52 protein-coding genes (2 of these 52 only partly in view) are annotated in these 57,671 nt (G+C 60.1%); 20 read left to right on the forward strand and 32 right to left on the reverse strand.

Annotated elements, in window-relative coordinates:
• On the forward strand, positions 1 to 786 hold the 3' portion of the coding sequence (locus AB4P96_RS22275) for a HAMP domain-containing sensor histidine kinase (RefSeq protein WP_017134457.1). The gene continues 249 nt to the left of window position 1, outside the view; the window shows 786 of its 1,035 coding nt (coding positions 250-1,035); its start codon lies off the left edge, out of view; the stop codon is at positions 784 to 786.
• Here AB4P96_RS22275 and AB4P96_RS22280 read toward each other — a convergent pair.
• The 9 genes from AB4P96_RS22280 to AB4P96_RS22320 all read right to left on the reverse strand — a co-directional run bounded on the left by AB4P96_RS22280 (position 783) and on the right by AB4P96_RS22320 (position 8,632).
• A complete protein-coding gene (locus tag AB4P96_RS22280; RefSeq protein WP_017134458.1) occupies positions 783 to 1,844 on the reverse strand; it encodes an AI-2E family transporter in 1,062 nt (353 codons plus the stop codon). The two genes, AB4P96_RS22275 and AB4P96_RS22280, sit on opposite strands and share 4 nt — an antisense overlap.
• A 74-nt stretch (positions 1,845 to 1,918) precedes the next feature.
• Entirely contained in the window at positions 1,919 to 2,737 is an 819-nt protein-coding gene (locus tag AB4P96_RS22285) for a DUF4892 domain-containing protein (protein ID WP_138449180.1), read from the reverse strand.
• A 102-nt stretch (positions 2,738 to 2,839) separates the two neighbouring features.
• Positions 2,840 to 3,694, reverse strand: a complete 855-nt coding sequence (locus AB4P96_RS22290; protein WP_177033492.1) for an alpha/beta hydrolase — start codon at positions 3,692 to 3,694, stop codon at positions 2,840 to 2,842.
• The gene (locus AB4P96_RS22295) at positions 3,691 to 4,494 is read right to left on the reverse strand and encodes an alpha/beta fold hydrolase (RefSeq protein WP_099549015.1); all 804 of its coding nucleotides are present in this window, start codon (positions 4,492 to 4,494) and stop codon (positions 3,691 to 3,693) included. Before AB4P96_RS22295 ends, AB4P96_RS22290 begins: the two co-directional genes overlap by 4 nt.
• 97 nt (positions 4,495 to 4,591) lie before the next feature.
• Complete coding sequence (locus AB4P96_RS22300) at positions 4,592 to 5,035, reverse strand: hotdog fold thioesterase (protein ID WP_186617349.1); 444 nt, start codon at positions 5,033 to 5,035, stop codon at positions 4,592 to 4,594.
• Positions 5,036 to 5,065: 30 nt separating this feature from the next.
• Complete coding sequence (locus AB4P96_RS22305; protein WP_395600097.1) at positions 5,066 to 6,715, reverse strand: AMP-binding protein; 1,650 nt, start codon at positions 6,713 to 6,715, stop codon at positions 5,066 to 5,068.
• Positions 6,716 to 6,801: 86 nt separating this feature from the next.
• Complete coding sequence (gene sixA, locus AB4P96_RS22310) at positions 6,802 to 7,251, reverse strand: phosphohistidine phosphatase SixA (protein WP_017134464.1); 450 nt, start codon at positions 7,249 to 7,251, stop codon at positions 6,802 to 6,804.
• Positions 7,248 to 7,595 carry a DUF4389 domain-containing protein gene (locus AB4P96_RS22315; RefSeq protein WP_017134465.1) on the reverse strand — a complete coding sequence of 116 codons (348 nt, stop codon included), beginning with the start codon at positions 7,593 to 7,595 and terminating at the stop codon, positions 7,248 to 7,250. Before AB4P96_RS22315 ends, sixA begins: the two co-directional genes overlap by 4 nt.
• Before the next feature lie 11 nt (positions 7,596 to 7,606).
• Positions 7,607 to 8,632: an NAD(P)H-dependent glycerol-3-phosphate dehydrogenase gene (locus AB4P96_RS22320; protein ID WP_017134466.1), complete on the reverse strand. Its 1,026-nt coding sequence runs from the start codon at positions 8,630 to 8,632 to the stop codon at positions 7,607 to 7,609.
• A 193-nt stretch (positions 8,633 to 8,825) separates the two neighbouring features.
• Between AB4P96_RS22320 and AB4P96_RS22325 the strand changes: the two genes are divergently transcribed.
• The 5 genes from AB4P96_RS22325 to fabB all read left to right on the forward strand — a co-directional run bounded on the left by AB4P96_RS22325 (position 8,826) and on the right by fabB (position 15,772).
• Positions 8,826 to 10,946, forward strand: coding sequence for a TonB-dependent receptor (locus tag AB4P96_RS22325; protein WP_329606427.1), 2,121 nt, complete (start codon positions 8,826 to 8,828; stop codon positions 10,944 to 10,946).
• Between the two features lies 1 nt (position 10,947).
• A complete protein-coding gene (locus tag AB4P96_RS22330) occupies positions 10,948 to 11,877 on the forward strand; it encodes an ABC transporter substrate-binding protein (protein WP_026013477.1) in 930 nt (309 codons plus the stop codon).
• Complete coding sequence (locus AB4P96_RS22335; protein ID WP_017134469.1) at positions 11,874 to 13,775, forward strand: ATP-binding protein; 1,902 nt, start codon at positions 11,874 to 11,876, stop codon at positions 13,773 to 13,775. The genes AB4P96_RS22330 and AB4P96_RS22335 overlap by 4 nt, the downstream gene beginning before the upstream one ends.
• A 249-nt stretch (positions 13,776 to 14,024) precedes the next feature.
• Positions 14,025 to 14,540 carry a 3-hydroxyacyl-[acyl-carrier-protein] dehydratase FabA gene (gene fabA, locus AB4P96_RS22340; protein WP_003210552.1) on the forward strand — a complete coding sequence of 172 codons (516 nt, stop codon included), beginning with the start codon at positions 14,025 to 14,027 and terminating at the stop codon, positions 14,538 to 14,540.
• Positions 14,541 to 14,551: 11 nt separating this feature from the next.
• Complete coding sequence (gene fabB / locus AB4P96_RS22345; protein WP_017134470.1) at positions 14,552 to 15,772, forward strand: beta-ketoacyl-ACP synthase I; 1,221 nt, start codon at positions 14,552 to 14,554, stop codon at positions 15,770 to 15,772.
• Between the two features lie 176 nt (positions 15,773 to 15,948).
• Here the strand turns inward: fabB and AB4P96_RS22350 are convergent, their stop codons facing one another.
• A complete protein-coding gene (locus AB4P96_RS22350; RefSeq protein WP_395600098.1) occupies positions 15,949 to 17,574 on the reverse strand; it encodes a methyl-accepting chemotaxis protein in 1,626 nt (541 codons plus the stop codon).
• A 205-nt stretch (positions 17,575 to 17,779) separates the two neighbouring features.
• On the opposite strand from AB4P96_RS22350, the gene AB4P96_RS22355 reads away from it, so the two are divergent.
• Positions 17,780 to 18,196 carry an OsmC family protein gene (locus AB4P96_RS22355; RefSeq protein ID WP_099549021.1) on the forward strand — a complete coding sequence of 139 codons (417 nt, stop codon included), beginning with the start codon at positions 17,780 to 17,782 and terminating at the stop codon, positions 18,194 to 18,196.
• Positions 18,197 to 18,260: 64 nt separating this feature from the next.
• Positions 18,261 to 19,127 (forward strand): pirin family protein, encoded by an 867-nt coding sequence (locus tag AB4P96_RS22360; protein ID WP_099549022.1) that lies wholly within the window; start codon positions 18,261 to 18,263, stop codon positions 19,125 to 19,127.
• Between the two features lie 99 nt (positions 19,128 to 19,226).
• On the opposite strand, the gene AB4P96_RS22365 is transcribed toward AB4P96_RS22360, so the two are convergent.
• From AB4P96_RS22365 to AB4P96_RS22380, 4 genes are all read right to left on the reverse strand, one after another.
• Positions 19,227 to 19,955 carry a dienelactone hydrolase family protein gene (locus AB4P96_RS22365; protein ID WP_099549023.1) on the reverse strand — a complete coding sequence of 243 codons (729 nt, stop codon included), beginning with the start codon at positions 19,953 to 19,955 and terminating at the stop codon, positions 19,227 to 19,229.
• A gap of 66 nt (positions 19,956 to 20,021) precedes the next feature.
• On the reverse strand, positions 20,022 to 21,926 hold the full coding sequence (htpG, locus tag AB4P96_RS22370) for a molecular chaperone HtpG (protein ID WP_236447037.1): 1,905 nt from the start codon (positions 21,924 to 21,926) through the stop codon (positions 20,022 to 20,024).
• An 89-nt stretch (positions 21,927 to 22,015) separates the two neighbouring features.
• Complete coding sequence (locus tag AB4P96_RS22375) at positions 22,016 to 22,468, reverse strand: PaaI family thioesterase (RefSeq protein WP_017134476.1); 453 nt, start codon at positions 22,466 to 22,468, stop codon at positions 22,016 to 22,018.
• Positions 22,465 to 22,941, reverse strand: coding sequence for a PaaI family thioesterase (locus AB4P96_RS22380; RefSeq protein WP_177033500.1), 477 nt, complete (start codon positions 22,939 to 22,941; stop codon positions 22,465 to 22,467). Before AB4P96_RS22380 ends, AB4P96_RS22375 begins: the two co-directional genes overlap by 4 nt.
• A gap of 159 nt (positions 22,942 to 23,100) precedes the next feature.
• Here AB4P96_RS22380 and AB4P96_RS22385 point away from each other — a divergent pair, with 159 nt between their 5' ends.
• Complete coding sequence (locus tag AB4P96_RS22385) at positions 23,101 to 23,358, forward strand: hypothetical protein (RefSeq protein ID WP_017134478.1); 258 nt, start codon at positions 23,101 to 23,103, stop codon at positions 23,356 to 23,358.
• A gap of 96 nt (positions 23,359 to 23,454) precedes the next feature.
• Here the strand turns inward: AB4P96_RS22385 and AB4P96_RS22390 are convergent, their stop codons facing one another.
• From AB4P96_RS22390 to sdhC, 11 genes are all read right to left on the reverse strand, one after another.
• Positions 23,455 to 24,195, reverse strand: coding sequence for a DUF599 domain-containing protein (locus AB4P96_RS22390; RefSeq protein ID WP_017134479.1), 741 nt, complete (start codon positions 24,193 to 24,195; stop codon positions 23,455 to 23,457).
• 233 nt (positions 24,196 to 24,428) lie between these two features.
• Positions 24,429 to 25,742, reverse strand: a complete 1,314-nt coding sequence (brnQ, locus tag AB4P96_RS22395; RefSeq protein WP_056859730.1) for a branched-chain amino acid transport system II carrier protein — start codon at positions 25,740 to 25,742, stop codon at positions 24,429 to 24,431.
• Between the two features lie 431 nt (positions 25,743 to 26,173).
• Positions 26,174 to 27,055, reverse strand: a complete 882-nt coding sequence (gene sucD / locus AB4P96_RS22400; RefSeq protein ID WP_056859731.1) for a succinate--CoA ligase subunit alpha — start codon at positions 27,053 to 27,055, stop codon at positions 26,174 to 26,176.
• Entirely contained in the window at positions 27,055 to 28,221 is a 1,167-nt protein-coding gene (gene sucC, locus AB4P96_RS22405) for an ADP-forming succinate--CoA ligase subunit beta (protein WP_003210567.1), read from the reverse strand. The genes sucD and sucC overlap by 1 nt, the downstream gene beginning before the upstream one ends.
• Positions 28,222 to 28,425: 204 nt before the next feature.
• Entirely contained in the window at positions 28,426 to 29,862 is a 1,437-nt protein-coding gene (gene lpdA, locus AB4P96_RS22410) for a dihydrolipoyl dehydrogenase (RefSeq protein WP_395600099.1), read from the reverse strand.
• A 99-nt stretch (positions 29,863 to 29,961) separates the two neighbouring features.
• Entirely contained in the window at positions 29,962 to 31,185 is a 1,224-nt protein-coding gene (gene odhB, locus AB4P96_RS22415; RefSeq protein ID WP_395600100.1) for a 2-oxoglutarate dehydrogenase complex dihydrolipoyllysine-residue succinyltransferase, read from the reverse strand.
• 44 nt (positions 31,186 to 31,229) lie between these two features.
• A complete protein-coding gene (locus AB4P96_RS22420) occupies positions 31,230 to 34,061 on the reverse strand; it encodes a 2-oxoglutarate dehydrogenase E1 component (protein WP_017134445.1) in 2,832 nt (943 codons plus the stop codon).
• Positions 34,062 to 34,322: 261 nt separating this feature from the next.
• A complete protein-coding gene (locus AB4P96_RS22425) occupies positions 34,323 to 35,027 on the reverse strand; it encodes a succinate dehydrogenase iron-sulfur subunit (RefSeq protein WP_003172807.1) in 705 nt (234 codons plus the stop codon).
• 11 nt (positions 35,028 to 35,038) lie between these two features.
• A complete protein-coding gene (gene sdhA, locus AB4P96_RS22430) occupies positions 35,039 to 36,811 on the reverse strand; it encodes a succinate dehydrogenase flavoprotein subunit (protein ID WP_017134444.1) in 1,773 nt (590 codons plus the stop codon).
• Positions 36,812 to 36,814: 3 nt separating this feature from the next.
• Positions 36,815 to 37,183 (reverse strand): succinate dehydrogenase, hydrophobic membrane anchor protein, encoded by a 369-nt coding sequence (gene sdhD / locus AB4P96_RS22435; RefSeq protein ID WP_003172805.1) that lies wholly within the window; start codon positions 37,181 to 37,183, stop codon positions 36,815 to 36,817.
• The gene (gene sdhC / locus AB4P96_RS22440; RefSeq protein ID WP_016979564.1) at positions 37,177 to 37,551 is read right to left on the reverse strand and encodes a succinate dehydrogenase, cytochrome b556 subunit; all 375 of its coding nucleotides are present in this window, start codon (positions 37,549 to 37,551) and stop codon (positions 37,177 to 37,179) included. The genes sdhD and sdhC overlap by 7 nt, the downstream gene beginning before the upstream one ends.
• Before the next feature lie 364 nt (positions 37,552 to 37,915).
• Between sdhC and gltA the strand changes: the two genes are divergently transcribed.
• Complete coding sequence (gene gltA / locus AB4P96_RS22445) at positions 37,916 to 39,205, forward strand: citrate synthase (protein WP_170039970.1); 1,290 nt, start codon at positions 37,916 to 37,918, stop codon at positions 39,203 to 39,205.
• Between the two features lie 271 nt (positions 39,206 to 39,476).
• On the opposite strand, the gene AB4P96_RS22450 is transcribed toward gltA, so the two are convergent.
• The 3 genes from AB4P96_RS22450 to AB4P96_RS22460 all read right to left on the reverse strand — a co-directional run bounded on the left by AB4P96_RS22450 (position 39,477) and on the right by AB4P96_RS22460 (position 42,526).
• On the reverse strand, positions 39,477 to 41,135 hold the full coding sequence (locus AB4P96_RS22450; RefSeq protein WP_017134442.1) for a cation acetate symporter: 1,659 nt from the start codon (positions 41,133 to 41,135) through the stop codon (positions 39,477 to 39,479).
• Positions 41,132 to 41,443: a DUF485 domain-containing protein gene (locus AB4P96_RS22455; RefSeq protein WP_017134441.1), complete on the reverse strand. Its 312-nt coding sequence runs from the start codon at positions 41,441 to 41,443 to the stop codon at positions 41,132 to 41,134. Before AB4P96_RS22455 ends, AB4P96_RS22450 begins: the two co-directional genes overlap by 4 nt.
• A gap of 231 nt (positions 41,444 to 41,674) precedes the next feature.
• On the reverse strand, positions 41,675 to 42,526 hold the full coding sequence (locus tag AB4P96_RS22460; protein WP_017136250.1) for a glycine betaine ABC transporter substrate-binding protein: 852 nt from the start codon (positions 42,524 to 42,526) through the stop codon (positions 41,675 to 41,677).
• Between the two features lie 332 nt (positions 42,527 to 42,858).
• On the opposite strand from AB4P96_RS22460, the gene AB4P96_RS22465 reads away from it, so the two are divergent.
• Entirely contained in the window at positions 42,859 to 44,412 is a 1,554-nt protein-coding gene (locus tag AB4P96_RS22465; RefSeq protein WP_186617343.1) for a glycosyl hydrolase family 17 protein, read from the forward strand.
• A 113-nt stretch (positions 44,413 to 44,525) separates the two neighbouring features.
• Here the strand turns inward: AB4P96_RS22465 and AB4P96_RS22470 are convergent, their stop codons facing one another.
• Positions 44,526 to 44,894 (reverse strand): hypothetical protein, encoded by a 369-nt coding sequence (locus AB4P96_RS22470; protein ID WP_099549028.1) that lies wholly within the window; start codon positions 44,892 to 44,894, stop codon positions 44,526 to 44,528.
• 235 nt (positions 44,895 to 45,129) lie between these two features.
• Between AB4P96_RS22470 and AB4P96_RS22475 the strand changes: the two genes are divergently transcribed.
• A complete protein-coding gene (locus AB4P96_RS22475) occupies positions 45,130 to 46,428 on the forward strand; it encodes a serine protein kinase PrkA (protein ID WP_017136247.1) in 1,299 nt (432 codons plus the stop codon).
• On the forward strand, positions 46,421 to 47,209 hold the full coding sequence (locus AB4P96_RS22480) for a VacJ family lipoprotein (RefSeq protein ID WP_017136246.1): 789 nt from the start codon (positions 46,421 to 46,423) through the stop codon (positions 47,207 to 47,209). Before AB4P96_RS22475 ends, AB4P96_RS22480 begins: the two co-directional genes overlap by 8 nt.
• 29 nt (positions 47,210 to 47,238) lie before the next feature.
• On the opposite strand, the gene AB4P96_RS22485 is transcribed toward AB4P96_RS22480, so the two are convergent.
• Together AB4P96_RS22485 and AB4P96_RS22490 are read right to left on the reverse strand one after the other, a co-directional pair.
• Complete coding sequence (locus AB4P96_RS22485; RefSeq protein ID WP_186617341.1) at positions 47,239 to 49,236, reverse strand: FUSC family protein; 1,998 nt, start codon at positions 49,234 to 49,236, stop codon at positions 47,239 to 47,241.
• A gap of 65 nt (positions 49,237 to 49,301) precedes the next feature.
• On the reverse strand, positions 49,302 to 50,207 hold the full coding sequence (locus AB4P96_RS22490; RefSeq protein WP_017136244.1) for a DUF808 domain-containing protein: 906 nt from the start codon (positions 50,205 to 50,207) through the stop codon (positions 49,302 to 49,304).
• Positions 50,208 to 50,340: 133 nt separating this feature from the next.
• Here AB4P96_RS22490 and AB4P96_RS22495 point away from each other — a divergent pair, with 133 nt between their 5' ends.
• Positions 50,341 to 50,946, forward strand: coding sequence for a TetR/AcrR family transcriptional regulator (locus AB4P96_RS22495; protein ID WP_017136243.1), 606 nt, complete (start codon positions 50,341 to 50,343; stop codon positions 50,944 to 50,946).
• Between the two features lie 210 nt (positions 50,947 to 51,156).
• Entirely contained in the window at positions 51,157 to 51,615 is a 459-nt protein-coding gene (locus AB4P96_RS22500) for a transposase (RefSeq protein WP_099549031.1), read from the forward strand.
• A gap of 127 nt (positions 51,616 to 51,742) precedes the next feature.
• On the opposite strand, the gene AB4P96_RS22505 is transcribed toward AB4P96_RS22500, so the two are convergent.
• Entirely contained in the window at positions 51,743 to 52,183 is a 441-nt protein-coding gene (locus AB4P96_RS22505; RefSeq protein ID WP_056857113.1) for a heme-binding protein, read from the reverse strand.
• Between the two features lie 256 nt (positions 52,184 to 52,439).
• Here AB4P96_RS22505 and gcl point away from each other — a divergent pair, with 256 nt between their 5' ends.
• The 5 genes from gcl to pyk all read left to right on the forward strand — a co-directional run.
• Positions 52,440 to 54,215, forward strand: a complete 1,776-nt coding sequence (gene gcl, locus AB4P96_RS22510; protein ID WP_017136240.1) for a glyoxylate carboligase — start codon at positions 52,440 to 52,442, stop codon at positions 54,213 to 54,215.
• A 10-nt stretch (positions 54,216 to 54,225) separates the two neighbouring features.
• Entirely contained in the window at positions 54,226 to 55,008 is a 783-nt protein-coding gene (gene hyi / locus AB4P96_RS22515) for a hydroxypyruvate isomerase (protein ID WP_017136239.1), read from the forward strand.
• 180 nt (positions 55,009 to 55,188) lie between these two features.
• The gene (locus AB4P96_RS22520; RefSeq protein WP_026013623.1) at positions 55,189 to 56,079 is read left to right on the forward strand and encodes a 2-hydroxy-3-oxopropionate reductase; all 891 of its coding nucleotides are present in this window, start codon (positions 55,189 to 55,191) and stop codon (positions 56,077 to 56,079) included.
• Positions 56,080 to 56,247: 168 nt separating this feature from the next.
• Positions 56,248 to 57,528, forward strand: coding sequence for a glycerate kinase (locus AB4P96_RS22525; RefSeq protein WP_236460858.1), 1,281 nt, complete (start codon positions 56,248 to 56,250; stop codon positions 57,526 to 57,528).
• On the forward strand, positions 57,518 to 57,671 hold the beginning of the coding sequence (gene pyk / locus AB4P96_RS22530; RefSeq protein ID WP_170039950.1) for a pyruvate kinase. 1,262 nt of this gene lie beyond the right edge of the window; 154 of the gene's 1,416 nt are visible here — the first part of the coding sequence; it begins with the start codon at positions 57,518 to 57,520; its stop codon lies off the right edge, out of view. Before AB4P96_RS22525 ends, pyk begins: the two co-directional genes overlap by 11 nt.

The raw sequence follows: 57,671 nt of genomic DNA on the forward strand, positions 1-57,671 counted from the left end.
TATGGCGCCAAACTGCTGAGCCGGCCGATCCAGCGCCTGAGCGCAGCGGCCGAACGCTTGAGCCTTGACCTCGACAGCCCACCGCTCGACGAATCCGGGCCACGGGAAGCACGCCAGGCGGCATCGACCTTCAACCTGATGCAAAAGCGCATCCGCGAACAAGTCAGCCAGCGCGCGCGCATGCTCGGCGCCGTCTCCCATGACCTGCGCACGCCGCTGTCACGCCTTAAGCTGCGCCTGGAGCAGATCGAAGACACCAAGCTGCAAGGCCAAATGCGCCAGGACCTGGACGACATGATCGGCATGCTCGACGCCACCTTGAGCTACCTGCACGAACAACGCACCAGCGAGACCCGGCACTGGCTCGATGTGCAGGCGCTGGTCGAGTCCCTCAGCGAAAACGCCCAGGACCAAGGCTCGGACGTACAGTTCTCCGGCACGTGCGTACCGTTGCAGGTGCAACCGATGGCACTGCGTTCGTGCCTCAACAACTTGATCGACAACGCCCTGCGGTATGCCGGCACGGCGCGTATTGAGTTGGCGGACAGCCGTGGCGCCCTGGTGATCCGCGTGATCGACCACGGGCCGGGGATTGCGGCGGATAAACGCGAGGCGGTGTTCGAACCGTTCTTTCGCCTCGAAGGCTCGCGCAACCGCAACTCCGGCGGCGTTGGCCTGGGCATGACGATCTCCAAGGAAGCCGTAGAACGCCTCGGCGGCCACCTGAGCCTGGAGGAAACCCCAGGCGGCGGCTTAACCGCCGTGATGTGGTTACCGAGGGCCTAAAGAACTTTATCTTCGCGACGCTCCTGGGACTGGGTCGCGCTCCAATCCGTCAGCAGGCTGTAGGCCACCGCCAACAAGGTCGGGCCGATAAACAGGCCGATGAAGCCAAAGGCAATCAAGCCGCCAAACACGCCTAACAGCACGATCACCAGCGGCAGGTTGCCGCCTCGGCTGATCAGGTACGGCTTGAGCACGTTGTCCACGCCACTGATGATGAACGTGCCCCATACACCGAGGAACACCGCATAGGTGTAGTCGCCCTTCCATGCCAGCCAGGCCGTGGCCGGGATCCACACCAGCGGCGGCCCCATAGGGATCAGGCTGAGCAGGAAGGTGACGATGCCCAGCACCAGCGCGCCCGGCACCCCCGCAATCAGGAAGCCGATCAGCGCCAGCAGGGCCTGGGCCGCTGCCGTACCAATCACGCCGTTGACCACGCGCTGCACAGTGCCGGCCACCAACTCGATGTAGTAACCGGCGCGCTCGCCGATCAGGCGCTCCAGCAACCGATGGGCAAACATCGCCAGCCGTGGCCCATCACGGTAAAAGAAGAACACGAACACCAGGCTCAGGGTCAGCTCGAGGATACCGCCGCCAATTTGCGCACTGCGCGCCAGCAGCCAGTTACCCACCTGCCCCAGGTACGGCTTGATGCTGACCATCAGCGCCGCGCCCTGTTGGTCGATGCTGTCCCAGGTCGCCACCAGCCGCTCGCCAACAAAGGGGATCGAGTTCAGCCAGGCAGGTGCGGCGGGCAAGCCGTCAACCTGGATATCCTTGATCAGGCCGACCGCATCGCGCACATGGTCGGCCAGGTTGAACCCCAGCCACACCAGCGGCACCGCCACCAGCAACATCCAGCCCAGGGTCAGGATGCCCGCCGCGAGGGATTCGCGGCCACCCAGCCAGCGCGTGAGCAAACGCATCAGCGGCCAGCTGGCAAACGCCAGCACCGCGCCCCAGAACAGCGCCGACCAGAACGGCGCCATCACCCAGAAGCTGGCACCAAACAACACCAGCAGCAGGATTTGCACCAGTAGGCGATCGTTATTGAGCATCGGGTATCTCGAGAATAAGGCTGTAGGAAGAGCAGCTTAGGCGAACGGCACGGGTCCGTTCGCCTTCATAACGGTCAGCGTATCAGATGCAGGTGCAAACCCTTAGCGTCACCGCTGCCGGTTTCCAGGCGGGCAGCCCGCACACCGCTGTCGATCAGGCCCTGGCGCCAGGCTTCGGCGGTCGGCCCGGTGAGGCTCACGCGCAAGGTGGCGTCGAGGTTCAAGCCACGGGAAATCAAGGTCAGCCAAGTGGCGTCAGGCGCGCTGCCGAGTGCCGGAAAGTCCAGCTCGCCGGTGCTTTTCAGCTCGCGCAGCAAGGTCGCCGAAGTGGGCAGCAAGTCGCCCAGCGGCGCCCCGGCGTCCAGTTGTTCTACATGCAGATAAGCCCGGCGGTTGCCGCGCGTAATGCCATATAGCGCCACCAGCGAATTGTCTTGCGGGGCGGCCAGGCGCAGCAGCAGGTATTCCTGCTGGCCGTCGGCGCCGACCAGCTTGGCATTGCCGAACACTTCATTGGCCCACAGGCTGCTTTCGCCGCAATCACGCGCCTGGCACCAGAACAACAGCTGCGCGCCCTTGGCCTGCAGCGCTTCGCGCGTCGCGGTAAATGCGGCGCTGGAGGTGTGCTCGGCAGGCAGCTCATAGGTGACTGCAGTGGTTTTGCCGCGCGCCGTAGCCTGGCCTTCGTAGCGCAACTGGCCGCTGATCTTGCGGATCGCGCCCATGGGGTAGATGCGTTCTTTTTCTTCGGCAGGGCGATAATCGACGATTTGCGCGTCGACCTGACGGGCCACGGTCGGCAGATCCTGGCTGCCTGGCACATCGGCGGCGAACACCAAGGGGCTGAAACAGCACAGCCCGAGGACACGGAGACATTCTTTACGCAGGCTCATCGGATGATTGAGCCCTGGCCATCGAAGTGCGCAGCGGTGTTGAGTTCGTACATGGTTGACTCCCTTTCAATCCGCCCAGCCTCGGCAGTTGACCCCGCCAAGTCAAGGCATGGAGAAAAACCGATTGAAACAGTCTGCAACAAGGATCGCGCCGGGCTCATCATTAAGGTGTAAATGATGGCCGCCCGGCAGCGTGTTCACCGTAAAAGGTAGCTGAGAAAGCAATTCGGAATGTTTCGCCAGCATGCCGTCAGCCGCGACGACCAATTGTGTAGGGCAACCCACACGTCGCACGAAAGCCATCGCCTGTTCATCGGTCAGGCGCATCGGCGACGCCAGGGTCAAGCGTGCATCGGTGCGCCAGGTATAGCCGCCCGGCACGGGCATCAAACCGCGCTGGGCCAGCAGTTCAGCGGCTTCACGGCTGACCGCCACTACACCTTTCATGCGCGCTTCGACGGCTCGATCCAAGGTGCTGTAGACCGGTTTTCGCTTGTCTTGCAGGCTCAATTGCGCCTGCAATGCCATGCCGAGGCGCTCGGCGGCGTTCTCGCCAGCGGCGGTCGGCGGGATCACGCCGTCGATCAACCCCAGGTGTGTGACGCGTTCCGGCAGCGCTCCGGCCAACACCAGGGAAACGATGGCGCCAAGGGAATGGCCAAGTAATGCAAAACGTTTCCAGCCCAGTTGTTCAGCCACTTGCAGCACATCAAACACGTAATCCCACAAGGCGTAGCCGGCCCCGACAGGCCGATGCGCCGAGTGCCCATGCCCGGCCATGTCCAGCGCAACGATGCGCAAACCCGCAAGCTTGGGCGCCAGCCGCGCAAAGCTGTTGGCGTTGTCCAGCCAACCATGCAAGGCGATCACCGGCAGGCCGTCTTCAGGCCCGAACAAATGCGCGGCCAATTCGATATGCGGCAGGCTCAGGCGCACTTCTTCGACGGGGTTGCTCATGCGCAGCTGCGCTCACGGGCTTCCCAGCGGGAAAACAGGTTCTTGATCAACGTCGCGGTGTCCTGAGGGCGTTCGAGAGGGAACATATGGCCGCCGGGCATGGTGAGCATTTCACCCATGGGCAGACGATCGACACCACTGGCATGGTGACGCATCACCACCCGGCTCTGACGCCCGCGCACCACCGCCAGCGGCACCTTCAGCTGGCGAACCTGGCCTGGGCTGGTATGGGGCACGCCTCGGTAGATACTGATTTCGGTGGCCGGGTCAAAGCGCAAGCGCAGGCGATCGCCCACCTGTTGCAGGCCGTGTTGCAGGTACGCGTCAAAGCACTCCGGGTCGAAGCCGCGAAACAGCGTTTTGCCAGCGAAGTAGCTGCGTGCGGCGGCCAGGTCGCTGAATTCTTCACGCCGGCCCAAGGTGCGCCCCGCCGGGGTCAGGCGGTCTATAAAGCCAAAACGTTTGGCAGCGCGAATTACCCAGCGGTCAGCGCGGGTCAACACCGGCGAATCAAGCATCACCACACCACGGTACAGCTGCGGGCGGCGCATGGCCGCGTGCAAGTGCAGCACGCCGCCCAAGGAATGGCCCACGCCCCACACCGGTTCCGGTTGCTGTTCCAGGTGATGGATCAGCTCATCCACCAGGTTCTGCCAGTTGTCATCCACCGGAAACCTGGGGTCGTGACCGTGCTGCGGCAAATGCGCCACCGCGTACTCCGGGGCCAGGGCGGCAAACAACTTGCCGTAAGTGGCCGAAGGAAAGCCATTGGCATGGGCAAAAAACACGTGCTGCGACATACAGGATCCATCTACGGGAACAGAAGTGAATTGTCACCAGCCTTGAGCCGTACAGCAATGACTGTAACCGCCAGGAATGATGACACTCACGCCACGCCTATCGTACGGGTGGGTTCTCGCCCAACGGCACCACGGCCATGGTCAGGCGCGACACACAGCTGGCTTTGCCATCGTCGCTGGTCAAGCGAATGTCCCACACCTGAGTGGTACGGCCGATATGAATCGCCCGTGCTACCGCCCTCACCCGCCCGCTGCGCACACCACGCAAGTGGTTGGCGTTGACCTCAAGGCCCACGCAATAGAACTTGCTGGCATCAATGCACAGGTAAGCCGCCATGGAGCCAACGCTTTCGGCCAGCACCACCGACGCACCGCCGTGCAGCAGGCCGTACGGCTGGTGGGTGCGATGGTCGACCACCATGCTCGCGGTCAGCGACTCGTCGTCGAAGCTTTCGAAACGGATATCCAGCAGTTCACCGATGGTGTTTTTCTGGATGGCGTTGAGTTGCTCGATATTCGGTTGGGTGCGCCACAAGCTCATGAAGTCGTCCTTATTGGTTTTATTACGGTCCTAATCCTGCCACACAATCGGCTCACTGCGTTCGCTCCAAGCCGAAAATTGTGCACCGTAAGTCGACTCGATCACGTTGCGTTTTATCTTTAAGGTCGGCGTCAAAAAGCCGTTTTCCACCGCCCAGTTGTCTTTGACCACCACCAGTTGGCGCAAGCGTTCATGCTTGTCCAATGCGCCGTTGACCTGTTCCAGCCAGCGTTCCAGGCTGCTGCGCAGTGCCTGCCGGTCCTGGCTGCCAGCCGACAATACGCATAAGCCCATCGGCGCCAGCAAGCCATCGCCGACTACACACACCTGTTCGATGCGTGCATGTTCAGCCAGGCGGTTTTCGATCGGCGCCGGGGCCACGTACTTGCCCTTGCTGGTCTTGAAGATCTCCTTGAGGCGCCCGGTCAGGCGCAGGCGGCCGGCGGCGTCCTGCTCACCCTTGTCGCCCGTGCGCAGGAAGCCATCGTCAGTGAGGGTTTCGGCGGTTTTCTGCGGGTCCTTGAAGTAGCCGAGCATGGTCGCGCCACTGCGCACCTGCACTTCACCCGTCAAGTCGATGCGCACTTCGACGCCAGGGCACGGCAGGCCGATCCAACCCAGCGTTTGTTGGCCAGGGCGGCACACATGGGAATAGCCGCAGCTTTCGGTCATGCCATACACCTCCAGCACATCCAGGCCCAGGCGTTGATACCAGCGCAGCAAGGCTTCTGGCACCGGGGCGGCGCCGGACAGCGCGATGCGCAGTGCATCCAGGCCCAGCCCGGCCAGCACTTTGTGGCCGACGCGCTTGCCGATAAAAGGCAGGCGCAACAGGGTATCGAGGCGTTTTTGCGGGATTTTGGCGTAGACGCCCATCTGGAACTTGGTCCAGATACGCGGCACGCCGAACAAGGCTGTGGGCCGCGCCCGGCGCAGGTCGGTCAGAAAAGTCTCGAGGTTTTCGGCGAAAAACACAGTTTGCCCGGTATAGATCGAGGCCAGCTCGACAAACATGCGCTCCGCCACATGGCACAGCGGCAAGTACGACAGCAGCCGGTCGCCCTCGCCCAAGCCAAATATCTCTGTGCCGCGCGTGGCCGCAAATCCAAGGGCGCCAAAGGTTTGCATCACGCCTTTGGGCAGGCCGGTCGTGCCGGAGGTGTAGACAATGGTTGCCAGGCTTGCGGCATCCGGCGCGGGGTTGTCCTGGATCGGCGCATTGGCTTGCAGGTCTGCCCAGCTGAAATCAAAGTCGCCGGCCGGGCACAACGGCAAGCTGATGGTCGGCAACCCGGCCGGGATGCCGGGCGCCATCGCAGGCCAGTCATCCAGCTTGCCGATCAGCACCAGCGCCGCCTCGGAATGCGTGAGCACATGGTTGACGGACTCGGCCGTGAGGTTGGGGTACAACGGCACCGACACATGCCCGGCCATCCAGATCGCCAGGTCGGCAATGATCCAGTGCGCACAGTTTTTCGAGATCAGGGCAATGTGCGAGCCTTGGGGCAATTCCCGGGCGCGCAACCAATGCGCGGCGCAACGGGCCTGATGGCCGACATCGCCCCAGGTGAGCGTCTGCACCTCGCCGCCGCCGATGGGTTGCACCAGAAAGGGTTTGCGCGGGTGTCGCGCTTCACGTTCGAAGAAGACCTGCAACGGCAAACGAAAAGCGACAGGCATGGGACGCGCTCCTTTGTGATCCGATGATAGCCAACCAAGCACTTGCTTGGTTGACTATATAGCACACAAAGTCGCGATTGCTTTTCCTACGGATGCTTCACACTGACCAGGCTCATCAGCCCTGCCAGCGGAAAATCGCCTTCCAGCTCCGCCAGGCTGGCGGTGTGCATCGGCTCTGGCTGGCGCTGGTGACCATGCTGCAAAAAGCTGATCAGGCTGCCCACCAAGGGTTGGTGGCTGACCAGCAGCACGTTGTCATCGGTGTCGAGCTTTTCCAGCACTTGCAGCGGGTTGCCCTCAGGCGTCAACCACGGCACCGTGCGCACCTGCGGCTCGAACCCCAGTGCACCACGCACCAACTGCGCCGTCTGCTGCGCCCGCACATAAGGGCTGGCGATAATTGCACTGATGGGCTGACCAATCAGATGCGCAGCACTGCGCAACACTTCACCACGGCCATGCTCGGTGAGGTTGCGCTCGGCGTCGGTGCGCGCATGCCCTTCGGCTTCACCATGGCGCAAAATCCATAGCTTCACAGCTTTGGCTCCTCATCACGCACCGGGTGCGGCGCTGGCGGCACGCTGTGGGCGGCTTCGCCTTCGGGTGCACGCGGGGTTGGCCAATCGGCGAACGGCCAGGGTTTCTGCTCGGTGTGAAAGCTGCCGAAACGGCCGATCTGCGCCAGGAACTGGCTGAGGCTGTCGCCAAAATTCATCAGGCCCAGATTCGGCGCGCCGTAGATCAGGCGATAAATCAGTTGCACCACCACCAGCGCACCGAGCAGGAACTGCGCCACTTGCCACACCAGGGCAAACACCAGCATCCACAGGACGCGCAGCAGGATGGACTCGTATTTTGGGGTGTCTTTAGGATCGTTCATGTGCGCGTTCCTCAGTTGAAACCGCTGGTGGAAATGAAGTCGACGTCAGTCTTGGGCTCGGCGCGCATCAGCACCTCGATCACCTGGTCCAAGGTGCGCCCTTCAAACAGGATCGCATGCAGGCCGGCGACCAGCGGCATGTACACACCGACTTCCTGGGCCTTGGCCTTCAACACCTTGAGGGTGTTGACGCCTTCGGCGACTTCGCCCAGGCGCGTGACCGCGTCTTCCAGGCTCAGGCCCTGGCCGAGGGCGAAGCCGACTTGATAGTTGCGGCTTTTGGGCGACGAGCAGGTGACGATCAAGTCACCTACGCCGGCCAGCCCGAGGAAGGTCATCGGGTTGGCGCCCTGGTTCACGGCAAAGCGGGTCATCTCCGCCAGCGCGCGGGTGATCAGCATGCTTTTGGTGTTCTCGCCCATGCCCAGCGCCACGGCCATGCCGGCGATGATCGCGTAGACGTTTTTCAGCGCCCCGCCCAGCTCGACGCCAAAGCGGTCGCCACTGGCGTAGACGCGGAAGGTACGGCCATGCAGCACGGCCTGCACACGTTCGCACAGTGCTTCGTCTTCACTGGCCACCACCGTGGCGGTCAGCGCGTGCTCGGCGACTTCCCGTGCCAGGTTCGGCCCGGACAGCACGCCGATGCGCGCCTGCGGGGCGATCTCGGCGAGGATTTCGCTCATCAGCTTGAAGGTCTGCGCCTCAATGCCTTTGGTCAGGCTGACCAGCAGCTTGCCGGCCAGGCGTTTAGCGTGGGGCGCCAACACCGAGCGCAAGGCGCTCGAAGGCAGCGCGACAAAGCACAGGTCACAGTCGGTCAGCGTGGCCAACAGGTCGGTGACCGGCTCCACCGCCGGATGAATCTTGATGCCTTTAAGGTAACGGGGGTTTTCCCGATGCACGCGGATGGCCTCGGCCTGCTCGGGATCACGCATCCACTGGCGCACCGCGTGGCCGTTCTCAGCCAGCAGGTTAGCCACGGCGGTACCAAAACTTCCGCCTCCCAGGACCGCAATAGGGCGCTGTTCAGTCATATGCAATCCGTTAATCCTTACATGGCGATGGCGGCATTATACGGGGCGACCCGCTTGCGGCCAGCCCCCGCGTCAATTCGTGCGCTTGTCGGAAAATGCCACACTTGTGTGAAGTAATTGCAAGTCCCACGACTGGCAAATGGCCCCACCTCAGTTAACATGGGCGGCTATCCGTAATTATCAAGGCTGCACCGTGTATCTGGGCCATCCTCCTCGCTCATCTCTGTTGCTGATGTTGCTGTGCAGCACACCTGCGCTGGCGGATGACCTGTTTCTCGACAGCCAGCCACTGCCGCAAGTGTTGACCGCCACACGCCTCAAGCAATCGGCCGCGGCCGTGCCCGGCAGCATGACGGTGATCGACAGCGAGCTGATCAAGGCCAGCGGCGCACGCGACATCGCCGAACTGCTGCGACTGGTACCGGGGATGATGGTCGGCTACACCACCGGCAACCAGGCGGCGGTGAACTACCACGGCACCAGCGCCAGCGACGCGCGACGCATGCAGGTGTTGATCGACGGGCGCTCGGTGTACCGCGCGGGCCTGGCCACCGTGGACTGGAGCGACATCCCGGTGGCCATGGAAGATATCGAGCGCATCGAGGTGTTCCGTGGCCCCAACACCGTCAGCTACGGCGCCAACGCACTGATGGCGGTGGTCAATATCCTCACGCGCTCACCGGCCAACAGCCACGGCTCGCGGATTAAAGTCATCCGTGGCCAACGCGGCATCAACGACTATTACGCCAGCCAGGGTGTGGGCTGGGAAACCGGTGACTTGCGCCTGTCCTTTTCCGGCCAGCAGGACGATGGCTTTGACAGCGACGCCGTCGGTGCCGACCGTCGTGACGGCCGCCGCCTCAACCGCTTCAGCCTGGCGGTGAGCCAGACCCTGAATGCTCAGCAGAGTCTCGATTGGCAATTTGACGCCAAGGAAGGCACCAACCAGCGTCCTTATACCTACCTGCCGGTGTTCGCCGGGATTACCGAAGGCGGCACCAATTCCGATGCCGTCGCCAAGGACTATGCCGGGTCGTTGCGCTGGAACTTCGACTTCAACCCCGAACACAGCCTGTACATTCAAGGCTCGGCCCAGCAATGGGACCGCCAGCAGGTCTGGAAAGCCTGTGACGCCAAGGTCTCGTTCAGCCCGGAACTGACGCAGTTGTGGCAGTTGAACCCCAACTATGCCGAACGGTTGGCGCGGCACATGGACACCTACAGCCAGGGCGTTGCACCACCCGGCAGTGCCGCCGAACAAACGCTGGGCAACCAGGTACTCGACCAGTGGCGCAACGGCGCGAACCAAAGCGTGTGCGGCGACATCGACCAAAGCACCCGCGAAAGCCGCTACGACCTGGAGATTCAGGACACCCTGAGCCTGTCCGATAGCCTGCGCCTGGTCAGCGGCATGAACTACCGTTACGACCGCGCCGACTCCGACACCTACTTCAACGGCACCCTAGACGACACCACCTGGCGCTTGTTCGGCCACCTGGAATGGCGCGCCAGCGAACACTGGCTGCTGCAAGGCGGCGCCATGTACGAAGACACCCACCTGAGCGGCAACTCGCTGACGCCACGGGTGGCGGTCAACTACCTGATCAACCCGCGCCACGGCTTGCGGGCGGTGTACTCCGAGGCGATTCGCTCGCCGGACATGTTCGAGAACAACGTCAACTGGAGTTACCGCGTCACCAATTTGAGCTCCCCGACCTACGGGCAGAACGCCGGGCAATATTTTGTGGTAACGCGAGGCCCCGGCAACCTCGATAAAGAGTTGATGCGTTCACGAGAGCTGGGCTACAACGGCTTCTTTGCCGATTTCGGGTTGAATGTCGACGTGAAACTGTTCTACGACGAAATCACCGAGATGATCAGCTCGCCGCTGCGCAACAACCAATACATTGCCAGCAACGCCAACAGCGCACGGTTCACCGGCGCCGAATCGCAGTTCGACTGGCGCATGAGCAATACCGACCGTCTGCGCCTGACCTATGCTTACGTCGACGCCGCTTCCAGCAACCCGCTGGACAAGGCGCAGACCGCGCGCAACAGCGGCTCGGCCGGTTGGCTGCGCGAGTGGGGCCACGGCTGGTCCAGTGCGCTGTTCTACTACGGCGACGATGCGCTCAACCAATATCGCTTCGAACGGGTCGACCTGCGGGTGGCCAAGCGCATTGCCCTGGGCAAAGCCAATGTGGAGCTGGCCGGCATGTTGCAACAACGCCTCGATAACCAGCCCACCACCTGGGCCGATAACAACTACGACAGTCGCCATGTCCTGTATTTCAGCGCGGAGCTGGAATTCTGACATGGGCGCTCAGTCACGGATGACCCCCTTCTTTATCTCTCGGCTCTGGCGCCGCGCCTTGCTGCTGGTGTGCCTGTTGCTGACCGCGCCGGCGTGGAGCGCCGATATCCTGTTGACCGCCGCCGAAGACGGTGCCGGCGTTCAGGCATTTACCCAGGCCCTCGCCCAGCAACGCCCCGAAGACCAGGTGAGCTTTGTCCCGCTCAAAGACTTGCCCGCGCCGAGCCAGTTGCCGCCCGGTACGCGCCTGATCCTGCTGGACCTGCCCGGCCTCGACTGGCGCCTGCAGGATGACCAGGGCCCGCCGACCCTGGTGTTGCGCATCAGCCGCTTACAGGCACGCCAGCGCCTGGGCACCACCCACCCGGCAAAAATCAGCCTGTTGTGGAGCGACCCGCCGCTGGCGCGCCAACTCAAGCTGATCGCCAACATCCTGCCGCAGGCCCAACGCATCGGTGTGCTCTATGGCAGCGACAGTGAGTTCCTGCTGCCGGAGTTGCGCGAGTATGCAGCGCCCATGGGCCTGGAAATCGTGGCGCAACGCTGGGACAACATTAACGACAGCCGCCCGTTGCAAAACCTGCTCAAGAACAGTGACGTGCTGCTCGGCCTCGACGACCCGCAGTTGTACAACCCGAAAACCGTGAAGAACCTGTTGCTCAGCAGCTACGCCCAGCAACTGCCGCTGGTGGGGCCCAACGCCGGGTTCGTCAAGGCCGGCAGCCTGGCCAGCACCTACAGCGACCAGGCCGACTGGCTGGCGGTGCTCGACCGGCTGCTGGATCATCCGCCAGCCAACTGGCCACGCAGCCTGTACCCGCAACACTTCAAAGTCGTGGGTAACCCGCAGGTCGCGCGCTCACTGGGGATCGAACAGGTGGACGAAACCGCCGTCGCCGCCCGCCTGGCCGAAGGAGAAAAACGCCCATGACCTTGCGCCGTCGTTGGGACATCAACACCCGCACCCAGCTCATCACCCTGGGCCCGGCGCTGTTGCTGACCTTGCTGTTGATCAGCTTCTTTACCTTCGTGCGTATCCAGGACCTGCGCCAGGAACTCGACCACACCGGCCAGTTGATCGCCAACCAACTGGCCCCGGCCACGGAGTACGGGGTGATTTCCGGCAACAACGATGTGCTCGAAAGCCTGCTGCGTGCCACGCTGGCCACCCCGCATGTGCGCTTCCTGGAGATTCAGGACAGCACTGAGAACATCCTGGTGTACGTCGAACAACCTTCGGAAAAACACGACCGTTCGCTGTCGGTGAAAGTGTTCCAGGCGCCCATCCGCTTACAGCATATCCAGCTGGGCAATGACTTTTTCCAGGACAACCTCAACGAACCCAAGGCGCCGCGTGCCGATTACCTGGGCCGGGTGATCGTCGGCATGTCCAACGACGCCTTCAGCCAGCGCCAGCAGGAGATTCTGTTCAAGGCCGGCATCCTCGCACTGTTTGCCCTGCTGTTTACCTTCCTGCTCGCGCGGCGCCTGGCCGCGAGCCTGTCGCAGCCGATCAGCGCCATGGGCCACGCGGTAAAAGCCATCCAGCAAGGCGACTACAAGACACCGCTGCCGATTGTCGATGATTCGGAGCTGGGCGACTTGTCGCGGCACATCAACAACCTCGCCGAAGGCCTTAACCAGGCCAGCCGCGAACAGCACCAGGCCATGGCCCAGTTGATCCAGACCCGCGAAGAAGCCGAACGGGCCAACAACGCCAAGTCGGACTTCCTGGCGATGATGAGCCACGAGTTGCGCACGCCCATGAACGGCGTGCTGGGTATGCTGCAACTGCTGGAAACCACCGAGATGACCGAGGAGCAGACCGAGTACGCGGCGCTGGCCTCGGAGTCCACCGAGCACCTGCTTAAAGTCATCAACGACATCCTCGATTTCTCACGTATCGAACGCGCCGCGCTGGAGCTGGAACATATCGCCTTCAACCTGGCGGACCTGATCAACAGTTGCGCCCAGGCCTTCCAGCACAGCGCACAGCAACGTGGCCTGAGCCTGGAATTACCGATTCCGCTAGGCATGGACGCCTTGCGCGTGAGGGGTGACCCGACGCGTATCCGCCAAATCCTGGTGAACCTGATCGGTAACGCGCTCAAATTCACCGAGCACGGCAGCGTCACCGTCGAGCCCCATTGGCAAACTCTCGACCATGAACTGGTGTGGTTCACCTGCACGGTGCGCGACAGCGGCATCGGGATTTCCGCTGAACGCCTGGAGCTGATGTTCGATGCGTTCCAGCAGGCTGACAGTTCCATTTCCAGACGTTACGGCGGCACCGGCCTGGGCCTGCCTATTGCTCGCACGCTGGCCGAACGAATGGGCGGCACGTTGCGCGCGCAAAGCCAGGAAGGCCGTGGCTCGGTATTTACCCTGGAAATTCCACTGGCCATCGACCAGCACAGCTTGCCGGCGATCGCCCTGGACGCCGAGGGCAAGGCCAGCGCGGGTGATGGCCGCCATGTGTTGCTGGTGGAAGACAACCCGGTCAACCGCACCGTGGTCGAGGCCATGTTGCGCAGCCTGGGCTTTGAAGTGAGCCTGGCCACCGATGGCGCCGAGGCAATCCGCAGCGCCGAGAGCCTGATTTTTACCGCGATCCTGATGGATTGCCGCCTGCCGCTGATCGACGGCTACGAAGCCACCCGGCGGATTCGCCAACTGCCCGGCTGCGCCGACCTGCCGATTATCGCGTTGACGGCCAACGCCTTGCAGGGCGATCGCGAAGCCTGTCTGGCAGCCGGAATGAACGATTACCTGGCCAAGCCGTTCAAACGCACGGATTTGCAGCAAATACTGCAGCGCTGGGTGCAATAGCGCCGCGCCATCAACCAACTGCGACTGGCGCGAGAGACGAAAGTGCGGCAGTCTTAGGCACCCAAACGGGCCGATAAACAGGCTCGGTTTAAAATTTCAGTGAACAAGTGTACATTGAGTACCTTGACGCTGTGACTTTCACTACAACGCAATAGTCTATGTGTAGGCTGCCGGTATGAGGCATGAACGCTTCATTCGGTCCGGGAAGATTTACCCTGCCCTGCCGCATGGGATTATTGAGGAGCTCGCATGACCAAACAAAACGCCTTTACTCGGGAAGACCTGCTGCGCTGCAGTCGCGGTGAGCTGTTCGGCCCAGGTAACGCGCAACTGCCCGCCCCGAACATGCTGATGGTGGATCGCATCACCCATATCAGCGAAGAGGGTGGCAAGTACGGCAAAGGTGAATTGGTCGCCGAGCTGGATATCACCCCTGACCTGTGGTTCTTCGCCTGCCATTTCGAAGGCGACCCTGTGATGCCGGGCTGCCTGGGCCTTGATGCCATGTGGCAACTGGTCGGTTTCTACCTGGGCTGGCAAGGCCTGCCAGGTCGCGGCCGCGCCCTGGGTTCGGGCGAAGTGAAGTTCTTTGGCCAGGTCCTGCCGACTGCCAAGAAAGTCACCTACAACATTCAAATCAAGCGCGTCCTCAAGGGCAAGCTGAACCTCGCTATCGCCGACGGTTCGGTGACTGTCGACGGTCGCGAGATCTATACTGCCGAAGGCCTTCGGGTCGGCGTATTCACTTCCACTGACAACTTTTAAGGGTTATCCGCATGCGCCGCGTCGTTATCACTGGTCTGGGCATTGTTTCTTGCCTGGGCAATGACAAAGAGACCGTCACCGCTAACCTGCGTGCAAGTCGCCCTGGCATCCGCTTCAACCCGGAATATGCCGAAATGGGTCTGCGTAGCCAGGTTTCCGGCTCCATTGACCTGCCCCTCGAAGAACTGATTGATCGCAAGATCTATCGCTTCGTCGGCCACGCTGCCGCTTACGCTTACCTGGCCATGAAAGACGCCATTGCCGATTCCGGCCTGAGCGAAGACCAGGTTTCGAACGTACGCACCGGCCTGATCGCCGGCTCCGGCGGCGCATCGACCCTCAACCAGATGGAAGCGCTGGACATCCTGCGCGAAAAAGGCGTGAAGCGCGTTGGCCCGTACCGCGTAACGCGGACCATGGGCAGCACTGTTTCGGCCTGTCTGGCCACCCCGTTCCAGATCAAGGGTGTGAACTACTCGATCTCCTCCGCCTGCGCCACCAGTGCTCATTGCATCGGTACTGCGGTCGAGCAGATCCAGCTGGGCAAGCAGGACATCGTTTTCGCCGGCGGCGGCGAAGAAGAACATTGGAGCCAGTCGTTCCTGTTCGACGCCATGGGCGCGCTGTCCACCCAGTACAACGAAACCCCGGAAAAGGCCTCCCGCGCCTACGACGCCAAGCGTGACGGCTTCGTCATCGCCGGCGGTGGCGGCATGGTGGTGGTCGAGGAACTGGAACACGCTCTGGCCCGTGGTGCAAAAATCTACGCGGAAATCGTCGGCTACGGCGCTACTTCCGACGGCTACGACATGGTTGCGCCGAGCGGCGAAGGTGCCATTCGTTGCATGCAGATGGCCATGTCCACCGTGGACACCCCAATCGACTACCTGAACACCCACGGCACTTCGACTCCGGTCGGCGATGCCAAGGAAATGGAAGGCGTGCGTGCAGTATTCGGTGACAAGGCTCCGGCCATCAGCTCCACCAAGAGCCTGTCGGGTCACTCCCTGGGCGCCGCCGGCGTTCACGAAGCGATCTACTGCCTGCTGATGATGGAAGGCAACTTCATGGCCGGCTCGGCCAACATCGACGAGATCGACCCGGTCGTCGCCGATATGCCGATCCTGACCAAGACCGTTGAAAACGCAAAAATCGACACCGTGATGAGCAACAGCTTCGGCTTCGGTGGCACCAACGCCACCCTGGTACTGAAACGCTGGCAGGGCAAGTAAGCCCCGCAGGTTGATCACCTGGAAAAGCCCCGACTGGTTCGGGGCTTTTTTGTGGGCAATGGAATGAGACCGAGTCGCCTTCATCGCAGGCAAGCCAGCTCCCACATATGGCGGTGTTCGCCATTCAACATGTGGGAGCTGGCTTGCCTGCGATAGCGTCACCTCGGTCCCAAGCCCTACACCGAAAACCGCGCCACCATGGTATTCAGGTCCACCGCCAACCGCGACAACTCCTGGCTCGCCGCACTGGTCTGGTTAGCGCCCGTCGACGTCTGATGCGCCAGGTCGCGAATATTCATCAAATTGCGATCCACCTCCCGCGCCACCGCTGCCTGCTGCTCCGAGGCACTCGCAATCACCAGGTTGCGCTCGTTGATCAAGGTAAAGGCCGACGCAATCTCCTCCAACGCCGTGCCCGCCGACTTGGCGATATCCAACGTAGAGCGCGCCCGCGTATTGCTCTGCTGCATCGAACTGACAGCTTGATCGGTGCCTTGCTGAATCCCGCTTATCATCAATTCTATTTCCTGAGTCGACTGCTGCGTGCGATGGGCCAGTGCCCGCACTTCATCGGCCACCACCGCAAACCCACGCCCGGCATCGCCCGCGCGCGCCGCTTCGATCGCGGCATTCAGCGCCAGCAAGTTGATCTGCTCGGCAATCGAGCGAATCACATCCAACACCTTGCTGATGCCATAGACCTTCTGCGCCAAGTCCTCAACCTGGGTCGCGTTGGATGTGACGTCATCGGCCAGCGCTTCAATCGACACCACGGTCTGATGCACCTGCTCGCGCCCACGCTGGGCAATGCGGTCAGACTCGCGGGACGCCTGTGACGTGGCCACCGCATTGCTCGCCACCTCCTCCACCGCCGCGGTCATCTGGTTGACCGCCGTGGCCGCCTGTTCAATTTCCTGGTTCTGCTGGTGCAAACCACGGGTCGCATCTTCAGTCACACAACTGAGTTCTTCAGAAGCCGAGGCCAATTGGTTCGAAGACTCGGCAATCCGTCGAATGGTGTCGCGCAGGTTCTCCTGCATGCCCTTGAGCGCCTGCTGCAAGCGCGCGGGTTCATCGTTGCCGGTTACGTTGATCTCACCAGTGAGGTCGCCGCCTGCCACGCCCTGGGCAACCTTCAGCGACTGCGCCAACGGCAGCACGATGCTGCGGGTCAGCCATACCGCCAGGCCAATGGTGATCAATGCTGTGAGCACTATCATGCCAACCACCCATGTGCGCGATTGGGTGAATACGCTCTGCGCGAGGTTCGCGGCCTGGTTGGCACTGGCCTTGTTCAAGGCGACCAGGTCGTGCAGGGTCGCGGCCATCTCATCGGCCAGTTGATTCATCTCCCCATTGACGATCCTGACCGCATCCTCCAGCTGGTTGGCCTTGGAAAACGCCATCACCTGCTCCTGACGTTGCAGGTATTGCTGCTCCTGGTTTTTGAAACGATCAAACAGTACACGCTCTTCGGGCAGTACGATCAACCCTTCGTAGAGCGTCTGCGCATGGTGCAGGCCGTTTTTCAGGTCGGTGAGCTTCTGTTCGTTCTGCGCCAGCGCCTGCGGGTCACGGTTGACCACCAAACGCAGGGTGAGGGCACGCACCCGCAACAGGTCCTGGCTCATCTCCCCCACCGCCATCACGCTGGGCAGCCAGTTGTTCTCCACCTGATCGGACTGCTGGCGCATATTGGCCATCTGCAGCAGGGCGAAGCCGCCCAGGGCAAACACCATCAATGCCAGCACGCCAAAGCCTAAGCCTGCGCGCGGGGCGATATTCAAACTACGGATACTCATGCCTGGATTCCTTCCGAATGCGCTGCATCCACCTGCAGCAGGTCTCCTGAAAGGTATCGGCCCTTTGTCGCGTTTGCGTAAGACGAAAACGCGATATCAACGCGCTTGGCAATCGCGCGGGCAGCCATTGGAAAAAACACGGAACACTGAAGTGCCAGCATGCTCTATAACTGCATGACCTTTTACTGCCCTCGTGAGGTTTGCCATGCCTGTTACCGTCAATACGCTTAACCACGACAACTTTCGCCACAGCGTGAACATCAACAACCACGAACTGTTCACCGACCTGCCCAAGAGCCTGGGCGGTGATGATTCGGCGCCCTCGCCCCACGATTATTTCGACGCCGCCCTGGCCTCGTGCAAGGCGCTGACCGTCAAGCTCTACGCGCAGAAAAAAGACATCCCGCTCACCGGCGTCACCGTGGAAGTTACCCACGACAGCTCAGAGGAGCAAAAAGGCAAGTACAAGCTCAACGTCAAGCTGACGCTCAAGGGCGTACTCAGCGATGAGCAGCGCGATGAACTGCATCGCGTCGCCGATAAGTGCCCGGTACACAAGCTGATGACCACCGCCGACGTCACCATCGAAACCAAACTGTCCGAAGGCGCTTTCAGCCAGTAGCCCCAACCTCCCGTCGAGCGGGTTATGCTCAGTAGCACCTAACCCGCTCAGACAGGGACGCCCCATGACCACCCTCACCGTGATCCGCCCGCGCGCCGAAGACGTCGAAGGCCAGCCGATCCTGCGACCGCTGCCGTCACGCGAATGCCGCAGCGTCGGGCCTTTTGTGTTTTTCGACCATATGTTGTCGACCCGCTATGCACCCGGCACCGGCATGAATATCCGCCAGCACCCGCATATCGGGCTGTCCACCCTCACCTACCTGTTCGAAGGCGCCCTGCAACACAAGGACAGCCTGGGCTCGGACCAGGTAGTGCAAGCCGGCGACGTCAGCTGGATGACCGCCGGCAGCGCAATTGCCCACGTCGAGCGCACGCCCGAAGCCCTCAAGGCCAGTGGTTTCAGCCTGCACGGCCTGCAGGTGTGGCTGGCCTCGCCCAAGGACCATGAAACCGGGCCGGGCCACTACAGCCATCACCCGGCGGCAAGCCTGCCGGTGAGCGATAACCTGGGCGTGCAGATTCGCCTGATCGCAGGCGCGGGCTTCTGCCTTAAATCGCCGGTGCCGGTGCTGTCGCCTACGTTATATGCCGAGGTGCAGATGCACACGGCCACGACGCTGCTGATCCCGGATGAGCATGAGGAGCGCGCGGTGTATGTGCTGGACGGCGAGGTGCAGTTGGACGGTGAGGCAGTGGAGGCGCATAGCCTGGTGGTATTGCCGAGCGGGCAGGAAATGACCTTGTTTGCCGAAAGCGATTGCCACGTGGTGGTGTTCGGCGGCGCGCCGCTGGATGGGCCACGCCGGATCAATTGGAATTTTGTCGCGAGCGATCCGGCGGTGATTGAACAGGCCAGGCAGCGCTGGGCGGCCGGGGATTGGCCGACGGTGCCGGGTGAGTCAGAAAGAATCGAGTTGCCTGTCAGATAGCTATCGCAGGCAAGCCAGCTCCCACCTGTCGACTGTTTTCACAGTTCAACGTGTGGGAGCTGGCTTGCCTGCGATGAGGCCGGAACAGGCGCTAAAGCTTTAGCCCTTGAACACTTCATCCAGCAAGTTATGCATCGACTGGAACGCACGCTTGGCCGTCTTCGCGTCGTACATCATCTTGCCCGGCACATTGGCGTGCGGGTCAGTAAAGGAATGCACCGCGCCGCCGTAGCTCAGCAGTTGCCAATCCACACCGGCGGCGTTCATTTCTTGCTCAAACGCCGGCAGTTGCTCTTTCGGCACCAACGGATCGGACGCGCCGTGCAGCACCAACACCGAACCCTTGACGTGCTTGGCACCTGCCGGGTTTTGTGTGTCGATCGTGCCGTGGAACGACACCGCAGCCTTCAACGGCGCACCGGTGCGTGCCAGCTCCAGCGAGCAGAAACCACCAAAGCAGAAACCGAAGGTCGCCAGCTTCGAGGTATCAACGGCCGCTTCGGTCTGGCTTTGCAGTTGCTCAAAGGCCGCCTGCATGCGCTTGAGCAGCGCCGGGTTATCGTTCTTCAACGGCATCATCGCAGCGCCGGCTTCATCGCCATTCGTCGGGCGCACGGTCTGCCCGTACAGGTCGGCGATCAGTACCACGTAGCCTTGGCTGGCCACGCTCTTGGCGATTTCCTCGGCACCCGCACTCACCCCCATCCAGTTCGGCGCCATCAGCAGGCCCGGCAGCGGGCCTTTGTGGCTGGCATCGAACGCCAGGCGGCTTTCATAAGACTGGCCATCAATCTGATAGACCACGGAACGTACAGTGACTTGGCTCATCATTTACTCCAGTTGAGGTGCGTTAGAACGAAAAAACCCGCCGAAGCGGGTTTTTCTACAACGGTGTTAAACCGACAGTTCAACCAACAGCTTGTTCAGGCGGCGCACATACGCGGCCGGATCTTTAAGGCTGTCACCGGCAGCCAGGGCTGCCTGGTCGAAGAGGATGTGCGACAGGTCGCCAAAACGCTCTTCACTCTGCTCGCCATCGAGTTTCTCGATCAGCGGGTGAGCCGGGTTGAATTCGAAGATCGGCTTGGAATCCGGCACTTTCTGCCCGCTGGCTTCGAGGATCTGACGCATCTGCATGCCCAGGTCCTGCTCACCGATGGCCAGAATCGCCGGAGAGTCGGTCAGACGGTGGGAAACCCGCACTTCGCTGACGGCATCGCCCAAGGCAGTCTTGATCCGCTCAACCAGGCCTTCTTTGGCCTTGGCGACTTCTTCGGCTTCCTTCTTCTCTTCTTCGGAGTCCAGGTTACCCAGGTCCAGGTCACCACGGGCCACGTCGACGAAGGTCTTGCCGTCGAACTCGCTGAGGTAGCTCATCAGCCACTCGTCGATACGGTCGGTCAACAGCAGCACTTCGATGCCTTTCTTGCGGAAGACTTCCAGGTGCGGGCTGTTCTTGACCTGGGCGTAGGTTTCGCCGGTCAGGTAGTAGATCTTGTCCTGACCTTCCTTGGCGCGTGCCAGGTACTCGGCCAACGACACGATCTGCTCGCCGTCGTCACCCTGAGTCGAGGCAAAACGCAGCAGGCCGGCGATTTTTTCCTTGTTGGCGAAATCTTCTGCCGGGCCTTCTTTCATGACCTGGCCGAAGTTTTTCCAGAAGCCCTTGTATTGCTCAGGCTCGTTCTTCGCCAGCTTTTCCAGCATGTCGAGCACGCGCTTGGTCAGCGCCGACTTCATGGAGTCGATGATCGGGTCTTTCTGCAGAATTTCGCGCGACACGTTCAGCGACAGGTCGTTGGAGTCGACCACACCTTTGATGAAGCGCAGGTACAGCGGCAGGAACGATTCCGCCTGGTCCATCACGAACACGCGCTGCACGTACAGTTTCAGGCCTTTTGGCGCCTCACGCTGGTACAGATCGAATGGGGCACGGGCCGGTACATAAAGCAGCGAGCTGTATTCCAGCTTGCCTTCGACCTTGTTGTGGCTCCAGCTCAGCGGGTTCTCGTAGTCGTGAGCGATGTGCTTATAGAACTCTTGGTACTCCTCGTCTTTGACTTCGGTACGAGGGCGGGTCCACAAGGCGCTGGCACGGTTGACCACTTCCCATTCCTGGGCAGGTTTCTCTTCGCCCTCGACAGCCACTTGTTCTTTCGGCAGTTCGATCGGCAAAGCGATGTGGTCGGAGTATTTCTTGATGATATTGCGCAGGCGGTAGCCGTCGGCGAATTCATCTTCAGCGGCTTTGAGGTGCAGCACGATACGCGTGCCACGGTCAGCCTTGTCGACAGTGGCGATTTCGAACTCGCCCTCACCTTTGGAGGCCCAGTGCACGCCTTCGCTGGCGTCAAGGCCGGCGCGGCGGCTGAATACTTCAACCTTGTCGGCGACGATGAAGGCCGAATAGAAGCCCACGCCGAACTGGCCGATCAGGTGCGAATCTTTCTTCTGGTCGCCCGACAGATTCTTCATGAAGTCTGCGGTGCCGGATTTGGCGATGGTACCCAAATGGGTAATCGCGTCTTCGCGGCTCATGCCGATGCCGTTGTCTTCGAGGGTGACGGTCTTGGCGTCCTTGTCGAAGCTCACACGGATTTTCAGTTCGGCGCCACCTTCCAGCAACTCAGGCTTGGAGAGGGCTTCGAAACGTAATTTGTCGACAGCGTCAGAGGCGTTCGAGATCAATTCGCGAAGGAAGATTTCCTTGTTGGAATACAGCGAATGGATCATGAGGTGCAGCAGTTGCTTCACCTCGGTCTGGAAGCCCAGGGTTTCCTTTTGAGTTTCCACACTCATGGTCATCAAACTCCAATTGGATGGCAGTGGCCGCGCCCGAAAGGGTTGGCGGCGGGTTGTCATCAAAGTTGGGGGCTAAGACCAGGATTTCAAGGGCGCACCAATTCCTCAATTTTGAAATGTGCGCGAGCGGTGGCAATCGGCTCAGCGGCGGTGCTTTGCCAGGCGGTGATCGCCACATTCGCCACCCGGCGGCCTTGGCGCCACACCTGGCATTTGGCGTAAGTGTCGCGAAACTGCCCGGCACGCAAGTAATCCAGGGAAAAATCGATGATTTTCGGCAAACCTGGCGCACCGGTAAATACCAGCAAATGTAACGCTGCCGACAGCTCCATAAAACCTGCGATCACACCGCCGTGCAGCGCTGGCAATATCGGGTTACCAATATTGTCCTTGTTGGCCGGCAGGCGAAACAGCAGCTCATCCCCCAACCTTGAGCATTCGATGCCGATCAGCTTGGCGTAGGGCACCAGGTTGAGCAACGCCTCATAGTCGCCGCGCTCATGGGCCTGTTCGAGGCGGGTCTTGAATCGATGCGTCATGCCTGGTCTCCCTTGATCGAATTGCCGAATCCTTGCGTGCCTTTGAGGCGCTTGCCCATGCGCATGAAGGTGCCCACCACATGGGCGATGGGTTGCTGAGGATCATCCTGGTAGGCAAAGCCACGGGTAAAGATCACGTCGGTGGTCACCCGGTAGCATTGTGCAAAGCCATACACCGGCTTGTGCGGCTCGGCGGGATGCATGTAGTCGACGCGCAAATCCAGGGTCGGGCACACCTCGAACTCCGGCAGCACGCACAGCGTGGCCATGCCGCAGGCGGTGTCCATCAGTGAGGTCAGCGCGCCGCCGTGAATCACGCCGGTCTGAGGGTCACCGACGATATGCGGGCCGTAAGGCAGGGCCAGCGTCATGCCCTCCTCGCTGGCGGCATGCACGATGATGCCCAGCACCTGGCAATGGCGCAGGGCCAAAACAAAGCGTGTGGCACGCTCTAACAAGGGATTTTCGGTCATGTGTGCAGACTCTTATTAGTGTGGGTTTGCGCAGTAGCCGGGACAGGACTAAAAGTTCCTTGGCAGCGGTGTTTTATATATCTTTGAAACAAAAGGAACTAATGCTGGCCGTCCAAGCTCGAAAGGCCAGTAGATATCTTCAATAAGGAGAAACACCCCATGCGCAAGACTTTAGCTATTTCCATGATGTTGGCCGCTGCCCTCGGTCTCGCTGCCTGCGATAAGAAATCCGAAGACAAAGCCCAAGATGCCGCCGCGCATTCTGAGCAAGCTCAGAAGGACATGGCGAAAGCACAGGATAAAGTGAACGACGCTGCGAAAGAAAACGCCGATGCTGCCAAAGCTCAGGCTGAATCGAACGAAGCCGCCGCGAAAGAAGCTGCACCTGCCGCACCTGCAGAACCTGCCAAGAACTAATAGCCTGGCATTTGCTGCAAAAAGAAAGCCCGCTTACATAGCGGGCTTTACTTTGCCTGCGATTTATAGAATTTGATTAACCCTGGGTGCCACTCATCAAGACACGGTTTCTTTAGCCGGCTCGGCTACCGGCATATCGGTCGGCGTATAAACCATCACCTGCAGTACGTCGGAATGAAACTCGCGGCGATACAGCACCAGTACCACCCCGCTGCTCATCAACATGAACAACCAGGGGCTGACAAACCAGGCCAGCATGGTCATGCCGAAGTAATACGAGCGCAGGCCAAAGTTGAACTGGTTGGCCGCCATCGAAATCACCCGCGCCGCCCGCAGGGCAAATGCCTTGCGCTCCTGCTCCGACACCTGCCGCTCTCCGATCATCGGCGCCGAGCCCACCAGCACGGCGGCAAAGTTGTATTGGCGCATGCACCAGCTGAAGGTGAAGAACGCGTAGACGAACACCAGCGCCAGGCACAGCAGCTTGATTTCCGACATACCCTGTGACGCCTGCTGCACCATGGGGATGTCCGCCAGCAACGATACCGCACGCTCGGATGCGCCCAGCACGGTGAGAATACCGGCGAGAATAATCAACGTGCTGGAGGCGAAGAACGAGGCATTGCGCTCCAGGTTGCCGATCACACTGGCGTCGGCAATCCGGTTATCGCGCAGCAGCATACGGCGCATCCAGTCTTCGCGATACAGGTGCAGCACGCTGGCCAGGCAGGCGGTGTCTCGGGCTTTCCAACTGGCATAGCGGGTGTAGCCACCCCAGCACAGGGCAAACCAGAAGGCGGCCAGCAGGTGGATTTGATTGGTTTCGATGAACGACATGCAGGGCCTTGTATACGATGATTAAAGACAAACACGGTTAAAAATGTGCGAGCTGGCTTGCCTGCGATGGCGGTGGACCAGGCTACACAGCAGTGACTGAACCGACGCCATCGCAGGCAAGCCAGCTCCCACATTGACCGAACTCCAACTTTAGAGCGTTGTGGTCTTGCAGGCATAAAAAATGCCCCGTATCGATTGATACGGGGCATTTCAGTACAGCGTGAAACCTTGAGTCAGGCGATGGCTTCGCTACGCTTGCCGAGCATACGGTCAACCACTACCGCCACGCCGAGCGTCATCACCGATGGCACCAGCCAGGCCAAACCTTGCTCACTCAACGGCAGGTGCGCCAACTGTGCAGGCATCCAATCGGCCAAGCCAGCGCCTTTAAGCGCGTCGATGCAACCAAAGATGAACGACACCAGCATCACCGGGCCAACAATACGGCCCTGCTCCTGCCAGAAGTCTTTGCAGAAGCTCAGAGCCACCAGCACGATGCACGGCGGGTAGATCGCGGTGAGCACCGGGATCGAGAAGGCAATCAGCTTGGTCAGGCCCAGGTTGGACACGAACAGCGAGAACAGCGCCAGGATCACCACCAGCGTCTTGTAAGACAATGGCAGCACTTTGCTGAAGTACTCGGCGCAAGCACAGGTCAGGCCCACGGCGGTGACCAAGCACGCCAGGGAGATCAACACCGCGAGGAAGCCGCTGCCCAGGGAGCCGAAGGTGTGTTGCACGTAGGCGTGCAGCACTGCCGCGCCATTGCTGGCACCGGCCGCCACCGCGTGGCTGCCCGAACCCAGGCGGAACAGGCTGATGTACACCAGCGCCAGGCCCACGCCGGCAATCAGCCCGGCGATGATCGCATAGCGAGTGATCAGCTTTGGCGACTCAACACCACGGGAACGAATCGCGTTGACGATGACGATACCGAACACCAGCGCGCCGAGGGTATCCATGGTCAAGTAGCCATTGATAAAGCCCTGGGAGAACGGTGCAGCGACGTATTCCGGGGTGGCAACACCCACATCACCGGCCGGCAAGGCAAACGCAGCGATGCCCAGCACGGCCAGGGCGATGATCTTCAACGGTGCGAGAAAACGCCCTACCGTGTCCAGCAGACGCCCTGGGTACAGGGAAATGAAGAACACCAGCAGGAAGTACACCGAGCTGTAGAGGAACAGCGCGAGCGGGCTTTCGCCGGTCAGCGGCGCCAGGCCCACTTCAAACGAAACGGTCGCGGTGCGCGGGGTGGCGAACAGCGGGCCTACCGCCAGGTACGCCGCCGCCGCCAGCAGGCCACCGGCGATCTTGCCGATCGGGCTGCTCAATGCGTCCATGCCGCCGCCGACCTTGGCCAGCGCGATCACGGTGACCACCGGCAAGCCAACTGCGGTGATCAGGAAGCCCAGCGCTGCCATCCAGACGTGAGGCCCGGACTGCAAACCAACGATAGGCGGGAAGATGATGTTGCCGGCGCCCACGAACAGGGCAAAAGTCATAAAGCCTAACGCCAGGATGTCCTGGCTTTTCAACACTTTCATTTCAGGAAATACCACACTACTGAATCGGAATTTAGAGAGGGATTCCCTGTGGATGAGGGAACTGCTGCCGGCCCTGATGGGGACCAACCGGTCTAGCGCGCGGCTTCCTTTTGGGAGGCGGACGCATAAAGAGGCGGCTAGAGTACAGAAATAAGCCGACAAACGCACTGTTGCGGGGCGGACTGTCCGATAAGCGACATCCAAATGTCGCGTTTTCATACTTAATTTGGCAGTGCCGTCCCTGTGGGAGCTGGCTTGCCTGCGATAGCGATCTGTCTGTGCCAAATGTGTTGGCTGACACACTGCTATCGCAGGCAAGCCAGCTCCCACATTTGACCGAGTAAATCTGCCAAAAAATGGGCAAATCCAGAATGCACAAAGGCCACCCGAAGGTGGCCTTTGTGTGGTGAAGCGTCAGCTAAGCGCGAGGCTTACTTGACAGCCCAACCGGTCAGCTCGGACAAAGCCTTGCCGATGTCTGCCAGCGAACGCACGGTTTTAACGCCTGCGTCTTCCAGGGCAGCAAACTTCTCGTCTGCTGTGCCCTTGCCGCCAGAGATGATTGCGCCAGCATGGCCCATGCGCTTGCCTGCAGGGGCAGTCACACCAGCGATGTAGGAAACAACCGGCTTGGTCACGTTGGCCTTGATGTAGGCAGCCGCTTCTTCTTCAGCCGAACCGCCGATCTCACCGATCATTACGATCGCCTCGGTCTTCGGGTCTTCCTGGAACAGCTTCAGGATGTCGATGAAGTTCGAACCTGGGATCGGGTCACCGCCGATGCCGACACAAGTCGACTGACCGAAACCGGCGTCAGTAGTCTGCTTGACAGCTTCGTAAGTCAGGGTGCCGGAACGCGAAACGATACCGACTTTACCTGGCAAGTGAATGTGACCTGGCATGATGCCGATCTTGCATTCGCCTGGGGTGATCACGCCTGGGCAGTTAGGGCCGATCAGGACTACGCCCAGCTCGTCGCACTTAACTTTAGCGTCCAGCATGTCCAGGGTAGGAATGCCTTCGGTGATGCAAACGATCAGCTTGATGCCGCCGAATGCCGCTTCCAGGATCGAGTCCTTGCAGAAAGGAGCTGGAACGTAGATCACACTGGCGGTGGCGCCAGTGGCAGCTACAGCGTCTTTCACGGTGTTGAACACTGGCAGGCCCAGGTGCTCGGTGCCGCCTTTGCCCGGAGTTACGCCGCCAACCATCTTGGTGCCGTATTCGATGGCTTGCTGGGTGTGGAAACTACCTTGCGAACCGGTAATACCCTGGCAGATAACTTTGGTGTCTTTATTGATCAGGACGCTCATTATTTGCCCTCCGCAGCTTTGACAACTTGTTGAGCAGCGTCGGTCAGGCTGGTAGCCGCGATGATGTTCAAACCGCTTTCTGCCAGTACTTTAGCGCCCAGTTCAGCGTTGTTACCTTCAAGGCGAACAACCACCGGGATTTTAACGCCAACTTCTTTCACTGCACCGATGATGCCTTCGGCAATCATGTCGCAACGAACGATGCCGCCGAAGATGTTGACCAATACTGCTGCGACGTTGGAGTCGGACAGGATGATCTTGAACGCTTCGGTAACGCGTTCTTTGGTAGCACCGCCGCCCACGTCGAGGAAGTTGGCTGGTTTGCCGCCATGCAGGTTGACGATGTCCATGGTACCCATGGCCAGGCCAGCACCGTTGACCATGCAACCGATGTTACCTTCCAGGGCTACGTAGTTCAGTTCGAACTTGGCAGCGTGCGCTTCGCGCGGATCGTCTTGCGACGGATCGTGGAAAGTCTTCAGCTTAGGCTGACGGTACATGGCGTTGGCGTCGATGTTGATCTTGGCGTCGAGGCAGTGCAGATCGCCGTCAGCCTTGATCACCAGCGGGTTCACTTCCAGCAGGGCCAGATCGTGATCCTGGAACAGTTTGGCCAGACCTACGAAGATCTTGGCGAACTGGGCAACTTGCTTGCCTTCCAGGCCCAGCTGGAAAGCCAGCTCGCGACCCTGGAATGGCTGAGCGCCAACCAGTGGATCGATAGTGGCTTTCAGAATTTTTTCTGGGGTTTCTTCGGCGATCTTCTCAATGTCCACGCCACCTTCGGTGGAAGCCATGAACACGATGCGACGGCTCGAACGGTCAACGACAGCGCCCAGGTACAGCTCTTTAGCGATATCAGTGCACGATTCAACCAGGATCTTGGTGACTGGTTGGCCATTGGCATCAGTCTGGTAAGTCACCAGACGCTTGCCCAGCCACTGCTGTGCGAAGGCCTTGGCGTCTTCTTTGCTGCGAACCAGCTTGACGCCGCCCGCTTTACCGCGACCACCGGCGTGGACCTGGGCTTTGACAACCCATTCGGTACCACCGATTTTGTCGCAAGCTTCTGCTGCTGCTTCCGGGGTGTCTACTGCGTAACCCTTGGATACTGGCAGGCCGTATTCAGCGAACAGCTGCTTACCCTGATACTCGTGAAGATTCATGCTTTTTACCGTCTTCGTTAGGTACTGCGCATTCGGCGCTGCGCTCATTATGAGTGCCGCACCACCTGTGACTGCTGCTTGCACAATTTGCGAGGCTTAAGACCCGTAAAACTGTGCAAGGCTGCGTCCAGCGGATATTCCGCGGTGAGTCTTGCGCGCAAGGCTCACGACGGGCAACTCCGCCGTGGTTTCTTATTATCTCGCTTAGCGCTTCTTGCGGTTGGCGATGTGGATGGCGCCGCCATTCACTGCCAACGCTGCTTCGTGCAACGCTTCGGACAGGGTCGGATGGGAGAAGACCATCATGCCCAGGTCTTCGGCACTGGTGCCGAATTCCATACCGATCGCGCCCTGCTGAACCAGTTCTGCAGCGCTCGGGCCAATCACGTGCACGCCCAATACGCGGTCAGTCTTGGCATCAGCGATGACTTTGACAAAACCACCGGTGTCGTTAGCTGCCATGGCACGGCCAGAAGCGGCAAACGGGAAGGTGCCGACGTTAACTTCAACGCCTTCAGCTTTCAACTGCTGTTCGTTCTTGCCGACCCATGCAATTTCCGGGTGGGTGTAGATAACCGATGGGATCAGGTCGTAGTTCATCTGGGTTTTATGACCCTTGATGCGCTCGACAACCATGATGCCTTCTTCGGAAGCCTTGTGCGCCAGCATCATGCCGCGAACCACGTCGCCGATGGCATACACGCCTGGCACAGTAGTAGCGCAATGATCGTCAACGTGGATGAAACCACGCTCGTCGATGTTCACGCCGCTGTCGGAAGCCAGCAGGTCGGTGGTCACTGGACGGCGACCCACGGCTACGATCAGCTTGTCGAAGGTGATGGTCTGCTCGCCTTCTTTATCGGTGTAGGTCACAACGACTTCGTCGCCGTTGACCTTGGAACCGGTAACACGGGCGCCCAGCTTGATATCCAGACCTTGCTTGGTCAGGGTTTTCAGCGCTTCTTTGGACACTGCAGTGTCGGCAGCCAGCAGGAACGTGTCCAGGGCTTCCAGCACAGTCACTTCAGAACCCAGGCGCGACCATACCGAACCCAGTTCCAGGCCGATTACGCCAGCGCCGATCACGCCCAGACGCTTGGGAACCGCTTGGAATTCCAGGGCGCCGGTCGAATCAACGATCACGTTCTGGTCAACAGGAGCAGGCGGAATGTCGATTGGACGCGAACCTGGTGCCAGGATCACGTTTTCGGCTTCGATGACTTCAACCGAGCCGTCCGGCTTGGTGATTTCAACTTTCTTGCCGGCCAGAAGCTTGCCGTGGCCTTGCAGGGAAGTGACGCCGTTGGCCTTGAACAGGGTGGCAACGCCGGAAGTCAGGCCTTTAACGATGTTGGCTTTACGGCCGACCATTGCTGGCACGTCCATGGTCACGCCAGCATGGTTGATGCCGTGGATCGCGAAACCGTCTTGGGCTTCGTGGAATTTCCAGGAGCTGTCCAGCAGCGCCTTGGAAGGAATGCAACCAACGTTCAGGCAAGTACCGCCCAGCGCCAGTTTGCCTTCCTTATCGGTGTATTTTTCGATGCAAGCAGTCGAGAGGCCCAGTTGTGCGGCCTTGATCGCGGCAACGTAGCCGCCAGGACCGGCACCAATCACTACAACGTCAAATTTCTGTGTCATGAAAATAGATCCTCTATTCAGCGACAAGCTTCAAGCGACAAGCTGCAAGCCAAGCTGCTTTTTCCTACAGCTTGTAGCTCGCAACTTGCAGCTGCGTCTTTAGATGTCCAGCAGCAGACGAGCCGGGTCTTCCAGCAGGTTCTTGATGGTTACCAGGAAAGTCACGGCTTCTTTACCATCGATCAGGCGGTGATCGTACGACAGCGCCAGGTACATCATCGGGCGGATCACGACTTGGCCGTTGATGGCCATCGGACGCTGGATGATGTTGTGCATGCCCAGGATCGCAGCTTGCGGCGGGTTGACGATCGGGGTCGACATCATCGAACCGAAGGTACCACCGTTGGTGATGGTGAAGGTACCGCCGGTCATCTCGTCGATGGTCAGCTTGCCGTCACGGGCTTTCTTGCCGAAGCCGGCGATGCCGCCTTCGATTTCAGCCAGGCTCATCAGCTCGGCGTTACGCAGGACCGGTACTACCAGGCCACGGTCGCTGGACACGGCAACGCCGACGTCTGCATAGCCGTGGTAAACGATGTCGCTGCCGTCGATGGAAGCGTTGACTGCCGGGAAGCGTTTCAGCGCTTCGGTGGCCGCTTTCACGAAGAACGACATGAAGCCCAGGCGCACGCCATTGTGGGACTTCTCGAACAGATCCTTGTACTTCGAACGCAGGGCCATGACTTCAGTCATGTCGACTTCGTTGAAGGTGGTCAGCATCGCCATGTTCGACTGCGCTTCAACCAGACGCTTGGCCACGGTGGCACGCACGCGGGTCATCGGTACGCGCTTCTCGGTACGGTCGCCAGCAGCGAACACAGGCGCAGCGGCAGCAGGTGCTGCAGCCTTGGCCGGTGCAGCAGCCGGAGCGTTTTTCTTGGCTTCGACAGCAGCAACCACGTCTTCCTTGGTTACGCGGCCGTCTTTGCCGGTGCCCTTGAGGGACGCCAGGTTGATGCCGTTTTCTTCAGCCAGCTGACGCGCAGCCGGTGCAGCGATCGGGTCTTCACCACCTGCAGCCGGAGCGGCAGCGGCAGGTGCGGCAGCTGGAGCAGCAGCGGCGGCCGGAGCAGGAGCAGCAGCGCCGCTCGCTTCGATCGAGCCCAGGATCTGGTTCGACAGGACGGTAGCGCCCTCTTCAGCCACGATCGCGCCCAGCACGCCGTCAGCTTCGGCCAACACTTCCAGAACGACTTTGTCGGTCTCGATGTCGACGATCAGGTCGTCACGCTTTACAGCGTCGCCTGGTTTCTTGTGCCAGGTGGCAACGGTGCCATCGGCAACCGATTCCGGGAATGACGGGGCTTTGATTTCGATAGCCATTATCTGTGGGTCCTTAAAATTCGGTTTCAGTCAGCGCGAAGGCGTTAAACAGTGAAAGCATCTTGCAGCAGTTTTTCCTGCTGCTCGGCGTGCATCGACGCATAACCACACGCAGGTGCAGCAGAAGCATCACGACCGGCGTACTCCAGGCCCAGGCCTGTTTTGTGGTTACCGATACTGCGACGCAAATGATGCTGGCTGCTGTACCACGCGCCCTGGTTCATCGGTTCTTCCTGGCACCACACCGCGTGGGTGAGGTTGGTGTAAGGCGCGATGGCCTCCATCAGGTCGTCTTCCGGGAACGGGTAAAGCTGCTCGATACGCACGATGGCGATGTCTTCGCGGCCTTCGGCACGGCGTTTTTCCAGCAAGTCGTAGTAAACCTTGCCGCTGCACAGGACCAGGCGAGTGACCTTGGCAGCGTCCAGGGTGTCGATTTCTGGAATCACGGTCTGGAACGAACCGTCGGCCAGATCTTCCAGGGTCGAGATGGCCAATTTGTGACGCAACAGCGATTTCGGGGTCAGCACTACCAGCGGCTTGCGCAGCGGGCGGATCACCTGACGACGCAGCAAGTGGTAGATCTGGGCCGGGGTAGTCGGCACGCACACCTGGATGTTGTGCTCGGCGCACAGCTGCAGGTAACGCTCCAGACGGGCCGAGGAGTGCTCCGGACCCTGACCTTCATAACCGTGTGGCAGCAACATGGTCAGACCGCACAGACGGCCCCACTTGTGCTCACCGCTGGTGATGAACTGGTCGATAACCACCTGGGCACCGTTGGCGAAGTCGCCGAACTGGGCTTCCCAGATCACCAGCGCATTTGGCGTGGTGGTGGAGTAGCCGTATTCGAACGCCAGTACGGCTTCTTCGGACAGGAACGAGTCGTACAGGTCGAAACGTGGCTGGCCTTCGTACAGGTGTTGCAGCGGTACGTAGGTGGTCGCGTCTTTCTGGTTGTGCAGTACCGCGTGACGGTGCGAGAACGTACCACGGCCGATGTCCTGGCCGGTCATGCGGATCGGGTGACCTTCGAACGCCAGGGTCGCGTACGCCATGGTTTCGGCGTAACCCCAGTTGATCGGCAGGCCGCCGGCTTGCATCTTCTGACGGTCTTCGTAGATCTTCGCAACCTGGCGCTGCACCACGAAGCCATCTGGAATTTCCAGCAGCTTGGCGGACAGTTCCTGCAGGGTCTTGAGGTCGAACGAGGTGTCGTGACGCGCCGTCCAGGCGTGGCCCAGGTACGGGCGCCAGTCCACGAACAGCTCTTTGTTCGGCTCTTTAACCAGGCTTTTCACTACATGCAGGCCGTTGTCCAGCGCGTTGCGGTATTCGTCGACTTTCGCCTGAACACGCGCATCGTCAACCACGCCGGCCGTAATCAGGCTGTCGGCGTACAGTTCACGGGTGGTGCGCTGCTTGGTGATCTGCTGGTACATCAACGGCTGGGTGCCGCTCGGCTCATCCGCTTCGTTGTGACCGCGACGGCGGTAGCAAACCAGGTCGATGACCACGTCACGCTTGAACTGCATGCGGTAGTCGATGGCGAGCTGGGTCACGAACAACACGGCTTCCGGATCATCACCATTCACATGGAGGATCGGCGCCTGGATCATCTTGGCAACGTCGGTCGCGTACTCGGTAGAGCGCGCGTCCAGCGGGTTGCTGATGGTGAAACCGACTTGGTTGTTGATGACGATGTGAACCGTACCGCCGGTCTTGAAGCCGCGAGTCTGCGACATCTGGAACGTTTCCAGGACCACGCCTTGACCGGCGAACGCCGCGTCACCGTGGATGGAAATCGGCAGGACTTTCTCACCGGTGGAATCGTTACGACGATCCTGGCGAGCACGCACCGAACCCTCGACCACCGGAGAAACGATTTCCAGGTGGGACGGGTTGAAGGCCATGGCCAGGTGAACTTCACCGCCGGTAGTCATTACGTTGGACGAGAAGCCCTGGTGATACTTGACGTCACCGGAACCCAGTTCGACCTTCTTCTTGCCTTCGAACTCGTCGAACAGTTCACGCGGGTTCTTGCCGAAGGTGTTGACCAACACGTTCAGGCGACCACGGTGAGCCATGCCGATCACGATTTCCTTGGTGCCGTAGGAACCGGAACGCTGGATCAACTCGTCGAGCATTGGAATCAGGCTTTCGCCGCCTTCCAGGCCGAAACGCTTGGTGCCCGGGTATTTTGTACCCAGGTATTTCTCGAGGCCTTCGGCCGCGGTCACGCGCTCCAGCAAGTGGCTGCGCACGTCGGCGGACAAAACCGGACGGCCACGCACACCTTCCAGGCGATGCTGGAACCAGTGGCGCTGCTCGGAATCGGTGATGTGCGTAAACTCAGCGCCGATGGTGCGGCAATATGTCTGCTGCAACGCTTCGTGAATTTCGCGTAGGCTCGCTTCCTCTTTGCCGATGAACAGGTCGCCGGCACGGAAGGTCGTATCAAGATCGGCATTGGTCAAGCCGTAATGATTGATCGACAGGTCAGCAGGTGCAGGACGCTTCCAGAGCCCCAGCGGGTCAAGCTGGGCCGCCTGGTGGCCACGCATCCGGTAAGCCTGGATCAGTCGCAATACTTCAACTTGCTTCTTCTCATGCTCGCTGCTCACGCTACCGGCGGAAACCGGTTGGGCGCGGCGCTGGTTCTTTGCCAGCAGCACAAATTGATCGCGAATTGTTGCGTGCGATACATCGGTGGCAGCGTTGCCGTCTGAAGACAACGTCTGAAATTTGGTGCGCCATTCTTCTGGCACAGCGTTAGGGTCGTGCAGGTAGAGCTCATAAAGCTCTTCCACATAGGCAGCGTTACCACCTGAAAGATAGCCGCTGTTCCACATGCGCTGCATCACGCTTTCTTGCATGCTTGGTCACCCTCGATTTGGGGACACCACCGGCGAAAACACCGAGTTTGCTTGCAAAAGGCCAAGTGCAGCGACCAAAACAAGCCACTTAGGATCACGCTGATAGTTCGGGTACCAACCCGAATGCCCCTGCTTGTCTCATTTCTTCAAAATAAGAGCTGCGGCTTTGTAAGTCGCTGCTCAAGTTAAAACTACGGCGCCGGTTGAAGCCTGCGCCGTAGCATTTACGGGCACAACGGTCCTGCTTTGCTACAACGTCGCTTACACGCCGCTTTGCAGCAGCATGTTACGGATGTGACCAATGGCCTTAGTCGGGTTCAGGCCTTTGGGACATACGTTGACGCAGTTCATGATCCCGCGGCAGCGGAATACGCTGAACGGGTCATCCAGTGAAGCCAGACGCTCGGACGTCTTGGTGTCACGGCTGTCTGCCAGGAAGCGGTACGCTTGCAGCAGGGCAGCTGGACCCAGGAACTTGTCCGGGTTCCACCAGAAGGACGGGCACGAGGTCGAGCAGCAAGCGCACAGGATGCACTCGTACAGACCGTCGAGCTTTTCACGCTCTTCAGGGGACTGCAGACGTTCGATGGCCGGAGCCGGCGTGTCGTTCTGCAGGAACGGCTTAACTTTCTCGTATTGCTTGTAGAAGATGCTCATATCGACCACCAGGTCACGGATAACCGGCAAACCTGGCAGAGGACGAACGATCAGCTTGTTACCTTTAACAACAGCCGACAGCGGCGTGATGCACGCCAGGCCGTTTTTGCCGTTGATGTTCATGCCGTCGGAGCCACAAACGCCCTCACGGCAAGAGCGACGATAGGAGAAACCTTCGTCCTGCTCTTTGATCAGTGCCAGTACATCCAGCACCATCAGGTCTTTACCACCGGTATCGACCTGAAATTCCTGCATGAACGGCGCGGCGTCCTGATCAGGGTTGTAGCGGTAAACACTGACTTTCAACATGGCAGCCACCCTTAGTAAGTCCGAATCTTCGGTTCAAACGTCGGCACCGTCTTCGGCGAGAAGTTCACGGCACGCTTGGTCACGCGCTTGTCACCCGGGAAGTACAGGGTGTGGCACAACCAGTTTTCGTCGTCGCGATCTTCAAAGTCTTCACGGGCGTGGGCACCACGGGATTCTTTACGAACCTCGGCGGCGATCGCAGTGGCTTCGGCCACTTCCAGCAGGTTTTGCAGCTCAAGGGCTTCGATACGAGCCGTGTTGAACGCCTGGCTCTTATCGTTGATCTTGACGTTGGCGATGCGCGTGCGCAGGTCGGCCAGCTGGGCAATACCCTTCTGCATGTATTCGCCGGTACGGAATACACCGAAGTAGTTCTGCATGCAGCTTTGCAGCTCGCGACGCAGGGTAGCCACGTCTTCGCCATCGGTACGCTCGTTCAGAGCGTTCAGGCGCGCCAGGGCGGCCTCGATGTTGGCGTCGGTGGCGTCATCGTATTCGATGCCGTCGGTCAGGGCTTTTTCCAGGTGCAGGCCGGCAGCACGACCGAATACCACCAGGTCGAGCAGCGAGTTGCCGCCCAGACGGTTGGCACCGTGTACCGATACACAAGCCACTTCGCCTACGGCGAACAGACCGTGGATGATCTCGTCCACGCCTTCGGCGTTCTGGGTGATCGCCTGGCCATGAATGTTGGTCGGCACGCCGCCCATCATATAGTGGCAAGTCGGAACAACCGGCACCGGAGCAACTACCGGGTCAACGTGCGCAAAAGTCTTGGACAACTCGCAGATACCTGGCAGGCGGCTGTGCAGGACTTCTTCACCAAGGTGATCGAGTTTCAGCAGTACGTGGTCGCCGTTCGGGCCACAGCCGTTACCGGCGATGATTTCCTTAACCATCGAACGGGCCACAACGTCACGACCTGCAAGGTCTTTGGCGTTCGGAGCATAACGCTCCATGAAACGCTCGCCGTGCTTGTTGATCAGGTAACCACCTTCACCACGGCAACCTTCTGTAACCAGTACACCGGCGCCGGCGATGCCGGTCGGGTGGAACTGCCACATTTCAATGTCTTGTACCGGCACGCCAGCACGCAGGGCCATGCCGACGCCGTCACCGGTGTTGATCAGGGCATTGGTGGTCGACGCGTAGATACGACCTGCACCGCCGGTTGCCAGCACAGTAGCCTTGGCACGGATGTAGGTGGTTTCACCGGTTTCGATGCAGATGGCGATCACACCGACGAAGGCGCCGTCGGCGTTCTTCACCAGGTCAACGGCGTAGTACTCGTTCAGGAACGTGGTACCGGCTTTCAGGTTGCCCTGATAAAGGGTGTGCAACAGCGCGTGACCGGTACGGTCGGAAGCGGCGCACGTACGGGCAGCCTGCCCGCCTTTACCGTAATCCTTCGACTGGCCGCCGAATGGACGCTGGTAGATACGACCTTGCTCGGTACGCGAGAACGGCAGACCCATGTGGTCCAGCTCGAACACGGCGGCCGGGCCTTCCTGACACATGTACTCGATAGCGTCCTGGTCACCGATGTAGTCGGAACCCTTGACGGTATCGTACATGTGCCAGCGCCAGTCATCGTTCGGGTCGGCGGAGGCGATGGCGCAGGTGATGCCACCCTGGGCCGACACAGTGTGGGAACGGGTCGGGAACACCTTGGTGATCACGGCAGTCTTGTGACCGCCCTGAGCCAGCTGCAGCGCTGCGCGCATGCCGGCACCGCCGCCACCAATAATGATGGCGTCGAAGGAAATAGTTGGAATGTTAGCCATGAATCAGATACCCCAAAGAATCTGCACACCCCAGACGAAGTACGCGAACATCGCAACGCCGCAGACTGCCTGGAAGAGAAAACGTACTGCAGTCGCGGACTTGCCCAGCGCCATCGGCGTCAGGTAGTCGGTCGCGATGGTCCACATGCCGACCCAGGCGTGAGCGCCCAGGGCTACAAGGGCCAGCAGACTGAAGATTCGCATCGCATTGTGGGAAAACAGGCCATGCCATTGCTCATAGCCGATGCCCGGGTTTGCGACGAGGTATCCGATCAGGAAAATGAAATAAGCCGCGAGAACGACCGCAGACACACGCTGTGCCATCCAGTCATAGAGGCCCGAACGCGAAAGGTTCGTAACGCTGGTTACCATATCCAAACTCCTGCCAGAACGATCAGCACCACGGAAATGGCGATGATGATTTTCGAGCCCAGGCGGCCGCCTTCCAGCGTCTCACCGATACCCGCATCCATGATCAAGTGGCGCACACCGGCTACCAGGTGATACAGCAGAGCGGACAGGAGGCCCCATGCTACGAACTTGGCCAGCGGGCTGGTCAAGCATGCCTTCACCTCGGCGTATCCTTCCTCGGAACCCAGGGATTTGCTCAATGCATAAAGCATGATGCCCAAGCCCAGGAACAGGATGATGCCGGAAACACGGTGCAGGAACGACGTAACGCCGGTGATGGGGAGTTTGATGGTCCTTAGGTCTAGGTTTACAGGTCGTTGGCTATTCACGGCTTTTTTTCACACTGAAGAGCCCCTAACAATCAGGGCAAAGTTGTTGGGGAGTGCACTGGTCAGGTAAGCACCACCCAGGGAGTGCGACCCCCAATGAAAGCAAGCCCAAAAGCCCTTGGCGGTCGGTGGCCGAGTATAGACAGTTAGGTTACTAATGACAACGCGCACTCCTCACCCTAATAGCGGATTGCGCTGGCGGTATAAAAGGCGTAAATGGCAGTCAATTTCGACGAAAAAGTATGGTTAAAGCCTTCTGGAGCAAGACTTTAGGCAAATTGACATCTGGATTTATATCAATATAGTGGTGCGGGCCCTGCGTGGGGGGTCTGTCTGATGATTTGAAGCATAAATAGGAGGCCACATGGCTGACAAAAAAGCGCAGTTGATCATCGAGGGCGCAGCCCCCGTCGAGCTGCCCATTTTAACCGGCACCGTTGGTCCCGATGTTATCGACGTACGGGGCCTGACGGCCACGGGCCGTTTCACATTCGACCCAGGCTTCATGTCGACCGCCTCTTGCGAGTCGAAGATCACCTACATCGATGGTGACAATGGTATTTTGCTGCACCGCGGCTACCCGATTGAACAGTTGGCCGAGAAATCGGACTACCTGGAAACCTGCTACCTGCTGCTGCATGAAGAATTGCCAACAGCTGAGCAGAAAGCCCAGTTCGTCAGCACCGTGAAGAACCACACCATGGTTCACGAGCAGTTGAAGACCTTCTTCAACGGCTTCCGTCGCGACGCCCACCCGATGGCCGTCATGTGCGGTGTAGTCGGCGCCCTGTCGGCCTTCTATCACGACTCCCTGGACATCAATAACCCGCAGCATCGCGAAATTTCCGCGATCCGCCTGGTTGCCAAGATGCCAACCCTGGCCGCAATGGTTTACAAGTACTCCATGGGTCAACCCATGATGTACCCGCGCAACGACCTGACGTACGCGGAAAACTTCCTGCACATGATGTTCAACACCCCGTGCGAGATCAAACCGATCAGCCCGGTGCTGGCCAAGGCGATGGACAAGATTTTCATCCTCCACGCCGACCACGAGCAAAACGCCTCCACCTCCACCGTACGTCTGGCGGGTTCTTCGGGTGCCAACCCGTTCGCCTGTATCGCCGCCGGCATTGCCGCATTGTGGGGCCCTGCCCACGGCGGTGCGAACGAAGCCGTGCTGACCATGCTCGATGAAATCGGCGATGTGTCCAACATCGACAAGTTCATCGCCAAGGCCAAGGACAAGGAAGATCCGTTCAAACTGATGGGCTTCGGTCACCGCGTCTACAAGAACCGTGACCCGCGTGCCACCGTGATGAAACAGACCTGCGACGAAGTGTTGAAGGAGCTGGGCATCAAGAACGATCCGCAACTCGAACTGGCCATGCGCCTGGAAGAGATCGCCCTGACCGACCCTTACTTCATCGAACGCTCGCTGTACCCGAACGTCGACTTCTACTCGGGGATCATCCTCAAGGCGATCGGCATTCCAACCAGCATGTTCACCGTGATCTTCGCCTTGGCACGCACTGTCGGCTGGATCTCGCACTGGAAAGAAATGCTCTCCAGCCCGTACAAGATTGGCCGTCCGCGCCAGCTGTACACCGGCTACGAGTCGCGTGATATCACCAAACTGGAAGATCGCAAGTAAGCATCTAACTATTTGGTCTTAAAAACGGCCTCCTTTCACAAGGAGGCCGTTTTTATTTGTGCAGGAATTGAGCGCAAGACCGGAGGCCAGCGCCAACCGGGACGCAGAGCGTCCATGGCTGTATTCCCACGCAGAGCATGGGAACGATCGGCGTAGAGGCACTTTATTGATGCAAGCGTTGAGAAACTGTTTTGTGAAATCCGTTACCAATAAAAGCAAAAAAATGCCCCGATCTCACGACCGGGGCATTTTTTTGTAACCGTTACAAATATTAGTGATTAACCGCTCCGCTTGCCCCCAAGCCAGTCTGCGAACGCACAAACTGCGGGAAGTACAGCGCACGCTCTTTTTCTGCCGCCGCCGACTTGTCAGTGATGGAGAAGAACCAGATGCCGACGAACGCAATGATCATCGAGAACAGCGCCGGGTATTCGTAAGGGAAGATCGCTTTTTCATGGTGCAGGATCGACACCCAGATGGTCGGGCCAAGGATCATCAGGCCGACGGCACTGATCAAGCCCAGCCAGCCGCCAATCATGGCGCCACGGGTGGTGAGGTTTTTCCAGTACATGGAAAGCAGCAGCACCGGGAAGTTACAGCTGGCAGCAATCGAGAACGCCAGGCCGACCATGAACGCGATGTTCTGGCTTTCGAACAGGATACCCAGGCCGATCGCCAACACGCCCAACGCCACGGTGGTGATCTTCGACACGCGAATCTCATCTTTCTCGTTGGCCTTGCCCTTCTTGATCACACTGGCGTACAGGTCATGGGACACCGCCGAAGCACCGGCCAGGGTCAAACCGGCAACCACTGCCAGGATGGTGGCAAACGCCACGGCCGAGATGAAGCCGAGGAAAATGCTGCCACCCACCGCGTTGGCCAGGTGCACCGCCGCCATGTTGTTACCGCCGAGCAAGGCACCTGCAGCATCCTTGAACGCCGGGTTGGTGCTCACCAGCAGGATCGCGCCAAAGCCGATGATAAACGTCAGGATATAGAAGTAGCCGATGAAACCGGTGGCATACAGCACGCTCTTACGCGCTTCCTTGGCGTCACTGACGGTGAAGAAGCGCATCAGGATGTGCGGCAGGCCGGCCGTACCGAACATCAGCGCCAGGCCCAGCGAGAATGCCGAAATCGGATCTTTCACCAAGCCGCCGGGACTCATGATCGCCTCACCTTTAGGGTGAACCTTGATCGCCTCGGAAAACAGCATGTTGAAGTCGAAGTTGACGTGCTTCATCACCATCAACGCCATGAACGAAGCACCGGACAGCAACAGCACCGCCTTGATGATTTGCACCCAAGTGGTTGCCAGCATGCCGCCAAACAGCACATACATGCACATCAGGATACCCACCAGGATCACCGCTACGTGGTAGTCCAGACCGAACAGCAGCTGAATCAGCTTGCCCGCCCCTACCATTTGCGCGATCAGGTAGAACGCCACCACCACCAGCGAGCCACAGGCCGACAGACTGCGGATCTGGGTTTGCCCCAGGCGATAGGACGCCACGTCGGCAAAGGTGTACTTGCCCAGGTTACGCAGGCGCTCGGCGATCAGGAACAGAATGATCGGCCAGCCCACCAGGAAGCCGATCGAGTAGATCAGGCCATCGTAGCCGGAGGTGAACACCAGCGCGGAAATCCCCAGGAAGGACGCCGCCGACATGTAGTCGCCGGCAATCGCCAGGCCGTTCTGGAAACCGGTGATCTTGCCGCCGGCCGCATAGTAGTCGGCCGCCGACTTGTTGCGTTTGGACGCCCAGTAGGTGATGCACAACGTCGCGCCGACGAAGACCACGAACATCAGGATCGCTGCAACGTTCAGCGGTTGTTTGTGCACTTCACCGGTCAATGCATCCGCCGCCCAAACGGCGGGCGCAAAGACCGAAGCGCCAAGTACAGCCAATAGACGACGGATCATTGCGCAGCCTCCTTGAGAATCGCATTGTTCAGGTCGTCGAATTCGCCGTTGGCGCGTCGTACATAGATGCCGGTGAGGACAAAGGCCGAGACAATCAGGCCGACCCCTATGGGGATGCCCCAGGTGATGGATGAGCCGGGGCTGAGTTTGGCCCCCAGTATTTGTGGCCCGTAGGCAATCAACAGGATGAAAGCGGAGTAAAGCCCTAGCATGATCGCCGAGAGAATCCAGGCGAACCTTTCCCTTTTTCTGACCAGCTCCTTGAAACGCGGGCTGTTTTGAATCGAGAGGTAAATGCTGTCGTTCATTGTTTTTATCCTCGCAGCACAGCTTTTTATTATTTTGGAACATATCCACTGTATGCGGCTGCGGAACAGGTTCCAGACGACCTTAGTAGTAGAGGGAGTGTAGCGAGGGTTTACGGGCGTGCGAGGCTAATGTGGGAGCGGGCTTGCCCGCGATGGCGGTGTATCAGTCAAAACATCTGTGACTTATACGCCGCCATCGCGGGCAAGCCCGCTCCCACAAGGGTTAGTGCTTTATTTTGCGGTCCACTCGGCGACACGTTCAGGGTGCTTGGCGACCCAATCCTTGGCCGCGGCATCAGGCTTGGCGCCCTCTTGAATTGCCAGCATCACTTCGCCGATTTCGTCCTTGGAGGCCCACTGGAATTTCTTCAAGAAAGCGGCGACTTCCGGCGCTTTCTTCTCCAGGCCCTTGCTGCCGATGCTGTTGACGGTCTCAGCAGCACCATAAATCCCTTTTGGGTCGTCCAGAAAGCGCAGTTTCCACTTGGCGAACATCCAGTGCGGCACCCAGCCGGTCACCGCAATGGATTCCTGCTTGTCTTCGGCACGGGTCAGCTCGGCGATCATCGCAGCGCCCGAACTGGCTTGCAGTTTGTAGTCCAGGCCATAGGCCTTGATGGCTTCGTCGGTCTTGAGCATCACGCCTGAACCGGCGTCGATGCCGACGATCTTGTTCTTGAAGGTGGTGTCGGTCTTGAGGTCTTCGATGGACTTGGCTTTAACGTACTCCGGCACGATCAGGCCAATTTTGGCATCCTTGAAGTTGGGGCCGTAGTCGACCACCTTGTCCTTGTTCTTGGTCCAGTATTCACCGTGAGTCACGGGCAGCCAGGCGGAGAGCATGGCGTCGAGTTTGCCGGTAGCTACGCCCTGCCACATGATCCCGGTGGCGACCGCTTGCAGTTTCACGTCGTAACCGAGTTTTTCCCTGATCACCTCGGCTGCCACATGGGTCGTGGCAACGCTGTCGGACCAACCATCTACATAGCCGATGCTCAGGGTTTTGCTGTCGGCGCTGGCCAGTGTGGAGCCCATCGCAACTACCAGAGTGGCAGCTGCGCCCAAGAGTCGTCGCATCTTCATAATACTTCCCCGAAAGTGCTGCGCTCGGCGGATGCCGAGCGACGTCAACCTGTTGTTATAGGGTGCATCGCGCCCCCTTCACGCGCGTCGATCACGGTGGTGCGCCGCCAGTGGAGTGCTGACACTTCGATCATCAACCTGCCGGGGCCTTGGACCTGCTCTGTCAGCGACCTCGGGTAAGCAAGAAACGACATCACATCGCCAGCAGGACAGTTCTTAGGACTTGGCGTCAATTTCCCGCCCGAACTTTGCATGTCTAAATTATGCAGCCCCACTGGGACGGGCTAAATCCGGGTAAGATGCGCGCCTTTGCTCCCCCAGATAAGCTGACCATGCCCGCGACTGCCCGCTTTCCTGCCCTGCCCTATTTCTGCGCCTTGATCCTCGGCGTGCTTGCCCTCGTCGGCTATTGGTACGGCCTTGGCCGACCGGTGGTGTTGCCGGATGTGGCCAGTGCCAGCCACAAGATGCAATGCGCGTCCTACACGCCGTTCGACAAGGACCAGTCGCCGTTCGACCAGCCGTTCAAACTGCGCCCTGAGCGCATGGACGCCGACCTGGCGCTGCTGGCCACCCGTTTTGAATGCATCCGCACTTATTCCATGACCGGCCTGGAAGCCCTGCCTGGCATGGCGCGCAAGCATGGTTTGAAGGTGATGGCCGGCGCTTGGGTCAGCAGTGACCCGGTGGCCACCGAAAAAGAAATCAAAGAACTGATTGCTGCTGCCAATGCCAACCCCGATGTGGTCACTTCGGTGATCGTCGGTAACGAGGCCCTGCTGCGCAAGGAAGTCACCGCCAAGCAGTTGGTGACGCTGATCCATCAGGTCAAAAGCCAGATCAAGCAGCCGGTCACTTATGCCGATGTGTGGGAGTTCTGGCTGCAACACCCGGAAATCGCCCCGGCGGTGGATTTCCTGACCATTCACCTGCTGCCCTACTGGGAAGATGACCCGTCGGGCATCGACCAGGCCCTCAAGCATGTTGGGGATGTGCGCCAGACCTTTGGCAACAAATTCGCCCCTAAAGATGTGCTGATCGGCGAGACCGGCTGGCCCAGCGAAGGCCGCCAGCGCGAAACCGCGGTGCCGAGCCGGGTCAACGAGGCCAAGTTCATGCGTGGTTTTGTGGCCATGGCCGAGGCCAATGGCTGGCGCTACAACCTGATCGAAGCGTTTGACCAGCCGTGGAAACGCGCCAGCGAAGGTGCAGTCGGTGGTTACTGGGGCTTGTTTGACGCCGACCGCCAGGACAAGGGCATCCTTGCCGGGCCGGTGAGTAACGTGCCGTATTGGCCGCTGTGGCTGGGCATCGGCGGCCTGATTCTGCTGGGCACTCTGGCACTGGGCGGTCGGGTGCGCAGCGCGCGTGCCGCATTCATGCTGCCATTACTCGGCGTAGTGGCCGCCTGCTCCATTGGCACCTGGGCCGAGCTGACCCGTGTCACAGCACGTTTCAACGATGAATGGGTGTGGGCGGGCTTACTGGTGGTGTTGAACCTGTTGGTACTTGCCCATGCCGCGCTGGCTTTAAGCGCTCGGGAAGCTTGGCGGGAACGCGCCTTCACTTGGCTGGAGCAACGCGCAGGTTGGCTGGTGGCAATTGCCGGGTTCGCCGGTGCAGTGATGATGCTGGCGCTGGTGTTTGACCCGCGCTATCGCAGCTTCCCAAGTGCGGCACTGGTATTGCCGGCACTGGTTTACCTGGTTCGCCCGGTCACCGGCCCGCGTCGGGAGATTGCGCTGCTGGCCTTCATTATTGGCGCCGGCATTGCGCCGCAGCTGTATCGCGAAGGCTTGCTGAACCAGCAGGCGTGGGGTTGGGCGGTGGTCAGCGGGTTGATGGTTGTAGCGTTGTGGCGTTGCTTGCGGGTGCGCAAAGCTTAAAAATGCTATCGCAGGCAAGCCAGCTCCCACATTCGACCGCATTCCATGGGATGCACCCAATCTAATGTGGGAACTGGCTTGTCGAATCGTCGCACCGCTGCGATGAGGCTCTATCAGACGCCCCGAGGCTTCCTGACCAACCGCAACCCCGCAATCACCACCGCAAACACCGCAAACGTGGTGTTATACAACGCCAGTGCCGGCAACCCGAACACCATCCCCAACACCGCCAAACCCCAGCCCGCTCGCCCCGGCACAAAAAACGCCAGCACCGACGTGACCAATGCGGCCCAGCCCAATACCTTGAAGTGAATCATCAGCCCCAGGTTCGAGCGCAACTGGCATTCCCAGCGGCTGGCCTCGTCAACGCAGACCCCCACCCACTGGCCATCTTCCATAAACCCGTAACGGGCGCCATAACTGGCGGCCAACCATAACGGCAGGGCAATAAGCAGCAGGATCAGTGGCAAACGACGGGACATGGGGTACTCCGATAGGCAAAAACGGCGCTCAGCTTAATGCGCCGGCAGCCGTTAGCAAGGCGCATACACACAATTAGTGTTCATCAATGCATGGCAACGTGTATCTTCTGGCTACTATTACCCCGATTCCGTGGTTTTTTCCGACTTTTAGTGCCGAGGGCTGGCACTTCGGTGGCAACGCGGTGGTCATAGCCTGCGAACTTCATTCAGCACGTTTCCTCTTAGGGATTAAGTCATGCTCCGTTCCTTGCGCTGCGCTGCCTTGCTGGGCAGCCTATTTTTGAGTGCGTCAGCACTGGCCGTCGATATCGACCCAGCCAGCTATGGCTACCCTTTGACCAACCCGTTCGAAGCGACTATCGCCACCACTCCGCCGAATCTGCGCCCGCAATTGCCGAGCGACGACGAGATCAACCAGTCCGACTACAGCCTGACCATGCGCCCTGAGCGCCAGTTCAGCCTGCCGGACAACTTCTGGGCGGTGAAGAAACTCACCTACCGCATCGCCAAGCAAGACCACGCCGCACCGCTGATTTTCCTGATTTCCGGCACCGGTGCGCGGTATGACAGCAGCATCAACGAATACCTCAAAAAGCTCTATTACAAAGCCGGCTACCACGTGGTCCAGTTGTCCTCGCCCACCAGCTTCGACTTCATCGCCGCGGCTTCGCGCTTCGCCACTCCCGGCATTACCCAGGAAGACGCCGAAGACATGTACCGCGTGATGCAGGCGGTGCGCGCGCAGAACTCCACGCTGCCGGTGACCGACTACTACCTCTCCGGCTACAGCCTGGGCGCTTTGGACGCGGCATTTGTGAGCAAGCTCGACGAGACCCGCCGCAGCTTCAACTTCAAGAAAGTGCTGCTGCTCAACCCGCCGGTCAACCTCTACACCTCGATCACCAACCTCGACAAGCTGGTACAGACCGAGGTCAAGGGCATCAACAACACCACCACGTTTTATGAGCTGGTGCTGAGCAAGCTGACCCGTTACTTCCAGCAAAAAGGCTACATCGACCTCAACGATGCCCTGCTCTACGACTTCCAGCAGTCCAAGCAGCACTTGACCAACGAACAGATGGCGATGCTGATCGGCACCTCGTTCCGCTTCTCGGCGGCCGACATTGCCTTCACCTCGGACCTGATCAACCGTCGCGGCCTGATCATCCCGCCGAAATACCCGATCACCGAAGGCACCAGCCTCACGCCGTTCCTCAAGCGTGCGCTGCAATGCGATTTCGACTGCTACCTCACCGAACAAGTGATCCCGATGTGGCGCGCGCGCTCCGACGGCGGCAGCCTGCTGCAACTGATCGATCAGGTCAGCCTGTATGCCCTCAAGGACTACCTGCACGACAGCCCGAAAATTGCCGTGATGCACAACGCCGACGACTTGATCCTCGGCCCTGGCGACCTGGGTTTCCTGCGTAAAACCTTCGGCGATCGCTTGACCGTCTACCCGTTGGGCGGCCACTGCGGCAACCTCAATTACCGCGTCAACGCCGACGCCATGCTGGAGTTCTTCCGTGGCTAAATATCTTCTGCTGCTTGCCGCCTTGATGTGCGCAGGCGTGGCCAATGCCGACAACAGCAAGGCCCACGAGCCGGTCAAAGTCGGCGCCGACGGCTTCAAGGAACCGCTGACCAAACTCAAGTTCAACCCGGGCCTGGACCAGCGTGAATTCGAGCGTTCATCACTGACGGCACTTAACGTCTATGACCCGCTGGAGTCGTGGAACCGCCGCGTGTACCACTTCAACTACCGCTTCGACCAATGGGTGTTCCTGCCGGTGGTCAACGGCTACACCTACGTCACTCCCAGCTTCCTGCGTACCGGTGTGAGCAACTTCTTCAACAACCTGGGCGATGTGCCCAACCTGGTGAACAGCCTGTTGCAACTCAAGGGCCACCGCTCCCTGGAAACCACCGGGCGCCTGCTGCTCAACACCACCATCGGCATCGCCGGCCTGTGGGACCCGGCCACCGCCATGGGCCTGCCGCGCCAGAGCGAAGACTTCGGCCAGACCCTGGGCTTCTACGGCGTCCCTGGCGGCGCCTACCTGGTGCTGCCGATCTTCGGGCCCTCGAACCTGCGTGACACTACCGGCCTGATCGTCGACTACGGCGCCGAGACCGAGATCAACTTCCTCAACGTCTCCAAGGTCAGCGAAAACCACCCGGAAATCTGGGCTTTGCGCGCCGTCGACAAGCGCTACCAGACCAGCTTCCGCTACGGTCAGATGAACTCGCCGTTTGAGTATGAAAAGGTGCGCTACATCTATACCGAGTCGCGCAAGTTGCAGATCGCCGAGTAACCTCCCTGCAGGAGCTGGTTCGCCAGCTCCTACTGCTCAACGCCCCGTTGACACCATTTCTGCCAGGTAAACCGCAACTGCAGCACCGCCGCCCTGGCCATCTCCCGATCCTGCTCCGTCAACCCCGACGGCTGCTCAAGTGCTTGAAGCAGTGCAGCACTTGGCCCATCCAGCATCCCCGCCGTTGCCAAGCCTGGCCCCGCGTGCCTGAGTATCACCGCCAACTGCCGCAGATAATTATCACGCTCGCCAGCCAAGGCGCCCTGGCTGCCCGCAAGGCTTGCACGCAACTCCAGCAACTCATCACCCAGGTCCAACCCGAGCAGGCCATTATCCCAATGGGTACGACGCTCGGCGGGCAAGGTTTGGCTGTAGCGTGACAGGCGAATCAAGCGATCGGCCATGCGCCCGCCAAACCAGCTCTCGGCTTGCTCCAGAGGGCGCGAAGTCAACTGCGCCAAATCGAACAACGAAGCCTTGAACATACGCCGGTAGTGTCGCTCGCCAGGGTTGAGCTGGATCAGGCGAAACACCAGCACTGCAATGCCGACGCCCACCAGGGTCGCGATAGCTTTGTTGAGAAAGGCGGCGATGTCGTAGCTCATGAGGTTGCTGGGCCCGACGTTGTTGACGAAAAAGATGCAAAACGCCGAGGCTGTGGCGGCCAGCTTTACCCGGCTCATGCACAGCGAGGCGAAAAACAACGGCACGCCCAACGCCACGCATAACAGCGCGAAAGCATCAAACCCGGGCAACAAGGCAAAGCGCACAAAGCCGGCTATCGGGATCGACAGCGCAATGCCCTTGAGAAAATTGAGGCCCGACGCAGAAGGGTTTTCCCGCGCGGCAAACAGGCTCAAGACCACGCCGCTGATCGACACTGCACCCAGGCCCGACGGCCAGTCGGTAAAAATCCAGAATGCCGCAACGGCCAGAAACGCCAAGGCACTGCGCAGCCCACCGAGCACGCCTTGCTCGATATCCCGATGCCAGGACAGGGCGCCTGGCGCACCGGGCGGCACCCTGCCAGCTTCGACGGCCGCCAGGGTCAATGCGCCCACATCGATCAAGCGCAGCACCTCGGCCAATTGCACCAGGCAAAAGTGCGCCTCCGCGCTCAAACCTGGATCACCCAGCGCCAACCTCAGGCGCTGCGAGAGTGCAGGCAGCGCATCGGGCCGCTCTTGCTGTAGCGTCGCGGCCACCTCGTCCACCCAAGGCGCCACGCGGGTCGCATCTTCCAGCATCAGTCGCTGCCGTGCCACGCCGCGGGCCGCGCGCAAGAGTCCCAGCAAGTCCCGGCTCAGCACCCGCAGCGCCTGGGATCTGCGCCGGCCCTTGGGGCCTTCGAACCAGGCATGGTCACGCTGGGCATCAACTGCAACCAAACGGCCCAGTGCTTCGAGCAACCCCTTGCGCTGATCGGTGCCCAGCAGCTCCGACGCCGCGGCGCGCAGGCCCGCCTGCCAGGCCGCACGGCCTTGAACCGCCAGCGTCTGCTCAACCCGGCGCGGCCATAAAATCGTGCTGGCGATAGACGCGCAGAGAATCCCCAGGCTGATTTCCTGGCAACGGGCTACCGCCTCATCGAAAACCCCAAGCGGCGCCGCAGTCGCAGGCAGCGCGATAATCGCCGTGGTGTAGCCCGCCAGCACAAACCCATAAGAGGCGTGATTGCGCAGCAACGACGCGCCTGTGGTGCAAAACGCCAACCACAACGCCATGCACAGTAGAAACAACAAAGGCGCTTGGCCGAAGACAGCAATCATCACCACCGAAGCCGCCGCGCCCACAAACGTGCCCAGTAACCGATAGGCACCCTTGGCCAAGACCATGCCGCTGGTGGACTGGCCGACGATAAATACCGTGGTCAGCGCCCATTGCGGCTGCTGCAAGTCCAAGCAAAAGGCCAGATACAACGCGACCCCGCCGGCGATCATGTTGCGCAACGCAAACAGCAGATCGTCCCGCGAGGGCGCCAGGGTGGCTTGCCAGAAGTCAGGCAGTTGAAACGTGGAAAGCTTCATTCAGCGAACACATAGATAGCTAGCTAATGATTAGCATAGTATCTATATACCCGCCGAATGCCAATCTAGCGTTTCAGCGCGCGCCACACTTTGCCTACCAGTGAAACCACGGCCAGCACCAGCGCCCCGGCAATAATCCCGGCCACTGCGTTGAGCAACGTAGGCATCAACCACGCCGCCGCGCCGACACTCTGGCTGAGCGTCTCGATCCAGTGATGCACCGCCGGCACGCCATGGGTGAGTATGCCGCCGCCGACCATGAACATCGCCGCTGTGCCGATCACCGACAGACTTTTCATCATGTAAGGCGCGGCGCGCAAGATCGCCCCACCGATACTGCGAGCCGCCTGGCCGGGCTTTTGCGTCAGCCACAGACCCAGGTCATCGAGCTTGACGATACCGGCCACCAGCCCGTACACGCCAATGGTCATGACAATGGCGATGCCCGACAGCACTATCACTTGCTGCATCAAAGGCGCATCCGCAACGGTACCCAGGGTGATGGCGATGATTTCCGCCGAGAGGATGAAATCGGTGCGAATTGCACCTTTGATCTTGTCCTTCTCAAATGCCACCAAGTCAGTCGCCGGATCAGCCACGGCTTCAACCAGGTGAGCCTGTTCTTCGGTGCGTTTATGCAAGAAGGTGTGCGCAAGCTTCTCAAAGCCTTCAAAACACAAATAGGCGCCGCCGAGCATCAACAGCGGCGTGACCGCCCACGGCGCAAAGGCGCTGATCAGCAATGCCGCCGGCACCAGGATCAGTTTGTTGACAAACGACCCCTTGGCCACCGCCCACACCACAGGGATTTCCCGCTCGGCGCGCACGCCGGAAACCTGCTGGGCGTTGAGTGCCAAGTCATCGCCCAGCACGCCGGCGGTCTTCTTGGCGGCCATTTTGGTCATCAGCGCAACGTCATCGAGTACGGCGGCGATATCGTCGATCAATACCAACAAGCTGCTTCCTGCCATCAATCGGGCTTCCATAAGAATGAGAAACGCCGAGCATAGCGCGGCGCAAAGCTTTACGGGCGCATTCTTGAGGCTCGCGGATAGCCGGTGCTACCATGCACAACCGCCGATCTGGCAAGGAAACTCCTGGTTTATGAGCACCATTCGCGAGCGCAATAAAGAAAAGATCCTGCGGGCGGCCAGCGAGGAGTTTGCCGACAAGGGCTTCGCCGCGACCAAAACCAGCGACATCGCCGCCAAGGCCGGGCTGCCCAAGCCCAACGTCTATTACTACTTCAGGTCCAAGGACAACCTCTACCGAGAGGTGCTCGAAAGCATTATCGAGCCGATCCTGGCCGCCTCCACACCGTTCAACCCCGAGGGCGAGCCGTCGGTGGTGCTGAGCAACTACATCCGCTCGAAAATCCGCATCTCCCGCGATTTGCCGTTTGCATCCAAGGTGTTTGCCAGCGAAATCATGCACGGCGCCCCGCACCTGAGCCCCGAGCAGATCGAGCAGCTCAACGCCCAGGCCAAGCACAACATCAACTGCATCCAAAGCTGGGTAGATCGCGGCCTGATCGCCGCCATAGACCCCAACCACCTGATGTTCAGCATCTGGGCGGCGACGCAGACCTATGCCGATTTTGACTGGCAGATATCGGCGGTGACCGGCAAAGCCAAGCTGGATGAGGCGGATTATGAGGCGGCGGCGCAAACGATTATTCGGTTGGTGTTGAAGGGGTGTGAGTTGGGCTGATGGGCCGAGGTGCCGGTGCTATTCGCGAGCAAGCCCGCTCCCACATTTTGATCCGCGCGAGACATAAATTGTATTAACACCGCAGACCCCATGTGGGAGCGGGCTTGCTCGCGAAAGCGCCCATCCAGACACATCCTGCCAAAAGCCTGCCGATCAGCGTCAGCCACCGAGATCTAGCCTCTCAGAACCCATCTGAAGAGAGGCCATGGAATGCCTGATCTAGCGACTTCACACCGCCTGCGCATCGGGCGGTTCAGCGAACCGAACCGCGTCTACCTGATCACCACCAACACCCAGGAGCGAGTCCCACTATTCGGCGACTTTCACCTCGGCCGCCTGGTGGTCTGGCAGTTCAGACTGGCCCAATACCAAGGCCTGGCTAATTCATTGGCCTGGGTGGTGATGCCAGACCATTTCCACTGGCTGATCGAACTGCAAAAAGGCTCGTTGGGGGATTTGATGTGTCAGGTGAAATCCAAAAGTACGCGATCGGTGAATGGTGCAACCGGGCGCAAGGGCCGGCTTTGGCAAACCGGTTTTCATGATCGGGCACTGCGCAGGGAGGATGATTTGGTAAAAATGGCCAGGTATGTGGTGGCCAATCCACTGCGAGCAGGGTTGGTAGAGCGGATTGGCGACTATCCGTTGTGGGATGCGATTTGGGTTTAAAGCCAAGACCGGGTCGCCGCCTTCGCGAGCAAGCCCGCTCCCACACTTGACCGAGTTCCACCTTTGGAATGCAGCCAAGTGTGGGAGCGGGCTTGCTCGCGAAGAGGCCCTTACAGTCACCACAGAATCAAGCAGAAACCCCCGCATCTGCCAACAACCCCACCCCCTCAATCGCCGTAATCGCGCACTGCTCATCGATATCCGAGGTATCGCCGCTGATCCCGATCGCCCCCAGCACCAGCCCGTCATGATTGCGAATCAACACCCCACCCGGTGCCGGCACCACGCTGCCCTGCCCCAGGCTGTTCAACGCGGCGATAAACGCCGGGCGCTGCTGTGCGTCCAGCGCCAGCAGGCGCGAGCCCTTGCCCAGTGCAATCGCGCCCCAGGCCTTGCCGATGGCGATTTGTGGGCGCAGCAGGCTGGCGCCGTCTTCGCGTTGCAGGGTGATCAAGTGGCCGCCGCTGTCGAGCACCGCGATGGTCAGCGGCGCAGCCGAGATCGTGCGGCCTGCGGTGAGGGCCTGGCTGGCGAGTTGGGTGGCAAGTTTCAAGGTTAAAGCGCTCATGGTGCCGTCCTTCTTTTGTTATTGGGAATGCGGTGGAGGTCTGTTTGATCAGATGCTCGATCAAACAAATAGAACACAATGACATTTATTTTTGTATACAATATTTTCGCACAAAGGCTCCACACGTCGAAAAAAGTGCTTCCGACGAACGCCATGGCCACTTTGCAAAATGCATTGACCTTCGCCGCTCGCCGTGAATACACTTTGTCCAGACACCACTTGTATACAATTACAAAACGCAAGAGGCACCAAAACCATGAGCAAAATGAGAGCAATCGAAGCCGCCGTCCTGGTAATGCGCCGTGAAGGCGTGGACACCGCCTTCGGTATCCCGGGCGCCGCGATCAACCCGCTGTATTCGGCCTTGCAGAAGGTCGGTGGCATCGATCACGTCCTTGCTCGCCACGTTGAAGGCGCCTCGCACATGGCCGAGGGCTACACCCGCACCAAGGCCGGCAATATCGGCGTGTGCATCGGTACTTCCGGCCCGGCGGGCACCGACATGGTCACCGGCCTGTACAGCGCCTCGGCCGACTCGATCCCGATTCTGTGCATCACCGGCCAGGCCCCACGTGCACGGATGCACAAGGAAGACTTCCAGGCCGTGGATATCACCAGCATCGTCAAGCCGGTGACCAAGTGGGCGACCACTGTTCTGGAGCCCGGCCAAGTGCCCTACGCGTTCCAGAAAGCCTTCTATGAAATGCGCTCCGGCCGCCCTGGCCCGGTGCTGATCGACCTGCCGTTCGACGTGCAGATGGCCGAGATCGAATTCGATATCGACGCCTACCAGCCACTGCCGCTGGCCAAGCCCTTGGCTACGCGCATCCAGGTGGAAAAAGCCCTGGCGCTGCTGGATGCGGCCGAACGCCCCTTGCTGGTCAGCGGTGGCGGCGTGATCAATGCCGACGCCAGCGAGTTGCTGGTTGAATTTGCTGAACTCACCGGCATCCCGGTGATCCCGACCCTGATGGGCTGGGGCACGATCCCGGACGATCACCCGCTGATGGTGGGCATGGTCGGCCTGCAAACCTCGCACCGCTATGGCAACGCAACGATGCTCAAGTCGGACGTGGTGCTGGGCATCGGCAACCGCTGGGCCAACCGCCACACTGGTTCGGTGGAGGTATACACCGAAGGCCGCAAGTTCATTCACGTCGACATCGAACCGACGCAGATTGGCCGCGTGTTCACGCCGGACCTGGGCATAGTGTCCGACGCCGGTTCTGCGCTGACGATGTTCATTGAAGTGGCCCGCGAGTGGAAAGCCGCCGGCAAGCTCAAGGATCGCAGCGCCTGGCTGCATGACTGCCAGCAGCGCAAGGCCACCCTGCACCGCAAGACCCACTTCGACAACGTGCCGGTCAAGCCGCAACGCGTGTACGAAGAGATGAACCAGGTGTTCGGCAAAGACACCTGCTACGTCAGCACCATCGGCCTGTCGCAGATTGCCGGCGCGCAATTCCTGCACGTGTACAAACCACGCCACTGGATCAACTGCGGCCAGGCCGGCCCCTTGGGCTGGACCATTCCGGCGGCACTCGGCGTGGTCAAGGCCGACCCGAGCCGCAAAGTGGTGGCGTTGTCGGGCGACTATGACTTCCAGTTCATGATCGAAGAGCTGGCGGTGGGCGCGCAGTTCAAGCTGCCGTACATCCACGTAGTGGTGAACAACTCCTACCTGGGCCTGATTCGCCAGGCCCAGCGCGGGTTTGAGATGGACTACTGCGTGCAGCTGTCCTTCGACAACCTCAACGCCCCGGAACTTAACGGGTATGGCGTTGACCACGTCGCTGTCGCCGAAGGCTTGGGTTGCAAGGCGCTGCGCGTATTCGAGCCGGGCCAGATCCAGCCGGCGTTGCGCAAGGCGCAGGAAATGATCGAAGAATTCAAGGTTCCGGTGATTGTTGAGATTATTCTGGAACGCGTGACCAATATTTCCATGGGCACCGAGATCAACGCCGTCAACGAATTCGAAGATCTGGCCCTGGTCGGCAACGACGCGCCGACTGCCATTTCCCTGCTCGATTAAGGAGAACCCTATGCCGCGTTTTGCCGCCAACCTGTCCATGCTGTTTACCGAGCAGGACTTTCTCGCCCGTTTCAAAGCGGCCGCCGACGCCGGCTTCCAGGGTGTGGAATACCTGTTCCCGTACGAGTTCAGCTCCGCCGAGATCAAGGCGCAGTTGGATGCCAACGGCCTGACCCAAGTGCTGTTCAACCTGCCGGCCGGTGACTGGGCCAAGGGCGAGCGCGGTTTGGCGTGCCACCCGGATCGGGTCGAGGAGTTCCGTGCCGGGGTCAAGCTGGCCATCGCCTACGCCCAGGTGCTGGGCAATACCCAGATCAACTGCCTGGCCGGGATTCGCCCCGCCGGTGTGGATGACGAAACCGTAGAAAAGACCTTTGTCGCCAACCTCAAGTACGCTGCCGACAAGCTGCAAGCGGCGGGCATCAAGCTGGTGATGGAGATGATCAACACCCGCGACATCCCGGGTTTCTACCTGAACAACACGGCGCAGGCCCTGTCGATTCGCGAGCAGGTGGGCAGCGCCAACCTGTTCCTGCAATACGACATCTACCACATGCAAATCATGGAAGGCGACCTGGCCCGAACCATGGCCGCGCACCTGGGTGAGATCAACCACATCCAGTTGGCCGACAACCCTGGGCGTAACGAGCCGGGGACCGGGGAGATCAACTATCGCTTCCTGTTCGAGCATCTGGATCGGATTGGTTACACCGGTTGGGTCGGCTGTGAGTACAAGCCGCTGACCACCACCGAAGCGGGACTGGGTTGGCTCAAGACCCATAACGCCATCTGACTGACACAACACAACAACACAACAGAATGTGGGAGCTGGCTTGCCTGCGATGCAGACACTGCGGTGTATCAGGCAAAACCGGGTGATGCCATCGCAGGCAAGCCAGCTCCCACATTTGGATCTTCAGTGTTTGGTGGACCGTGTCCGCCCTGCACCTAGAATAAAAAGAGGATGTTGATCATGGCTAAAATCGGATTTATCGGCACCGGCATCATGGGCCAACCCATGGCCGCCAACCTGCAAAAGGCCGGCCACCAACTGTTCCTGTCCGAGCATCACGGCAAGGCGCCCGAAGCCCTGATCGCGGCGGGTGCCGTGGCCCTGGCCAACCCGCAGCAAGTCGCCCAGGAAGCCGAGTTCATCATTGTGATGGTGCCCGACACCCCACAGGTGGACGACGTGCTGTTCCGCGCCGACGGTGTTGCCGCCGGCCTGTCACCCAACAAAGTAGTGATCGACATGAGTTCGATCTCCCCCACCGCCACCAAGGCCTTTGCCGCCAAGATCAATGCAACCGGCGCGCAATACCTCGACGCGCCTGTGTCCGGCGGTGAAGTCGGCGCCAAGGCCGGCACCTTGAGCATCATGATCGGTGGCGAGCCGCAGACGTTCGAACGCGCCCTGCCGCTGTTCCAGGCCATGGGCAAGAACATCACCCTGGTCGGCGGCAATGGCGATGGCCAGACCGCCAAGGTGGCGAATCAGATCATCGTCGCGCTGAACATCCAGGCAGTGGCCGAAGCACTGCTGTTCGCCTCCAAAAACGGCGCCGACCCGGCCAAGGTGCGCGAAGCGCTGATGGGCGGGTTTGCTTCGTCGAAGATCCTGGAAGTGCATGGCGAGCGCATGATCAAGGGCACCTTTGATCCGGGCTTCCGTATCAACCTGCACCAGAAAGACCTCAACCTGGCGCTGGCCGGGGCCAAGGAGCTGGGGATCAACCTGCCGAACACGGCTGGCACGCAGCAGGTGTTCAGCACCTGCACGGCGATTGGTGGCGGCAATTGGGACCACTCGGCGCTGATCAAAGGGTTGGAGCATATGGCGAATTTTTCGATTCGCGATAAGTAATTCGATTTGAAATGCAGGCCAATGTGGGAGCTGGCTTGCCTGCGATAGCGGTCTTTCAGTTAGACATTCATTGCCTGGTACACCGCTATCGCAGGCAAGCCAGCTCCCACATTTTGATCCCGTTTCAAGTCTTAACTCTAATAACAAGAATCCCCCGGGAGCCCGCTTATGTCGGTCGATCCGCAACACCTGCTTCGCGAGCTGTTTGCCACAGCCATCGACGCCGCCCACCCCCGGCAAGTCCTTGAACCTTATCTGCCCGCCGACCGCAGCGGCCGTGTAATCGTGATCGGCGCCGGCAAAGCCGCGGCCGCCATGGCGCTGGTGGTCGAGAACTGCTGGCAGGGCGAAGTCTCGGGCCTGGTGGTCACCCGTTACGGCCACGGCGCACCGTGCAAGAAAATCGAAGTGGTCGAGGCCGCACACCCGGTGCCCGATGCGGCCGGCCTGGCCGTCGCCAAGCGCGTGCTGGAACTGATCAGCAACCTCACCGAAGACGACCGCGTGATCTTCCTGCTCTCCGGCGGTGGTTCGGCCTTGCTGGCCCTGCCCGCCGAAGGCATCACCCTGGCCGACAAACAAACCATCAATAAAGCCCTGCTCAAATCCGGCGCGACCATTGGCGAGATGAATTGCGTGCGCAAGCACCTCTCGGCCATCAAGGGCGGCCGGTTGGCCAAGGCCGCATGGCCGGCGACGGTGTACACCTACGCCATCTCGGATGTGCCGGGCGACCAGGCCACGGTGATCGCCTCCGGCCCCACCGTCGGCGACCCGAGCACCTCGCAGCAGGCCCTGGCGATTCTCAAGCGCTACGGCATTGAGGCGCCGGCTTCGGTGCGCAACTGGTTGCAGAACCCAGCCTCGGAAACCGTCAAACCCGGCGACCCGGTACTCGCGCGCAGCCACTTCCAATTGATCGCCCGCCCGCAGCAATCGCTGGAAGCGGTAGCGGTGAAAGTTCGCCAGGCCGGGTTCAGCCCGTTGATCCTCGGTGACCTCGAAGGTGAAGCACGCGACGTGGCCAAGGTACACGCCGGTATCGCCCGGCAAATCGTGCAGCACGGCCAACCCTTGGCCGCGCCGTGCGTGATTCTCTCGGGCGGTGAAACCACCGTCACCGTGCGCGGCAATGGCCGTGGCGGGCGTAATGCTGAATTCCTGCTGAGCCTGACCGACAGCCTCAAAGGCCTGCCCGGCGTGTACGCACTGGCCGGTGACACCGACGGCATCGACGGCTCCGAAGACAACGCCGGCGCAATCATGACCCCGTGCAGCTACCGCCGCGCCGAAGCCCTGGGCCTTAGCGCCAGCGACGAGCTGGACAACAACAATGGCTATGGCTACTTCGCCGCACTCGACGGTTTGATCGTCACCGAGCCGACCCGCACCAATGTCAATGACTTGCGCGCCATCCTGATTCTTGAGACTGCCAAACATGACGCCTGACAAGAAAGTCAAAATCCTCGCCACCCTCGGCCCGGCCACTGACGGCATCGATGACATCCGCGAGCTGGTGGAAGCCGGGGTGAATATCTTCCGGCTGAACTTCAGCCACGGCGAGCATGCCGACCACGCCCAGCGCTACCAGT

This window comes from Pseudomonas sp. B19125 (assembly GCF_044218855.1).
In the GTDB taxonomy this organism is placed as follows: domain Bacteria; phylum Pseudomonadota; class Gammaproteobacteria; order Pseudomonadales; family Pseudomonadaceae; genus Aquipseudomonas; species Aquipseudomonas edaphica.

Coding starts and splice junctions, on each gene's coding strand:
- AB4P96_RS22280 (WP_017134458.1), bottom strand. CDS start 1,844: ATGCTCAATAACGATCGCCTACTGGTGCAAATCCTGCTGCTGGTGTTG.
- AB4P96_RS22285 (WP_138449180.1), bottom strand. CDS start 2,737: ATGAGCCTGCGTAAAGAATGTCTCCGTGTCCTCGGGCTGTGCTGTTTC.
- AB4P96_RS22290 (WP_177033492.1), bottom strand. CDS start 3,694: ATGAGCAACCCCGTCGAAGAAGTGCGCCTGAGCCTGCCGCATATCGAA.
- AB4P96_RS22295 (WP_099549015.1), bottom strand. CDS start 4,494: ATGTCGCAGCACGTGTTTTTTGCCCATGCCAATGGCTTTCCTTCGGCC.
- AB4P96_RS22300 (WP_186617349.1), bottom strand. CDS start 5,035: ATGAGCTTGTGGCGCACCCAACCGAATATCGAGCAACTCAACGCCATC.
- AB4P96_RS22305 (WP_395600097.1), bottom strand. CDS start 6,715: ATGCCTGTCGCTTTTCGTTTGCCGTTGCAGGTCTTCTTCGAACGTGAA.
- AB4P96_RS22315 (WP_017134465.1), bottom strand. CDS start 7,595: ATGAACGATCCTAAAGACACCCCAAAATACGAGTCCATCCTGCTGCGC.
- AB4P96_RS22320 (WP_017134466.1), bottom strand. CDS start 8,632: ATGACTGAACAGCGCCCTATTGCGGTCCTGGGAGGCGGAAGTTTTGGT.
- AB4P96_RS22330 (WP_026013477.1), top strand. CDS start 10,948: ATGGGCGCTCAGTCACGGATGACCCCCTTCTTTATCTCTCGGCTCTGG.
- AB4P96_RS22335 (WP_017134469.1), top strand. CDS start 11,874: ATGACCTTGCGCCGTCGTTGGGACATCAACACCCGCACCCAGCTCATC.
- fabA (WP_003210552.1), top strand. CDS start 14,025: ATGACCAAACAAAACGCCTTTACTCGGGAAGACCTGCTGCGCTGCAGT.
- fabB (WP_017134470.1), top strand. CDS start 14,552: ATGCGCCGCGTCGTTATCACTGGTCTGGGCATTGTTTCTTGCCTGGGC.
- AB4P96_RS22350 (WP_395600098.1), bottom strand. CDS start 17,574: ATGAGTATCCGTAGTTTGAATATCGCCCCGCGCGCAGGCTTAGGCTTT.
- AB4P96_RS22355 (WP_099549021.1), top strand. CDS start 17,780: ATGCCTGTTACCGTCAATACGCTTAACCACGACAACTTTCGCCACAGC.
- AB4P96_RS22360 (WP_099549022.1), top strand. CDS start 18,261: ATGACCACCCTCACCGTGATCCGCCCGCGCGCCGAAGACGTCGAAGGC.
- AB4P96_RS22365 (WP_099549023.1), bottom strand. CDS start 19,955: ATGAGCCAAGTCACTGTACGTTCCGTGGTCTATCAGATTGATGGCCAG.
- htpG (WP_236447037.1), bottom strand. CDS start 21,926: ATGAGTGTGGAAACTCAAAAGGAAACCCTGGGCTTCCAGACCGAGGTG.
- AB4P96_RS22375 (WP_017134476.1), bottom strand. CDS start 22,468: ATGACGCATCGATTCAAGACCCGCCTCGAACAGGCCCATGAGCGCGGC.
- AB4P96_RS22380 (WP_177033500.1), bottom strand. CDS start 22,941: ATGACCGAAAATCCCTTGTTAGAGCGTGCCACACGCTTTGTTTTGGCC.
- AB4P96_RS22385 (WP_017134478.1), top strand. CDS start 23,101: ATGCGCAAGACTTTAGCTATTTCCATGATGTTGGCCGCTGCCCTCGGT.
- AB4P96_RS22390 (WP_017134479.1), bottom strand. CDS start 24,195: ATGTCGTTCATCGAAACCAATCAAATCCACCTGCTGGCCGCCTTCTGG.
- brnQ (WP_056859730.1), bottom strand. CDS start 25,742: ATGAAAGTGTTGAAAAGCCAGGACATCCTGGCGTTAGGCTTTATGACT.
- sucD (WP_056859731.1), bottom strand. CDS start 27,055: ATGAGCGTCCTGATCAATAAAGACACCAAAGTTATCTGCCAGGGTATT.
- sucC (WP_003210567.1), bottom strand. CDS start 28,221: ATGAATCTTCACGAGTATCAGGGTAAGCAGCTGTTCGCTGAATACGGC.
- lpdA (WP_395600099.1), bottom strand. CDS start 29,862: ATGACACAGAAATTTGACGTTGTAGTGATTGGTGCCGGTCCTGGCGGC.
- odhB (WP_395600100.1), bottom strand. CDS start 31,185: ATGGCTATCGAAATCAAAGCCCCGTCATTCCCGGAATCGGTTGCCGAT.
- AB4P96_RS22420 (WP_017134445.1), bottom strand. CDS start 34,061: ATGCAAGAAAGCGTGATGCAGCGCATGTGGAACAGCGGCTATCTTTCA.
- AB4P96_RS22425 (WP_003172807.1), bottom strand. CDS start 35,027: ATGTTGAAAGTCAGTGTTTACCGCTACAACCCTGATCAGGACGCCGCG.
- sdhA (WP_017134444.1), bottom strand. CDS start 36,811: ATGGCTAACATTCCAACTATTTCCTTCGACGCCATCATTATTGGTGGC.
- sdhD (WP_003172805.1), bottom strand. CDS start 37,183: ATGGTAACCAGCGTTACGAACCTTTCGCGTTCGGGCCTCTATGACTGG.
- gltA (WP_170039970.1), top strand. CDS start 37,916: ATGGCTGACAAAAAAGCGCAGTTGATCATCGAGGGCGCAGCCCCCGTC.
- AB4P96_RS22450 (WP_017134442.1), bottom strand. CDS start 41,135: ATGATCCGTCGTCTATTGGCTGTACTTGGCGCTTCGGTCTTTGCGCCC.
- AB4P96_RS22455 (WP_017134441.1), bottom strand. CDS start 41,443: ATGAACGACAGCATTTACCTCTCGATTCAAAACAGCCCGCGTTTCAAG.
- AB4P96_RS22460 (WP_017136250.1), bottom strand. CDS start 42,526: ATGAAGATGCGACGACTCTTGGGCGCAGCTGCCACTCTGGTAGTTGCG.
- AB4P96_RS22465 (WP_186617343.1), top strand. CDS start 42,859: ATGCCCGCGACTGCCCGCTTTCCTGCCCTGCCCTATTTCTGCGCCTTG.
- AB4P96_RS22470 (WP_099549028.1), bottom strand. CDS start 44,894: ATGTCCCGTCGTTTGCCACTGATCCTGCTGCTTATTGCCCTGCCGTTA.
- AB4P96_RS22475 (WP_017136247.1), top strand. CDS start 45,130: ATGCTCCGTTCCTTGCGCTGCGCTGCCTTGCTGGGCAGCCTATTTTTG.
- AB4P96_RS22485 (WP_186617341.1), bottom strand. CDS start 49,236: ATGAAGCTTTCCACGTTTCAACTGCCTGACTTCTGGCAAGCCACCCTG.
- AB4P96_RS22490 (WP_017136244.1), bottom strand. CDS start 50,207: ATGGCAGGAAGCAGCTTGTTGGTATTGATCGACGATATCGCCGCCGTA.
- AB4P96_RS22495 (WP_017136243.1), top strand. CDS start 50,341: ATGAGCACCATTCGCGAGCGCAATAAAGAAAAGATCCTGCGGGCGGCC.
- AB4P96_RS22500 (WP_099549031.1), top strand. CDS start 51,157: ATGCCTGATCTAGCGACTTCACACCGCCTGCGCATCGGGCGGTTCAGC.
- AB4P96_RS22505 (WP_056857113.1), bottom strand. CDS start 52,183: ATGAGCGCTTTAACCTTGAAACTTGCCACCCAACTCGCCAGCCAGGCC.
- gcl (WP_017136240.1), top strand. CDS start 52,440: ATGAGCAAAATGAGAGCAATCGAAGCCGCCGTCCTGGTAATGCGCCGT.
- hyi (WP_017136239.1), top strand. CDS start 54,226: ATGCCGCGTTTTGCCGCCAACCTGTCCATGCTGTTTACCGAGCAGGAC.
- AB4P96_RS22520 (WP_026013623.1), top strand. CDS start 55,189: ATGGCTAAAATCGGATTTATCGGCACCGGCATCATGGGCCAACCCATG.
- AB4P96_RS22525 (WP_236460858.1), top strand. CDS start 56,248: ATGTCGGTCGATCCGCAACACCTGCTTCGCGAGCTGTTTGCCACAGCC.